The sequence below is a fragment of the Glutamicibacter sp. 363 genome (assembly GCF_052379505.1).
Taxonomy (GTDB): domain Bacteria; phylum Actinomycetota; class Actinomycetes; order Actinomycetales; family Micrococcaceae; genus Glutamicibacter.
The window spans coordinates 56569-112967 of the sequence record NZ_JBQSYR010000014.1 but is presented as its reverse complement, the minus strand read 5'-3'; the positions used below and the strand labels follow the sequence as shown (position 1 = coordinate 112967).

General features: G+C 61.5%; 55 protein-coding genes (2 of these 55 only partly in view). 22 read left to right on the top strand and 33 right to left on the bottom strand.

Going from position 1 to position 56399, the window contains the following annotated elements; all coding sequences use genetic code 11:
- Both ACT3UA_RS10395 and ACT3UA_RS10390 read right to left on the bottom strand, forming a co-directional pair.
- Positions 1 to 97, bottom strand: partial view of a methionine/alanine import family NSS transporter small subunit gene (locus tag ACT3UA_RS10395; RefSeq protein ID WP_096283508.1) — the 5' portion only. 44 nt of this gene lie to the left of the window's left edge; only the first 97 of its 141 coding nucleotides appear in the window; it begins with the start codon at positions 95 to 97; its stop codon lies beyond the left edge, outside the window.
- Positions 98 to 99: 2 nt separating this feature from the next.
- Positions 100 to 1698, bottom strand: coding sequence for a sodium-dependent transporter (locus ACT3UA_RS10390; RefSeq protein ID WP_096283506.1), 1599 nt, complete (start codon positions 1696 to 1698; stop codon positions 100 to 102).
- A gap of 114 nt (positions 1699 to 1812) precedes the next feature.
- Here ACT3UA_RS10390 and ACT3UA_RS10385 point away from each other — a divergent pair, with 114 nt between their 5' ends.
- From ACT3UA_RS10385 to ACT3UA_RS10370, 4 genes are all read left to right on the top strand, one after another.
- Positions 1813 to 3216 (top strand): PucR family transcriptional regulator, encoded by a 1404-nt coding sequence (locus ACT3UA_RS10385; protein WP_096283504.1) that lies wholly within the window; start codon positions 1813 to 1815, stop codon positions 3214 to 3216.
- 19 nt (positions 3217 to 3235) lie between these two features.
- Positions 3236 to 3670, top strand: coding sequence for a hypothetical protein (locus ACT3UA_RS10380; RefSeq protein ID WP_096283502.1), 435 nt, complete (start codon positions 3236 to 3238; stop codon positions 3668 to 3670).
- Positions 3670 to 4182: an HIT family protein gene (locus tag ACT3UA_RS10375; protein WP_096283500.1), complete on the top strand. Its 513-nt coding sequence runs from the start codon at positions 3670 to 3672 to the stop codon at positions 4180 to 4182. The genes ACT3UA_RS10380 and ACT3UA_RS10375 overlap by 1 nt, the downstream gene beginning before the upstream one ends.
- An 87-nt stretch (positions 4183 to 4269) precedes the next feature.
- Entirely contained in the window at positions 4270 to 4617 is a 348-nt protein-coding gene (locus ACT3UA_RS10370; protein WP_141393446.1) for a hypothetical protein, read from the top strand.
- A 66-nt stretch (positions 4618 to 4683) separates the two neighbouring features.
- On the opposite strand, the gene ACT3UA_RS10365 is transcribed toward ACT3UA_RS10370, so the two are convergent.
- On the bottom strand, positions 4684 to 5781 hold the full coding sequence (locus ACT3UA_RS10365) for a polyprenyl synthetase family protein (protein WP_096283496.1): 1098 nt from the start codon (positions 5779 to 5781) through the stop codon (positions 4684 to 4686).
- A gap of 286 nt (positions 5782 to 6067) precedes the next feature.
- On the opposite strand from ACT3UA_RS10365, the gene ACT3UA_RS10360 reads away from it, so the two are divergent.
- From ACT3UA_RS10360 to ACT3UA_RS10345, 4 genes are all read left to right on the top strand, one after another.
- Positions 6068 to 7405 carry an isochorismate synthase gene (locus tag ACT3UA_RS10360; RefSeq protein WP_096283494.1) on the top strand — a complete coding sequence of 446 codons (1338 nt, stop codon included), beginning with the start codon at positions 6068 to 6070 and terminating at the stop codon, positions 7403 to 7405.
- A 150-nt stretch (positions 7406 to 7555) separates the two neighbouring features.
- Positions 7556 to 8338, top strand: a complete 783-nt coding sequence (locus ACT3UA_RS10355) for an ABC transporter substrate-binding protein (protein ID WP_096283492.1) — start codon at positions 7556 to 7558, stop codon at positions 8336 to 8338.
- A gap of 98 nt (positions 8339 to 8436) precedes the next feature.
- Positions 8437 to 9228 (top strand): amino acid ABC transporter permease, encoded by a 792-nt coding sequence (locus ACT3UA_RS10350; protein WP_096283490.1) that lies wholly within the window; start codon positions 8437 to 8439, stop codon positions 9226 to 9228.
- A gap of 13 nt (positions 9229 to 9241) precedes the next feature.
- A complete protein-coding gene (locus ACT3UA_RS10345; protein WP_096283487.1) occupies positions 9242 to 10024 on the top strand; it encodes an amino acid ABC transporter ATP-binding protein in 783 nt (260 codons plus the stop codon).
- A 69-nt stretch (positions 10025 to 10093) separates the two neighbouring features.
- Here ACT3UA_RS10345 and menD read toward each other — a convergent pair whose 3' ends face one another.
- The 3 genes from menD to ACT3UA_RS10330 form a co-directional block, all read right to left on the bottom strand.
- Positions 10094 to 11785 (bottom strand): 2-succinyl-5-enolpyruvyl-6-hydroxy-3-cyclohexene-1-carboxylic-acid synthase, encoded by a 1692-nt coding sequence (gene menD / locus ACT3UA_RS10340; protein ID WP_255248332.1) that lies wholly within the window; start codon positions 11783 to 11785, stop codon positions 10094 to 10096.
- A gap of 137 nt (positions 11786 to 11922) precedes the next feature.
- Positions 11923 to 14049, bottom strand: a complete 2127-nt coding sequence (locus ACT3UA_RS10335) for a PhoX family protein (protein ID WP_096283483.1) — start codon at positions 14047 to 14049, stop codon at positions 11923 to 11925.
- A 113-nt stretch (positions 14050 to 14162) separates the two neighbouring features.
- On the bottom strand, positions 14163 to 15170 hold the full coding sequence (locus tag ACT3UA_RS10330; RefSeq protein WP_096283481.1) for an o-succinylbenzoate synthase: 1008 nt from the start codon (positions 15168 to 15170) through the stop codon (positions 14163 to 14165).
- 80 nt (positions 15171 to 15250) lie between these two features.
- Between ACT3UA_RS10330 and ACT3UA_RS10325 the strand changes: the two genes are divergently transcribed.
- On the top strand, positions 15251 to 16114 hold the full coding sequence (locus ACT3UA_RS10325) for a phosphatase PAP2 family protein (RefSeq protein WP_096283479.1): 864 nt from the start codon (positions 15251 to 15253) through the stop codon (positions 16112 to 16114).
- Between the two features lie 64 nt (positions 16115 to 16178).
- Here the strand turns inward: ACT3UA_RS10325 and ACT3UA_RS10320 are convergent, their stop codons facing one another.
- The 4 genes from ACT3UA_RS10320 to pdhA form a co-directional block, all read right to left on the bottom strand.
- Positions 16179 to 17144, bottom strand: coding sequence for a hypothetical protein (locus ACT3UA_RS10320; protein WP_096283477.1), 966 nt, complete (start codon positions 17142 to 17144; stop codon positions 16179 to 16181).
- 264 nt (positions 17145 to 17408) lie between these two features.
- A complete protein-coding gene (locus ACT3UA_RS10315) occupies positions 17409 to 18824 on the bottom strand; it encodes a dihydrolipoamide acetyltransferase family protein (RefSeq protein WP_096283474.1) in 1416 nt (471 codons plus the stop codon).
- Entirely contained in the window at positions 18825 to 19907 is a 1083-nt protein-coding gene (locus ACT3UA_RS10310) for an alpha-ketoacid dehydrogenase subunit beta (protein ID WP_096283472.1), read from the bottom strand.
- A 2-nt stretch (positions 19908 to 19909) separates the two neighbouring features.
- Positions 19910 to 21073 (bottom strand): pyruvate dehydrogenase (acetyl-transferring) E1 component subunit alpha, encoded by a 1164-nt coding sequence (pdhA, locus tag ACT3UA_RS10305; RefSeq protein ID WP_096283470.1) that lies wholly within the window; start codon positions 21071 to 21073, stop codon positions 19910 to 19912.
- A gap of 223 nt (positions 21074 to 21296) precedes the next feature.
- Here pdhA and ACT3UA_RS10300 point away from each other — a divergent pair, with 223 nt between their 5' ends.
- Complete coding sequence (locus ACT3UA_RS10300; protein WP_096283468.1) at positions 21297 to 21749, top strand: Lrp/AsnC family transcriptional regulator; 453 nt, start codon at positions 21297 to 21299, stop codon at positions 21747 to 21749.
- Between the two features lie 58 nt (positions 21750 to 21807).
- Here ACT3UA_RS10300 and ACT3UA_RS10295 read toward each other — a convergent pair whose 3' ends face one another.
- From ACT3UA_RS10295 to ACT3UA_RS10255, 9 genes are all read right to left on the bottom strand, one after another.
- On the bottom strand, positions 21808 to 22593 hold the full coding sequence (locus ACT3UA_RS10295; protein ID WP_444616331.1) for an enoyl-CoA hydratase/isomerase family protein: 786 nt from the start codon (positions 22591 to 22593) through the stop codon (positions 21808 to 21810).
- A gap of 10 nt (positions 22594 to 22603) precedes the next feature.
- Entirely contained in the window at positions 22604 to 23764 is a 1161-nt protein-coding gene (gene paaE / locus ACT3UA_RS10290; protein ID WP_096283464.1) for a 1,2-phenylacetyl-CoA epoxidase subunit PaaE, read from the bottom strand.
- On the bottom strand, positions 23761 to 24258 hold the full coding sequence (gene paaD, locus ACT3UA_RS10285) for a 1,2-phenylacetyl-CoA epoxidase subunit PaaD (RefSeq protein ID WP_096283462.1): 498 nt from the start codon (positions 24256 to 24258) through the stop codon (positions 23761 to 23763). Before paaD ends, paaE begins: the two co-directional genes overlap by 4 nt.
- A 35-nt stretch (positions 24259 to 24293) precedes the next feature.
- Positions 24294 to 25154 (bottom strand): 1,2-phenylacetyl-CoA epoxidase subunit PaaC, encoded by an 861-nt coding sequence (gene paaC, locus ACT3UA_RS10280; RefSeq protein ID WP_096283460.1) that lies wholly within the window; start codon positions 25152 to 25154, stop codon positions 24294 to 24296.
- A complete protein-coding gene (paaB, locus tag ACT3UA_RS10275; protein ID WP_096283458.1) occupies positions 25151 to 25441 on the bottom strand; it encodes a 1,2-phenylacetyl-CoA epoxidase subunit PaaB in 291 nt (96 codons plus the stop codon). The genes paaC and paaB overlap by 4 nt, the downstream gene beginning before the upstream one ends.
- Position 25442: 1 nt before the next feature.
- On the bottom strand, positions 25443 to 26429 hold the full coding sequence (gene paaA, locus ACT3UA_RS10270) for a 1,2-phenylacetyl-CoA epoxidase subunit PaaA (protein ID WP_096283456.1): 987 nt from the start codon (positions 26427 to 26429) through the stop codon (positions 25443 to 25445).
- 188 nt (positions 26430 to 26617) lie between these two features.
- A complete protein-coding gene (locus ACT3UA_RS10265; RefSeq protein ID WP_096283454.1) occupies positions 26618 to 27058 on the bottom strand; it encodes a DoxX family protein in 441 nt (146 codons plus the stop codon).
- Between the two features lie 239 nt (positions 27059 to 27297).
- The gene (locus tag ACT3UA_RS10260; protein ID WP_444616327.1) at positions 27298 to 28053 is read right to left on the bottom strand and encodes an amino acid ABC transporter ATP-binding protein; all 756 of its coding nucleotides are present in this window, start codon (positions 28051 to 28053) and stop codon (positions 27298 to 27300) included.
- Entirely contained in the window at positions 28050 to 29444 is a 1395-nt protein-coding gene (locus ACT3UA_RS10255) for an amino acid ABC transporter substrate-binding protein/permease (protein ID WP_096283566.1), read from the bottom strand. Before ACT3UA_RS10255 ends, ACT3UA_RS10260 begins: the two co-directional genes overlap by 4 nt.
- Before the next feature lie 180 nt (positions 29445 to 29624).
- On the opposite strand from ACT3UA_RS10255, the gene ACT3UA_RS10250 reads away from it, so the two are divergent.
- The 6 genes from ACT3UA_RS10250 to ACT3UA_RS10225 all read left to right on the top strand — a co-directional run bounded on the left by ACT3UA_RS10250 (position 29625) and on the right by ACT3UA_RS10225 (position 35475).
- Positions 29625 to 29747 (top strand): hypothetical protein, encoded by a 123-nt coding sequence (locus tag ACT3UA_RS10250; protein ID WP_444616325.1) that lies wholly within the window; start codon positions 29625 to 29627, stop codon positions 29745 to 29747.
- Entirely contained in the window at positions 29722 to 31884 is a 2163-nt protein-coding gene (locus ACT3UA_RS10245) for a S9 family peptidase (RefSeq protein WP_096283449.1), read from the top strand. Before ACT3UA_RS10250 ends, ACT3UA_RS10245 begins: the two co-directional genes overlap by 26 nt.
- Positions 31885 to 32172: 288 nt before the next feature.
- A complete protein-coding gene (gene paaI, locus ACT3UA_RS10240; protein WP_096283446.1) occupies positions 32173 to 32619 on the top strand; it encodes a hydroxyphenylacetyl-CoA thioesterase PaaI in 447 nt (148 codons plus the stop codon).
- Between the two features lie 30 nt (positions 32620 to 32649).
- Positions 32650 to 33969 carry a phenylacetate--CoA ligase family protein gene (locus ACT3UA_RS10235; protein ID WP_096283444.1) on the top strand — a complete coding sequence of 440 codons (1320 nt, stop codon included), beginning with the start codon at positions 32650 to 32652 and terminating at the stop codon, positions 33967 to 33969.
- Positions 33970 to 34000: 31 nt separating this feature from the next.
- Positions 34001 to 34618 (top strand): TetR/AcrR family transcriptional regulator, encoded by a 618-nt coding sequence (locus tag ACT3UA_RS10230; protein ID WP_096283442.1) that lies wholly within the window; start codon positions 34001 to 34003, stop codon positions 34616 to 34618.
- A 173-nt stretch (positions 34619 to 34791) separates the two neighbouring features.
- Positions 34792 to 35475: a nicotinamide mononucleotide transporter gene (locus ACT3UA_RS10225; RefSeq protein WP_096283440.1), complete on the top strand. Its 684-nt coding sequence runs from the start codon at positions 34792 to 34794 to the stop codon at positions 35473 to 35475.
- Between the two features lie 80 nt (positions 35476 to 35555).
- Here ACT3UA_RS10225 and paaZ read toward each other — a convergent pair whose 3' ends face one another.
- From paaZ to ACT3UA_RS10210, 3 genes are all read right to left on the bottom strand, one after another.
- The gene (paaZ, locus tag ACT3UA_RS10220) at positions 35556 to 37679 is read right to left on the bottom strand and encodes a phenylacetic acid degradation bifunctional protein PaaZ (RefSeq protein WP_096283438.1); all 2124 of its coding nucleotides are present in this window, start codon (positions 37677 to 37679) and stop codon (positions 35556 to 35558) included.
- A gap of 319 nt (positions 37680 to 37998) precedes the next feature.
- The gene (locus ACT3UA_RS10215) at positions 37999 to 38367 is read right to left on the bottom strand and encodes a VOC family protein (protein ID WP_444616320.1); all 369 of its coding nucleotides are present in this window, start codon (positions 38365 to 38367) and stop codon (positions 37999 to 38001) included.
- A gap of 32 nt (positions 38368 to 38399) precedes the next feature.
- The gene (locus ACT3UA_RS10210; protein ID WP_444616318.1) at positions 38400 to 39128 is read right to left on the bottom strand and encodes a tyrosine-protein phosphatase; all 729 of its coding nucleotides are present in this window, start codon (positions 39126 to 39128) and stop codon (positions 38400 to 38402) included.
- Positions 39129 to 39268: 140 nt separating this feature from the next.
- On the opposite strand from ACT3UA_RS10210, the gene ACT3UA_RS10205 reads away from it, so the two are divergent.
- Positions 39269 to 40150 carry a serine protein kinase RIO gene (locus tag ACT3UA_RS10205; RefSeq protein WP_255248331.1) on the top strand — a complete coding sequence of 294 codons (882 nt, stop codon included), beginning with the start codon at positions 39269 to 39271 and terminating at the stop codon, positions 40148 to 40150.
- 76 nt (positions 40151 to 40226) lie between these two features.
- Here the strand turns inward: ACT3UA_RS10205 and ACT3UA_RS10200 are convergent, their stop codons facing one another.
- The 4 genes from ACT3UA_RS10200 to ACT3UA_RS10185 form a co-directional block, all read right to left on the bottom strand.
- Positions 40227 to 41087 carry an AraC family transcriptional regulator gene (locus tag ACT3UA_RS10200; RefSeq protein ID WP_096283562.1) on the bottom strand — a complete coding sequence of 287 codons (861 nt, stop codon included), beginning with the start codon at positions 41085 to 41087 and terminating at the stop codon, positions 40227 to 40229.
- A gap of 558 nt (positions 41088 to 41645) precedes the next feature.
- On the bottom strand, positions 41646 to 42512 hold the full coding sequence (locus ACT3UA_RS10195) for a 3-hydroxyacyl-CoA dehydrogenase family protein (RefSeq protein WP_096283432.1): 867 nt from the start codon (positions 42510 to 42512) through the stop codon (positions 41646 to 41648).
- Between the two features lie 4 nt (positions 42513 to 42516).
- Positions 42517 to 43311 carry an enoyl-CoA hydratase/isomerase family protein gene (locus ACT3UA_RS10190; protein ID WP_096283430.1) on the bottom strand — a complete coding sequence of 265 codons (795 nt, stop codon included), beginning with the start codon at positions 43309 to 43311 and terminating at the stop codon, positions 42517 to 42519.
- 2 nt (positions 43312 to 43313) lie between these two features.
- Positions 43314 to 44537, bottom strand: a complete 1224-nt coding sequence (locus ACT3UA_RS10185) for a thiolase family protein (protein WP_444616314.1) — start codon at positions 44535 to 44537, stop codon at positions 43314 to 43316.
- A gap of 396 nt (positions 44538 to 44933) precedes the next feature.
- On the opposite strand from ACT3UA_RS10185, the gene ACT3UA_RS10180 reads away from it, so the two are divergent.
- Complete coding sequence (locus ACT3UA_RS10180; protein ID WP_096283428.1) at positions 44934 to 46367, top strand: MFS transporter; 1434 nt, start codon at positions 44934 to 44936, stop codon at positions 46365 to 46367.
- A gap of 79 nt (positions 46368 to 46446) precedes the next feature.
- Here the strand turns inward: ACT3UA_RS10180 and ACT3UA_RS10175 are convergent, their stop codons facing one another.
- On the bottom strand, positions 46447 to 47892 hold the full coding sequence (locus tag ACT3UA_RS10175) for an amino acid permease (RefSeq protein WP_255248330.1): 1446 nt from the start codon (positions 47890 to 47892) through the stop codon (positions 46447 to 46449).
- 186 nt (positions 47893 to 48078) lie between these two features.
- Here ACT3UA_RS10175 and ACT3UA_RS10170 point away from each other — a divergent pair, with 186 nt between their 5' ends.
- The 3 genes from ACT3UA_RS10170 to ACT3UA_RS10160 all read left to right on the top strand — a co-directional run bounded on the left by ACT3UA_RS10170 (position 48079) and on the right by ACT3UA_RS10160 (position 51150).
- Positions 48079 to 49041, top strand: coding sequence for a 1,4-dihydroxy-2-naphthoyl-CoA synthase (locus ACT3UA_RS10170; protein ID WP_096283424.1), 963 nt, complete (start codon positions 48079 to 48081; stop codon positions 49039 to 49041).
- A 21-nt stretch (positions 49042 to 49062) separates the two neighbouring features.
- On the top strand, positions 49063 to 50190 hold the full coding sequence (locus ACT3UA_RS10165; RefSeq protein ID WP_096283422.1) for an AMP-binding protein: 1128 nt from the start codon (positions 49063 to 49065) through the stop codon (positions 50188 to 50190).
- A gap of 75 nt (positions 50191 to 50265) precedes the next feature.
- Positions 50266 to 51150, top strand: coding sequence for a 1,4-dihydroxy-2-naphthoate polyprenyltransferase (locus tag ACT3UA_RS10160; RefSeq protein ID WP_444616310.1), 885 nt, complete (start codon positions 50266 to 50268; stop codon positions 51148 to 51150).
- 41 nt (positions 51151 to 51191) lie between these two features.
- Here the strand turns inward: ACT3UA_RS10160 and ACT3UA_RS10155 are convergent, their stop codons facing one another.
- Entirely contained in the window at positions 51192 to 51473 is a 282-nt protein-coding gene (locus ACT3UA_RS10155) for a DUF4229 domain-containing protein (protein WP_096283418.1), read from the bottom strand.
- 53 nt (positions 51474 to 51526) lie between these two features.
- On the opposite strand from ACT3UA_RS10155, the gene ACT3UA_RS10150 reads away from it, so the two are divergent.
- A complete protein-coding gene (locus ACT3UA_RS10150) occupies positions 51527 to 51922 on the top strand; it encodes a PLDc N-terminal domain-containing protein (RefSeq protein ID WP_096283416.1) in 396 nt (131 codons plus the stop codon).
- 282 nt (positions 51923 to 52204) lie between these two features.
- On the opposite strand, the gene ccsB is transcribed toward ACT3UA_RS10150, so the two are convergent.
- The 5 genes in view from ccsB to ACT3UA_RS10125 are tightly spaced (at most 5 nt apart) and all read right to left on the bottom strand, a layout consistent with a single transcriptional unit that may run on beyond the window.
- Positions 52205 to 53275 carry a c-type cytochrome biogenesis protein CcsB gene (gene ccsB, locus ACT3UA_RS10145; RefSeq protein WP_096283414.1) on the bottom strand — a complete coding sequence of 357 codons (1071 nt, stop codon included), beginning with the start codon at positions 53273 to 53275 and terminating at the stop codon, positions 52205 to 52207.
- Positions 53268 to 54896, bottom strand: coding sequence for a cytochrome c biogenesis protein ResB (resB, locus tag ACT3UA_RS10140; protein ID WP_096283412.1), 1629 nt, complete (start codon positions 54894 to 54896; stop codon positions 53268 to 53270). Before resB ends, ccsB begins: the two co-directional genes overlap by 8 nt.
- Positions 54896 to 55666 (bottom strand): cytochrome c biogenesis CcdA family protein, encoded by a 771-nt coding sequence (locus ACT3UA_RS10135; RefSeq protein ID WP_255248329.1) that lies wholly within the window; start codon positions 55664 to 55666, stop codon positions 54896 to 54898. Before ACT3UA_RS10135 ends, resB begins: the two co-directional genes overlap by 1 nt.
- Complete coding sequence (locus ACT3UA_RS10130) at positions 55663 to 56286, bottom strand: TlpA family protein disulfide reductase (RefSeq protein WP_096283410.1); 624 nt, start codon at positions 56284 to 56286, stop codon at positions 55663 to 55665. Before ACT3UA_RS10130 ends, ACT3UA_RS10135 begins: the two co-directional genes overlap by 4 nt.
- Positions 56287 to 56291: 5 nt before the next feature.
- Positions 56292 to 56399, bottom strand: the 3' portion of a protein-coding gene (locus tag ACT3UA_RS10125) for a histidine phosphatase family protein (protein ID WP_096283408.1). Its footprint extends 555 nt past the window's final position; only the last 108 of its 663 coding nucleotides appear in the window; its start codon lies beyond the right edge, outside the window; it ends in the stop codon at positions 56292 to 56294.

Below are 56399 nucleotides of genomic sequence, written 5' to 3'. Positions count from 1 at the left end.
TTTCCGGATTGCGCGAGAGATTCACTAGGCTGATCGCCAGGCCGCCCCAAATGGTCAACATGGCGATGATCATGAAGGTGATTGCAATGCCGCTCATGGCTAGTACTCCTTTCCGACTGGATCGGGCAATTCTTCTGCCTCGACTTTTTTCTGATGTTCCGCAAATTCGGGATCATTCAGCTTCGATTTCTTGCTCCATGGAACGAGCGAGAGCAGCACGGCACCGACGATCAGTGCGCCTGCCATGCCCCAGCCGAAGATGCCGTTGAACCAGACCGGGTAGCCGGAATACGGCTCGGAAATCTTGGTCTGGATCTCGTTGATCAGCATGTAGCCAAGCGCCGCCGGGCCGACGCCACCGACGAGAACCATCCACGCGGTGCCCAGCTTGATGGAGCTGTGGCGGTTCAGGTGCTTGGCCAGACGCGGCAGCATGCCCAGGCCAGCGCCGAAGACAATGATCAGCACCAAGGCACAGGCGAGAATGCCGAACTGGTTCACGAATGCGTCCATGGTGTCCAGCAGGTACAGCCCGGTCGTGGTCGGGAACAGAATCATCGAGATCAGCGCCACCGGAAGGGTCACCACCAAGGTGGCGGCCTTGCGGTTCCAGCCCAGCTTGTCTTGGAACGCCGCCACGATGACTTCAAGGATCGAGATCAACGAGGTAATCCCCGCAAAGACCAGCGAACCGAAGAACAGCACGCCGATGACCGAGCCGAATGGCGCGGCGGAGACGATGGTTGGGAAGGCAATGAAGGCCAAGCCGATACCGCTGGCGGCCACATCGGAAACCGCAGAGTTCGCGTTGTAGGCCATGAAGCCCAGCGCCGCGAAAACACCAATGCCGGCAAGCAGTTCGAAGCTGGAGTTGGCGAAGGCCACCACGTAGCCCGAACCGGTCAGGTCGCTCTTGCGCCTCATGTACGAGGAGTAGGTGACCATGATGCCGAAGGCGATAGACAGGGAGAAGAAGATGTGGCCGAAGGCCGCAGCCCACACCCCTGGGTTCGACAGCGCTTCGAAGTTCGGAGTGAAGAAGGCGTTCAGGCCATCGACTGCTCCGGGCAGGAAGACCGACTGGACGACAAGGATCAAGAACATCACGATGAGCAGCGGCATAATGAAGCCGTTGGCACGTGAAATGCCCTTGTTGACACCGGCAACCATAATGATGATGGCTACCAGCCAGACGCCGAGCATTGGCCCGAAGACCCCGCCCACGATATCCATTGAGACACCGGCTTCCGGCGCGACCTGGAGGAAGCCCTCCATGAAGAAGGTCGCGGCGTCATCGCCCCAGGCCTTCGTCAGGGAGAACCAGCAGTACATGGCTGCCCACGCGATGATGGCCGCGTAGTAGATGGCGATAATGAAGCAGATCAATACCTGCCACCAGCCAAGCACCTCGGCCTTGCGGCTCGCGCGGCGGTATGCCAGCGGGGCCGAACCCCGGTAGCGGTGGCCGATCGAATAGTCCAGGAATAGCAGTGGAATACCGGCGCAGAGAATTGCGACGAGGTAGGGAATCAGGAACGCGCCGCCACCGTTCTCGTAGGCGACATAGGGGAAACGCCAGATGTTTCCCAGACCAACGGCTGAACCAATCGCCGAGAGAATAAAAAGCTTGCGCGACGAGAACGTCTCGCGCTTGCCTTCAGCGAGTGGAGCGCCCTTTTTCAAAGATGGAGTGCTCATGGCACTAAACTAGCGCAAATGGTTCACATTATGGGCAATTCTCCAAGAAAATTGTCCATAATCTGAACAACTGGGTTTTTCGGGAACTTTTGCGCGGCACCATAGAATTGCCGTATGGCAATCACACTACGCGCCCTATTGGCCCTTGACGAGCTGGATCTTCGTCCGCTCAACGATCATTCGGCAGCCAATGACACCGCAATCACCTGGGGCGCGGTCACCGAACTTCTCAATCCGGCAGACTTCCTCACCGGCCGGGAAATCGTGCTCACCACGGGGGTCCGGCAGAAGACGACGGCCAGCCAACGAGAATTCGTCAAGACCCTCGCGCAGAATGACGTCGTGGCCTTGGGCTTCGGCACCGGCTTGGGCCACAAAAATGTCCCAGCCTCAATCCTGCAGACAGCAAATGAGGTCGGCCTCCCGGTCTTCGAGGTTCCCTATCAGATTCCCTTTGCCGCAATCACTCGCATCATCGCCGAGGCGCTGAACGCGGACCACCTGCAGCGGCTCGAACGCCTGCTGCGCTCGCACCAGCGGCTGACCCGCGCATTGCTGTCCTCCGATCTGGACACCATGCTCGATGAACTCGCCCGGATATTGAAGACCGACGTGGCGTTGACTCTTTATGGCGAAAGCATCAGCGGCAACTACGACGAGCAACGCGATTGGAATAGCCTGCCGGTGGCCACCGGCATCCGCGACAAATGCATTCTGCACCTAGCGCAGCCGTACGCGCCAGATCCTCTGATCGAATACGCGCAGTCGCTGATCGGACTTGAGGTTGCCAACAACGCCCGGCTGCTCGCCTCGGAACGCCAAGCCAACGGCCAGGTGCTAGCGGACCTGGCCGCCGGCACGCTGGCCGGGGACGATGCGACGGTCAGAATCGGCGCGCTGGGGCTCAATCCGAAGCGCGAGCATGCGGTGATCTTGATTCAGGCCGCGACGCACCCCGAACGCTTGCCGGCGCTGCCCTTGCCGGCCGAACTGAGCTCACAGGTTTCCGTAATCGTCGAGGACCGCCTGGCGATTATCGTGGCACACAACCAGCTGCAGCATTCGATTCGACGACTTGATGCCTACCTGAATGACGCGGGTATCACCGCACGGGTGGGATATGGCGGGCGCTACCCGAATACCTCGGGCATCCGGTGGAGCTATTTTGAAGCTCTCGAAGCCTTGCGCCATGGTGACCGCGTCAACGTGCCCAATAAGTTGTCGCTGACCTCGCTGTTGCTCGCCGCCCGAGATGTTCCCTTGCAGGACCTGGCCGAGGAAGCCTTGGGACCGATTCGCAAATTTGATGCAACTCACGATTCCGACCTTGAACGGACGCTGCGCGAATACCTCAATCGCGACGGCTCGGTAGGCGCCGTCGCGGAATCACTGGGCTTGCACCGCAATACCGTGCGCTATCGCATGCAGCAGATCTCTGAACTCACCGGGTACGACCCGAACGTCACCAGCGATCGCGTGCAGCTGTGGATCGCGTTGAGCGCACTTGAACTGGGCTAATTCTCGATAGGATAAAGACATGGCTGACATGTTTCTTGAAAAGTTCCGTTCCCTCGTCCCCAAGTACCTTGAGGACCAGTGGAATGAAGCTGACGGATTGACCGCCGAAGAATTGGCCGAGGGGCTGGCCCAATCGGGGGTTTCCATTCCTTTCGTGCTCGAAGAGTTCTACCTCGCGGTCGGCAATAACGAGGACTTCACCGAGGCCTACCATTTCTTCTTCGACCCCGAAGAGCTGGAAATCGACGGGGATTACCTGTTGTTCCTCGAAGACGAAGAAGAGAAATACGTGTGGGGCTTTAAAGCCTCCCAGCTCGACGTGCCGGATCCGATCGTATACCGCCGCAATAATGCCAAGGGAACCTGGGTCAGCGAAGAAGGAACCTTCAGCGAATTCACCTTGGACCTGTTCAGCTGGGTCTTCGAAGAACTAGCCGCCGAACTGGATGACTAGTGCTGCATAGTTCCCATGAACCAGCAGGATATCGCTGCCCTTTTTGCGAGCTTGTCAACGAGCAGCCATTTAGCGAAGGCAACCTCTGCGCGCCGAGCGATCTGATTTATCAGACCGAATTGGTTGCCGCGATCATGGCCTGCGACGGATTCGGGAACTACGGCGGTCATGTGATGATCATTCCCACCGCGCATTTGGAAGCGCTCTACGACCTGGACGAGCGAACCGGCGCTGCCATCATGCGGGAGACCAAGCGCGTCGCCCTGGCGATGAAATTGGCGTGGAATCCGGAAGGAACCAGCACCCGCCAGCACAACGAGCCTGCGGGCAATCAGCATGTCTGGCACTATCACCAGCATGTGTTCCCGCGCTATGCAGACGACGAGCTGTACCGCCAGCTGCGCCACCGCGTCCCGGTCGACGAACGGGCGCAGAAGGCCAGGGAGCTGCGCGCGGCGCTATGCTCGCCCGATCACCCAAACCGGTTACAGCAGGCGGAAATTATTCGCTGAGTGAGGATTGCGTTTCACCCCTTCACCAAGCGCCCTGCACCGGCTACGGTTATGGGAACAAACCGGCTACGCTCTTTGGTGATGGTGATGGTGCAACGCAGTAAAGACACGCATAAACCCACGATCCTGGCCGTTCTCGCGGTCTTCGTTTCCTGCGCCGTGCTCTGGAGCATGACTCAAGCGACACCCAGCGCGGCACAGAACTGGCTAATCATAGCGTGGGTTATTCTGGCTTCCGCGGCGACCGCAGGCATGCTCAATACTCCGAAGGTTTCTCGGCTTGCGTGCTTGGTGATCACTCTTGGGTCGTTGGCTGTTGCGCTGTCCGCTAAGCTCTCGGGGATTAGCGAACCGCTGCTGCTCACCCCGTTCTTCGGTCTCGCATTTTGCTTCTTCCTGCAATTGCTCGCCGCGAAAAATCCGGCAGTGCCCTAGCAGATTAAAACAAAGCGCTGCTTGCGATCCCGATTGAGATCGCAAGCAGCGCTTTGGTGCGTAGAACTAGGCTTCGCGGGTCACGACCGCATCGGCGAAGGAAATCAGCGCCTGCTTGATGGTTCCCTCGGGCAGTGGCGCAAGTACGGCAATGGCGTCGTCGGCCCAGCGGCGGGCGACTTTCCATGCTTCGGTGGTGGCCGGGTGCGCGGCGACCGCCGCGACGGCGACCGCCAGCGCCTCATCGGTGCTCAAGTCCGCCTCGACCAGTGCTACGGCCGCCTGCGCCGCTTCGTCGCCGTGCTCGGCTGCTTGGCGCAGCAGCAAGATTGGCAGCGTCGGCACGCCTTCGCGCAAGTCCGTGCCGGGAGTCTTGCCCGATTCGGCTTCCTTGGACGCAATATCAATCACGTCGTCGGCTACCTGGAAGGCGACACCAACCTTTTCACCGTACTCGCGCAGCACATCGATAAATTGCGGGCAGCCGCCGAAGTTGGCGCCATAGGCCCCGGAGGTTGCCAGCAGGGAAGCGGTCTTGTCGCTGATCACCTGAATGTGATGGGCAATCGCGTCTTCGCTTTCGCGCGGGCCGATTGACTCGTGCAGCTGGCCGAGGCACAGCCTCTCGAAGGTGCGCGCCTGCCAATTCACCGCCTCGGTACCGAGCTCGGCGCCAAAGACCGACGCACGGGCGAAGATCAGGTCTCCGGCCAGGATGGCCACAGAATTTCCCCAGACCTCATGGGCGGTCGGTGCACCGCGACGCATGGGAGCTGAGTCCATCACGTCATCGTGGTACAGCGTAGCCAGGTGGGTTAACTCAACGATAGCGGCGGCCTTGATGACCTCGTCGTTGATGCCCTCGCCGAGCAGCGCCGTGAGCAGCACCAGCAGGGGGCGCACACGTTTGCCGCCGGCCTCCACAAGGTGGCGGCTGGTGGCATCTATCAGCGGGTCGGAGTTGGCGATCGCGTCGCGCAGCAGCTTCTCAACCTTGGCCATGCCGGTGGAGATGGCGGGACCATACTCCGGGTCCTCGGCGATCAGCGCGAAGCCCGAGGGAAGATTGAGGGCCGCAGCGAGTACCGCGGTTTCAGGATTCAGCTCAATCGAGTCGGACACGTCGTGCCCGGCTGCGGTCCAGTTGCTCTTGGAATCAGTCACTGTTTTACGGCTTACTTATCTTTCATCGGGTTGGTCATCGCAGAGTGCGAAGACTCCATGCATGCCAAATGCACGCAAACTTCACTCTAGCCGATGCTTACCAGTCAACGTCTTCGGGCGCTCCGCAACCACCGTCAATGACAGTCGAAGTACCCGAACTGTATTCGCCCCCGAGTTTACCGGTTGGCGCGGGCCCGGAGGAACAGACCCGGCGCATCTCACATGGGTGAGCAGCAACACCTCCACGCGACCGTCCAGCCTGTTGCGCGGTAGGCTTAGCCTTATCATGTCTGCCGATTCGACCGCTCTCGCCGCCAGCGCGCATCAATCAACGACACCGGCCCTGACCAGTGTCACCTTCGATTTCAAAGATGCCGCGCAGTCATTAATTTCCGATTCCCTCCGCCACCACGCCATGGTTTGGACGCGCAACGGAAATGGCCTCGTTGGATTCGGCGTCGCCGCCCAGATCCACACGCAGGGCGAAGAGCGTTTCGCACAGGCCCGGGGATGGTTTGCCCAAATCATCAAGCTGGCGCAGATCACCGACCCGATTGCCCGTCCCGGCAGCGGCCTGGTCGCCTTCGGTTCGTTCGCTTTCTCCTTCACCAGCACCTTCGCCTCACGGCTGGTCATCCCTGAGGTGGTCCTGGGCAAGGACGGGGAGCAGGCATGGATCACGATCACCGGACCGGCGAAGAAGCTCGAAGGGATGAAATTTGCCGACGCCCTGCGATTGGCCGAGGAAAAGCTCGCGAGTTCGGCAATTCCCGCCCAGGATCCGGGGGAAATCGAGCTCACCACCGGCCAGCTCACCGCGGGATCCTATCTGGAAGCCGTGACGGCGGCGCTGGGACAGTTCGAAGAGCGCGGCATTTCCAAACTGGTGCTGGCGCGCGACATCCTGGCTCGGAGCACCAAGCCGATCGACCTGGCCTCGGTGCTGCGCATCTTGACCGAACAATATGAGAATTGCTGGACCTACGCCGTTGATGGATTGGTTGGCGCGACTCCGGAGATGCTGGTGCGCGTCACCAACGGACTTGCCGAGGCTCGCGTGCTGGCCGGTACCCTGGACCGGGCCACCGAAGGCGCCAATGCGCCGGGCTACGCGCAGGAAAAACTCTTCGAGGATCCCAAGCAGCGCCACGAACACCAGTTGGCTATCGACTCGCTGACCGAATCCTTGAACCCGATTTCCCATGGCATGCAGTCGCCCGAGGAACCGTTTATCCTCGCGCTTCCCAATGTCTGGCATCTGGCAAGCGACGTCCGCGCCGAATTGCGCGCCGACGCCGAGGGCCAGCTCCCCTCGGCACTGGATGTTGCGCAGATTTTCCACCCGACCGCCGCCGTATGCGGCACCCCGACGAAGCCTGCCGGAGTATTGCTGCGCGAATTGGAAGGCATGGACCGCGGCCCCTATGCCGGACCGGTGGGCTGGGTGGACAGCCGCGGGGATGGCGAATTTGGCATCGCACTGCGCGGAGGAATGCTCGAAGCCGAGAATCTCATGCGGCTCTACGCAGGATGCGGCATTGTGCCCGGCTCCGAACCGGTAGCCGAGCTGGCCGAGTCCTGGGCCAAGATGCGTCCGATGCGCCAGGCCCTGCGCGCGGAATAGAACCCAGCGGCCGATGAGCCGAATCTGAGCATAAGCAAAGCTGATGCTTTGCGCGTCATGTGTGATGGAAGTCTCGGTCTAGTGCGTCCGTGGTTATGATTGTTCCTACGCAATGATCCACTCGCATTACCGAAAGTAGGTTCTGATCCTATGCGTCCTCTCAAGAAACGCTTCGTTTCAACTCTCGCCGTTTCCTCGGTGGCCCTCTTGGCCCTCACCGCCTGCGGTTCGGGGACTTCCGATGAGTCCGAAGACAGTGGATTCCCGGTCAACGCCGGCAAGCTCACCTTTTGCTCAGATATCCCCTACGAGCCTTTCGAATTTGTCCAGGACGGAAAGAATGTCGGCTTCGACATGGACATCGCCGCCGAAATCGCCAAGGATGCCGAGCTCGATCTGAATGTCATCGATGCCAGCTTCGACTCGATCGAGTCGGGCCTGTTCAGCGTGCAGTGCGATATCGCGATCTCCTCGGTCTCCATCACCGAGGAACGTGCAGCCAAGATGGATTTCTCCACCCCTTACATGGACGATGATCTGGTGCTGATTGCGGCCGAAGGTTCGGGAGTCACCGATCTGGAGTCCGCGAAGGGCAAGAAGGTCGGCGTGCAGCAGGCGACCACCGGCGAGAAGTACGCCAAGGAGCAGGGGCTGAACAACACCATCGGCTACGAAGATGCCGGCCTGCAGACCCAGGCGCTTCTTGCTGGCCAGGTCGACGCATTGCTGGGCAACCAGTCGGTGCTTGGCTACACCATCAAGGACAAGCCAGGCTTCAAGGTGGTCGCTGACTTCAAGACCGGTGAGCAGCTAGGTATTGCGGTACCAAAGGAACAAGCCGAAACCCTCGAGCTGGTCAATGGCACCCTGAAGCGTCTGACCGATGCCGGCACCATGGAAGAACTGACCGTGAAGTGGTTCGGCGAGAAGTAATTCTGCATCGCTGAACGAATGAACACCAGGCGGAGTCGAGGCGAGACTCAAAAAGTCCTCGCCTCGGCTCCCCTTACCTTTACGAGAGGTTTTCAAGCATGGCAATGACTACAAGTCAGCGTGCCCGCATGAGCAAGACCATCCAGATCGTGATCTTCGTGATCGCGGTCATCGCGATTCTGTTTGCCGTGGACTGGGAGAAGGCACGCTATGCGTTCTTCTCCTTCGAAAAATTGGGACCGATGTTCCCGGACATGATCCTGATTGGCTTGCGAAACACCGTGTTCTACACGGTGATTTCCTTCGCCTTCGGCCTGGTCCTGGGTTTGCTGCTGGCACTGATGAAGATGGCCTCGTTCGCACCGTACCGGTGGTTCGCAACCGCATTCATCGAGTTCTTCCGCGGCATTCCCGCCATCCTGGTGCTCCTGGCCTTCGGTTTCGGTTTGCCTCAGGCATTTGGAACCAACTGGCCACAACCGGTGAACATCATGTTCGCCTTGGGTCTGGTCTCCTCCGCCTACATCGCGGAGACCCTGCGTGCAGGTTTGCAGGCTGTGCCCAAGGGCCAGACCGAGGCCGCCCGTTCGCTGGGCATGCCCGCCTGGCGCGCAATGGTCACCATCGTGATCCCGCAGGCATTCAAGATCGTGCTCCCTCCGATGACCAACGAAATCATCTTGCTGACCAAGGACACCTCGCTGGCCTTCATCCTCGGGGCCGCCTTCACCCAATACGAGATGACCAAATTCGGTCGTGACGGCATCTCATCACTGGATGCAGGTATCACTCCGCTGGTCGTTGCCGGTCTGTTCTACCTGGTGATCACCATTCCGCTGAGCCTGATTGCTCGCAAGTTCGAATCCCGCTCGGCGCGGACCAAGCGATAGTTAGGAACAGAGAATGACGACTCCAAATAATGAGCTATCGGTCAAAGCTTCGGGCGTGAGCATCGTCGGGCTGCGCAAGGCCTACGGTTCCAATGAAGTGCTCAAGGGAATAGACCTCGAGGTCAAACCGGGTGAAGTGGTGTGCTTGATCGGCCCTTCGGGTTCCGGCAAGTCCACCTTGCTGCGCTGTGTGAATCTGCTCGAACAGCCTAACGGCGGAACCATCCACGTGGCAGGTTTCGAGACCACCGATTCGGAGGTCAATCTGGATAAGATGCGCCAGAACGTGGGCATGGTCTTCCAGCAGTTCAACCTCTTCCCGCACCTGACGGTGCTGGAGAACTGCACGGTGGCCCAGCTCAAGGTGCTCAAGCGAAACAAGAAGGACGCCAGCAAGATCGCCCTGAGCAATCTGGAACGGGTAGGCCTGGGAGATTTCGGCGAACGCTACCCGGATCAGCTCTCCGGTGGGCAGCAGCAGCGCGTGGCGATCGCCCGCGCGCTCTCGATGGAACCAACGCTGATGCTCTTCGACGAGCCAACCAGTGCCTTGGACCCCGAGACGGTGGGCGAAGTTCTGTCGATTATGAAGAACCTCGCCAAGTCCGGCATGACGATGCTGGTGGTCACCCACGAGATGAGCTTCGCCAAGGAAGTTGCCGACCGTGTGGTGTTCATGGACGGAGGCATCGTGGTCGAAGAAGGCAAGGCCGTGGATGTGATCGGCAATCCGCAGCAGCCGCGCACGCAGGACTTCCTGCGCCGGGTTCTGGACCCAACACACGTAGACCTCTAGGCGGCATGGTCCGCAAAAAGCAGGGCATGGAGTCGGCGATCGCTGATTCCATGCCCTGCTTTTTTGGGATTACGCGGGCCAGCGAAGTTCGGCTATGCGCGAGGCGAGTTCCAGGCTATCGGCCCGCAGCCCCGCTCTGCTCGCAGCGATTTCGATCAGCCGCAGCTTGCATGCCTTGGGGGTCCGCAGCGCCTCGCGCAGCTCGGTCCGCGTCGCTACCAGTTGGTATCGCCATCCATAAGCCGCCGCCAGCGCCTTCAGCCGGGCATTTTGCGGCGTGGCGAAGAGCCGCTCGACCGTCTGCGCGTAGCGTCCTGACTGCTCTACCTGCCCGTGTTCCAGCGTGGAGAAGATCGCGCCTCCCCCGTCGTTATAGACCACCACGTCGAGGTCCGGCTCCGCTTCCCCCGGGGTCCACGCCAGGGAACTGGCGTCATGCAGGAAGGTGATATCTCCCATGACGCTCAGCGTCGGTTCACCGGTGGCCACCGCCAGGCCCAGCGCGGTCGAGATCGTTCCGTCGATCCCGGCAAGCCCACGGTTGGCGAATACCCTAGCCCCGGCCGCGGCGGCGGGAATTGCGGCTAGGTCGAAGTCGCGGACGATATTCGAGGATCCCAAAAGCAGCGGGCCGCAATGCGTCCGCCAAATTTCCTCGGCAACCACCGGGCCGGTGAGCAGCGCTTCGTCCGCCAGGCCCTGCCGTACGGCGAGCGCCTGGGCATCGAGGTCCCGCCAAGCCGCCATCCACCCTTCCGGCGCGCTCCCGGCGAATTCGACCAGTTTCTCCGGTTCGCTGATCACCATTTCGCGGCGGCGTCCGGGTTCATACCAGGCCACCGGTCCCGGCTGCCAGATCGCGGTGGACACCGCTCGGTTCGCCAATAACTTCCCCACCGGGCGGCTGAGCGTAGGACGGCCGAAGAGCACCACGCGGTCAATCTGCCCCGCCCCCACGGCAAGCAATGGCCGGTAGTGGCCGATGGCCTGGGTGGAATGGCGTGCGTTGGAGGATGGTTCGGCGAACAGCGGCAGGCCGAGCGCCTCGGCGAAGATCTGGGCTTCGGCGCCGGCTCCATGGCCGGCGACCACGACGGTACGGCGGGTAGCCAGGCCCTCGGGTTTGGCCCAGGGTGCCGGCGCTGTGGCCGTGTGCCACCGCCCCGGGCTCAGTTCGGTCCAGGCCTGCTTCTCGACGCGGTCTGCGTCTGCGGGCGTCAGCGGGTCGCGGAATTGCAGGTTCAGCTGCACCGGGCCACCAGGCTGCCGGGTTGAACCTGCCAGGGCCGCAAGTGCTTGGGCGAGCGCTGGTGCCGGGTCGGCACCCGCGGCGACGTTCAACGCCGCACGCACGTGGGAGCCGAATAAGGTCTTCTGGTCGGTGCTTTGGCTTGCGCCGGTCCCCAGTAGTTCATCGGGGCGGTCGGCGGAGAGCACCAGCAGCGGCGTTGCCGTGTGGTTGGCCTCCATGATGGCCGGCAGCAGCTGCCCGATCGCGGTTCCGGAGGTGGCGGCCAGCGCGACGGGAATCTTTGATCCGTGGCTCAGCCCCAGCGCCAGGAAGCCTGCAGAACGCTCGTCGATGCGTACGTGCAACCGCAAATGTCCGGCGGCTTCCGCCTCGGCTGCGGCGTAGGCCAGGGGTGCGCTGCGTGAGCCCGGGGAAAGCACCAGGTCGCGCAGCCCGGCGCGAATCAGTGCGGCCAAAATCTGACGCGCCGTGTCAATTGCCGGTTGTCCTTCATCCTGCCGCGCGCTCACGCCGTGTTCCACCCCTGAAGTATCGCCTGAAAGCATCGGTTCAAGTCTATGCCCAGTTATGGCAAGACCCCGGTGCAGGCGCTCAGTGCTGCACTGAGTCGCCCTCACCGGGGTCTAGGGTCGGCTAAGACTGAAGACTAGTCTTTGTTATTGCCGTTCCCATTACCGTTTCCGTTGTTGCCATTTCCATTGTTTCCATTACCGTTGCCCTGCTTGAAAACCTGGACCACGGATGGGCGCGGGCCGTAGAACTGGCCCTTCCCGACCGAATCTGCGGAATTGATGAAGTCTGGAAAGAGTGAGGTCGGCTGCGCGAAGCTGCCGCCCTCGCCCGGGTGCTGGACGGAGACGAAGACCGAGTTGTCCTTGTCGTGCACTACCGGGCCGCAGGTCTCCGCACCGGTTGGCACTGCCAGGAACTGCTCGACCCGTCCGCGATCCTTGCCGTGCAGGCTGACCTTGTGCAAGGCGTCAGACAGGCCGATGACCCCTGGTGCGCCATCGGTGGAGATCCACAGGTTGCCGGCCGAGTCGAAGGCGAGGTTGTCCGGGCAAGAAATCGGCGAGACCTTATCGGTCGGGTACCCGGAGAAGTAGGTCGAGGAGTTGACCCGTGGGTCGCCGGCAACGAGCAGGATGTTCCAGGTGAAGCGGGTGCTGGTTGCGTCGTTCCCGGCTTCGGTCATTTCCAGCACGTGGCCGTCGCGGTTCGCGATACGCGGGTTCTGCTCGGTAGCGCCTTCCTTGCCGGCCTTGCCGCGGTCGGTGTTGTTGGTCAGCGCGACATATACCTTGCCCGATACTGGGCTCGGCTCCACGTCCTCTGGACGGTCCATCTTGGTGGCGCCGGCCTTGTCCGCGGCCAAGCGGGTGTATACCAAGACCTCGTCAACGCTCATGCCTTCGACCATCGATTCACCGTTTCGCACCAGTGGAATCCACTGGCCGGTGCCGTCGAATGCGCCGTCCGTTGGAACCTGGCCGCTTCCGTCAAATTCGGAAACCGGGGAGTTCCCGGCGAACTTGGCCACGTACAGGTCGCCCTCGTTGAGCAGGGACATATTGTGCTGGCGATCGTTCTTGCGGTAGGTGTTCTTCGAGACGAACTTGTAGATGTACTCGAAACGCGAGTCATCCCCCGAGTAGGCAACTGCCTTGCCGTTCTTCGCAATGCGTACCGTAGCGCCCTCGTGCTTGAAGCGCCCCAGGCTGGTGTGCTTGACGGGCGTGGAGGTTGGATTCTGCGGATCGATCTCAACGATCCAGCCGAAACGGTTCGCTTCGTTTTCGTAGCCCGCATTGTTCAGGCCAAAGCGTGGATCGGTCAGTTCCCAGCCTCGGTCGGTAGCACCGGTGCCGAGTCCGTAACGGGTTTCCTCGGCGGTTCCGCGGCCCTGGAAGTACTGGTCGAAATTCTCTTCGCCGGAGAGCACGGTGCCCCATGGGGTGGTTCCGCCGGCGCAGTTGTTCAAGGTACCGAGCACAAGCTTGCCGGTTGGATCCGCGACGGTCTTCAGCAGATCGCTGCCGGCGGCAGGGCCAGTAACGGCGAATGGGGTGCTTGCGGTGATGCGGCGGTTGCGTTCCCCGCCGACCACGTAGGTCCAACGCTTGTCGTTCTTCTTGCGCTTGATCTCCACGACGCTCAGACCGTGGGAGCTCATCGCGATGCGGCGGGCTTCGTCGGTGTTCTCGGCAAACCACTGGGCATCGAACATCATGTCTTCGTTGGAGTACTCGTGGTTGGCCACCAGCACGCCGGTGCGTCCGGAATACTTGTCGGCGATGATGTCCAGGTAGTCGCAGTTATAGCCGAACTGCAGGTCCTGGGCCTTCGCGGACTGCTTCATGGCGTCGAATTCCGGGCTCGACTTGAATAGCGGATCGCCCCAACGGATGATCGCGTGCCAGTCGTAGCCTTCGGGGACGCTCATATTGTCCACGGAACGCGAAACCGGATCGATGGCTTCGAATTTCAGGTGGCCGCCTTTGCCGAGGCCGGTCTCCACCAGCGGTGCGGCCACGGCGCCCGGGGCTCCCAGCAGCTGCGGGCCGATCACCAGCGCCGAGGCGCCGACTGCGCCTAAGCCGAGCACGTTGCGGCGCGAGAGGGCCTGGTCGGCGATGTCCTTGAAGTAGCTATTACCCGAGGTGTTGCACTCTGGCTTAACGCAAGCGTCGCCACATTTGAAGTGGCAGGTAGCTGCGGAACGTCCGCCGCGGGTGTGGCCCAGCATCGGCAACAGGGTTCGGATGGGATTCATAACTACGGCACTTCCTCATTCTTTGGCTCAAGTTCAGGGGAACGAACTAGTTGAGCTTTTCATCAAGAGGTGAGCTGTTGCCGTCGCGCAGGTTAACTGCGCGTAAACACCTGTCAGGAACGGTTTTCTGGTTGCTCCAGATACGCGTAGCAGTCACGGAGGCGTTGTTCCCACCAAATTCTGCGTGGCGCGGCGACCCGCAGCTTGAGCAATTTCTCGGCTTCCGGCTCCACTGATCGAACCGGGAGCTGACCGGCGGTGGCCAGCAACGGCTTCGAGGTCACGTCCTCGGCGAATAGCGAGCCGGTGGACAGTCCGCAGGCATAGGGAAGCTCCGGCAGAGCCGCAGCCAGGGCGGCGGCCTGCGCCAACCCCACGGAGGTGTCCAGGGCGCTGGAGACCACCACGTCCAGCCCTGATTTGGCGGCGATTTCCAGCACCGCCTTGATGCCTCCCAGGGGCTGGGCCTTGATCACCATCAGGTCCGCTGCACCCAGGCGGGCGACTTCGAGCGGATCGGTATGTTTGCGCACGGCCTCGTCGGCGGCGATTTTCAGCTCTACTCCGCGGGCACGCAACCGTTCGCGGACCTGGGCCAGCCCGGTAATTCCGGGAACCGGCTGCTCGGCGTACTGCAGGTCGTATTCGGCAAGTGCCAGGAGCGCGGTGACGGCTTCCTCGATCCCCCAGCCGGTATTCGCATCGACGCGCAAGGCAGCCTCCGGGAAGAGCTGGCGGGTCTTCGCGACCCGGGCAATGTCATCTTGCAGGCTCTGGCCCTTCTCGGCGACCTTGATCTTGATGGTGTGCGGCGCATCGTAGTTCGCCAGAACACGGCTCACTTGGTTCGCAGCCACCGCCGGAAGCGTCGCATTGACCGGGATGCTGGAGCGCAGGGCCGGCGGGAAGGGCTGATAGGCGGATTCGATGGCCGCGGCAAGCCAGCGCGAGGCCTCTGGCGGACCGTATTCGAGGAAGGCGGAGAACTCTCCCCACCCGGCCGGACCCTGAATCAGCAGGGCTTCACGCTCGGTCACCCCGCGGAATTTCACCCGCATCGGTAACCGCACCACGTGCGCATTCGCTATCAGTTCTTCCACCGGAGGCAGGGCAAAATTCATAAGCCTAGACTATCGATAGTGTCTAGGCTTACAGGCATCGGCGATAGGGCTGGCCCGCCGAAATGTGAGATTCTAGAGTCATGAGTCCGCGGTCTTTCCTCAGTACCCCTCGCCACCTTCGCTGGTGGTGGGCCTTGGTGCTGCTCGCCGGACTATTTGCCGTCGAATATTTGTTCTTCGTTCAGCTTCGCGTAGGGCAATGGGCCGATCAGGCCGCCTTCGTGGGCTGGACCCAGTGGTGGCCGCGCACGGAAATACTTGACCCGGCGCGCGAATTCTTGAATCTCCTGCCGTGGATCTGCGCCGGAATTTCAGGGATTTTCTTGCTCTACCGGGTGATTCGGGATCGTAGTTTCCTGCGTGCGGCCCTTGCCGTCGCGGCGGTGGCCGCGGCGTTGCTGAGCACCCAGGTACTCAAACATCTGCTTCTGGAACGGCCCGACTTCAATTTCGGCACGGCTGGTAATTCTTTCCCTTCCGGACACACCACGGCAGCCGCCGCAGCCATGGGGCTGATGTATCTCATTTCGCCGCCCAAGCTTCGCCCGGTGGTGCAGCCTATCGCCTGGATCTTCGCGACGGCCACGGGACTCGCTACGCTGATCTGCGGATGGCACAGGCCCAGCGATATCGCCGGAGGATTCCTCATCGTGGCGTTCTGGCTGGTGCTGGCCAGCGCCATCCTGCAGCGCATCCAACCGCTGGCACCGGTCGTTTCAAAATCGGCGTGGTCCCGTAGGACCGGGATAAGCTGCCTGGTGATCTGGTTGCTGGTTCTGGCTGCCGCAGTCTTGCTACCGCACCCGCACATCCAACGCATCCCCGAAGCGCTGCTGATCGCCTATGCGATCCTGGGATTGGTGCATGTGACTGCGGTTTCGCTCATCGCCGGACTGTGCCTGCGCTCGGTAATCCTGGGTCCGACACGCCAGCTGCAAAGCTAGAAGGATACGCCTCGCCGAGGCACGGTCTATTTGACCTCGTTGGCCGGGACCTAATGACCGCCGGTCAGGCTTGCTGCAATTTTGCCTGCAAGATCCCGGCCGCACGTTGCGACTCGGGTACGGTGACCGCGAAGCGTTTGCCGTTGTGCAGTTCGAGGGCCAGTCCCTCGCTCTTGCCAAGCGCCACGGCGGAACCTCCGGGGAAGAACCGCCAGCCCCAGCCGCCCCACAGCATCGGTGAAATTTCTTCGCTGTGCACATCCTTGATCTGGTCCAGGGCAAGGGTGCGCAACGGGAACCCGAAGATGGCCGAGGACACCCGGAGTTTATCGCCGTGGATTCGCACGCGCACCAGACAGATTCCGAGAACCAATGGGGTCAGCAGCAGCACAAAGATCGGTCCAGCGACCAGCAGAATGAGGCTTTCGGAACCGTCATCGCCCTTCATCACGGTCAGCATGAGGATACCCATCACCAGCGGGAATAGTCCCAGCAGCCAGAAACCCCACGGGGCGCTGGCTTTCTGGTTGAATTCCTCGGTGGCCTTCTGGGCCACGACCTGTACCGGTTCATCCAGCTTGCGCCCCTGAGCTTGGGCTACGCGACGGCGGCGCTGTTCTTGGCGTTCGCGCCCGAATTGCTGGTACACCCCGGCAATCCAGACCGGCAGCAGGCCGATGAGCGAAGCGAGCACACCAACAAAGGTCATCCCACCGCTCACCGCCTGGGTGGGATCCCCGGCTAGTGCCGTAGGCACGGCGCAGGCTACGAACAGTCCGGCGCTGGTCCACGCTGCCATGGCGCCGAGGAACAGCAACGCAATATGCAGCATCGGCTTGTTGGCCAACGCCAGGGAGAGCAAACCGAGCAGTCCGCCGCCGATGGCGAGGCTCAAGCACACCGCCACAAAAACACGGGTGTCGGTGAAGCCGTCGGGGTATGAACTTCCGGACCAGTGGGTGGCGGTGATCGCGGGCAGGCTGTCACCCAGGACCAGTCTCGTTCCCAGCACCACCAGGAGCGGCAGCACCAGCAGGAGCGTGACCAGCGAACGGTGCTTGACCTCAAAGCGTGATGTTGAAATGATCGCATCCTATTCACTGGGGTTGGTGCTCGGCTGGTGCATGTCGATTTTTGATACCCTGAATGCCTCGCCGAAGTATTTAAATCATTCTAGTAAACGCTTCATGGCTTGCAAATACTTGGTGTGATTGCCAATCATTGTGCTGCTTGGCCGGCAAATAGCTATCGCCCGGCACGGGGCCGGGCGATAGCTATTGATTGATCTTCTTCCCTACAGCGCTGTCAGGGCCGCCTTCGGATCGGTCATGGCATCTGCCACGAAGCGCAGGAACCCTGCGGCCGTTCCGCCGTCGCACACCCGGTGGTCGAAGCTCAACGTCATCTCGCAGATCGAGCGAACCTTGATCTTGCCGTTGACTACCCACGGTTTTTCGACGACCCGGCCGATGCCCATAATTGCCGCTTCTGGGTAATTGATGATCGCGGCCGAGCCATCCACGTTGAACACACCGTAGTTGTTGATCGTGAATGTGCTGCCGGACAGATCGCTGACCTGCGCCTTGCCCTCACGGGCCAGGGCCGCGAGACGGGCGAACTCTGCCGAGAGCTCGACGGCGTTGAGCTTATCTGCACCACGCACGTTCGGCACCACCAGACCGCGATCGGTTTGCGCGGCGAAACCAAGATTCACCCCGTCGAACACGGTATGGCGCAACGAGCCATCGGCTTCGGTGTCGATGCGGCTGTTCATCGCCGGGAAGCGAGCAAGCCCGGCGACGGCGAAGCGTGAGATCAACGCGAGCATGCTTGGCGCACTGCCCTGCGCTTCCTTGAGCTTGCCGCGAAGCTTCAACAGCTTGGTGACATCCACGTCCACCCACACAGTAGCTTCGGGAATCTCTCGGCGCGAGGTGGCCATCGCGTTGGCGATGGTCCGGCGCACGCCGGTAAGCACCTGCGAGCTGGCCACCGGCAAGCCGGTGCGCGCATCGGCCTCCGCGGAGGCCGGCTGCGCTGCCGAGCCCTGGGCAGGCTTGGCCTGCTCCTGCTTGGCCTGCTCCTGCTTGGCCGGAGCTGGAGAATCGGCAGCAGCTGCGCCCTGGCCAATGAGCGACTGCACATCGCTGCGCAGAATCAGCCCGTCGGCTCCGGTGCCGCGCACCTGGTTGATATCCACGGAGTTCTCGCGGGCGAGCTTGCGCACCAGCGGATTGATAACCCGGGTGGCCACCGAGGTCGTTTCGCTGGAAGCCGCTGCCGTGGTGATGCCGTTGCGCGGGCGACGGCGGCGGCTGGCGCCGGTCTTGGCGGCACCGGTTCCGTAGCCGATCAGCACGTTGCCGCTGCCTTCGTCTTCTTCCGCTGGCGCTTGCGTTCCGGCAAGCTCCTCCTCGAGGTAGCTCTGCGCACCGGCGGCTGGATCGTCGTCCGGGGCTGCTTCCGCTCCCCCGGTATTCACCGAGAAGAATGGCTCATCAACCAGCATCATCTGGCCGGCCTCGCCGTGCAAGGTGGAAACTACGCCCTCGAAAGGCGAGGGGATCTCCACCAATGATTTGGCGGTTTCCACCTCTGCGATGGGCTGGTCCACGGCCACCGAGTCGCCGGCGGCAACCATCCAGCGAACAAGTTCCGCCTCGGTCAGCCCCTCGCCCAAGTCGGGCAGGAGAAAAGTCTTGACGCTCATTTATGCCTCCCACTGAAGTTGATCTACCGCATCGAGGATGCGCTCGGCACTTGGCAGGTTGTATTTCTCCAAGGTTGGTGCCGGATAAGGAATGTCGAAACCGGTCACCCGCAATACCGGGGCGGCCAAGGAGTGGAAGCAGCGTTCCTGGACGCGGGCCACGATTTCGCTGGCTACGGAGACGAACCCTTGGGCTTCGGCCACGACGATCGCGCGTCCGGTTTTGCGTACCGAGGCGCAGACGGTCTCATCGTCGAAGGGCACGATGGTGCGGATGTCGATGACTTCGAGGCTGATGCCCTCCTCGGCGGCGAGTTTTGCCGCTTCCATGGCGGTGGACACGCTCGGCCCGTAGGTGATCAGCGTGGCGTCGGAGCCGGCTCGGGCGATCCGCGCACTGCCTTCGGTGCGTGCCGCACGCTTGGCTTCGTACTCGGCGGCCAGCTTCGTGAGGTCCACCTGCTCCTTGGACCAGTAGAGCTTCTTGGGTTCGAAGAACACGACCGGATCCGGCGAGTCGATCGCCTCGCGCAGCATCAGGTACGCGTCCTTGACGGTGGCCGGGGTAAAGACCTTGAGTCCCGGGGTGTGCGCGTAGTATGCCTCGGAGGAATCGCAGTGGTGCTCCACGCCGCCCACGCCGCCGGCATACGGGATGCGGATGACCATCGGCAGCTCCACCTTCCCGCGGGTGCGGTTGTGCATCTTGGCCACATGCGAGGCGATCTGCTCGAAGGCCGGGTAGGCGAAGGCGTCGAACTGCATTTCGATCACCGGGCGCATCTCGTTGATGGCCATGCCGATGGCCATGCCCACGATGCCGGACTCGGCCAGCGGGGTGTCGAAGCAGCGGTCGGTGCCGAAGCGTTCGGTCAACCCGTCGGTGATGCGGAAGACCCCGCCCAGGGTTCCCACATCCTCGCCGAAGATGACCACGGAGTCGTTGGCCACCAGCGCGTCGGCGAGCGCGGTGTTCAGCGCCTTGCCGAAGGTGACCGGCTGGTTTTCGTTCGCTGCCTGGGCGGCTGCGCGTGCGGTTGCATCGCTGACGTTCGGGTTCACCCGTGATGTCGTGGCGGTCATGGCTAGGCCTCCTCGCGGGCTAGTTCGTCGGCCAGCAGCGCCTGCTGCTCGGCCAGCTGAGTGGTTTTGGAAGCAAATACGTGTTCGAACAATTCGCTCGGCGGAGTATCGGCGTCTTGGTTCATGCCGTCGCGCAGCTGCTTCGCGACCGCCTCGGCGCGCTCGGTGATCTTCGCCTGCGCTTCCTCGGTGAGCAGTCCGGCATCGTCGAGGTAGGCCTGCATGCGCGTCACCGGGTCTTTGGCGATCCAGCCCTTGACCTCGGCGTCCTCGCGGTAGCGCTTGTCATCGTCGGCATTGGTGTGGGCCTGCATGCGGTAGGTGTGCGCCTCGATCAGCAACGGGCCGTTGCCTTCGCGGGCCAGCCGCACCGCGCGTCCCATCACGGCCATCAGCGCCATCAGGTCGTTGCCGTCTACGCGCTCGCCTGCCATGCCGTAGCCGACGGCCTTGTGCGCCAAGGAGGGTGCGGCCGACTGCTGCGCGAGCGGCACGGAGATGGCGTACTTGTTGTTCTGCACGAAGAAGATCACCGGAAGCTTGAAGACCGCGGCGAAGTTCAGCGCCTCGTGGAAGTCGCCCTCGCTGGTGGCGCCGTCGCCGCACATGGCGACCACCACGGTGTTCTCCCCGCGCAACTTGGCCGCATGGGCCACGCCAACCGCGTGCAGCAGCTGGGTGGTCAGCGGGGTGGACATCGGAGCGCAGTTGTACGCCTTGGGATCGTAGCCGCAGTGCCATTCACCGCGGAAGCTGGTCATGACCTCCATCGGGGCTACGCCCTTGGTGAGCACGGCGACGGTGTCGCGGTAGGTCGGGAACAGCCAGTCGCCGGCGTCCAGGCACAGGGACGCAGCCACTTGGCAGGCTTCCTGTCCGTGGCTTGAAGGGTACACGGCCATGCGTCCCTGACGGACGAGGGCCGAGTTCTGGTCGTTGACACGGCGGCCGACGGCGAGGGCGGAATATGCGTCCATGAGCTCGGCGGGGCTTGGCAGCGGGTACTCGTGCCCCGGCTCGGTGCCTTGCTCGCTCTGCTCGCGCAGCGTTCCATCCGGATCCAGAAGATTAATCATGTGCCGCGCTGGCAGCATGTAATCTTCGGGGGTAATCCCGAACTTCTTGCTGACCTCGGAGATGCGATCTTCGTGAGCTTCGGTGCTCATGCCATCCCGCCTTTCATTCTCTGGTTGGGTCTCAAGAAACCATGTCCTGTGACTCAACTCACCCAAACATCATTTGCAATCAATTATGCGCAGGGCACTCAATTTGTATCCAGTCCGGAGTCGAATCGTAGAAAGTTGCGCTGAGGATCCGTATACTTGTAGACGATTAGTACGCACAAAATGGGTTTGGCGAATACTCGTCCTGCCCCTGCAAGGAGAAGAAATGGCCGCGGATGCGGAGCTGAAGCTGGACGATGTTGACCGAGCGATCTTGGCCGAGCTCACCAACGACGGGCGGCAATCGGTGACGACGGTGGCGCAGCGCGTGCACGTTTCCCGGGCCCACGCCTATTCGCGAATCGCAAAACTGCAAGATGCCGGGGTCATCACCCGATATACCGCCGTGATTGATCCGGTGAAGGCGGGGTTGAAAGCCAGCGCATATGTAACCCTGAAATTGCGCCAGCACTCCTGGCGGGAATTGCGCGACCACCTCGCCTCGATTCCCGAGGTGCACCACATTGGTCTGGTCGGCGGAAATTTCGATGTGATTCTACTGGTCCGTGCCAAAGACAATCTGGATCTGCGACGCGTGGTTTTTGAACATCTGCAATCCTTGCCTACGGTGCTGGACACCCAGACCTTACTGATCTTCGAGGATTCCGATACCCGCTAAGCGCGGACAGCAAAAAGCGGGCGGAACAGCATTTACTGTTCCGCCCGCTTTTCGCCGTTTAGTTGCCGCCGGTAAAGACCGGTGGCCGTTTCTCCTGGAAGGCCTTGAACCCTTCGGCATAGTCGCTGGTGTCGCACAGCGCCGCCTGCGCCTTGTTTTCGGTGCGCATGGAGGTCCAGAGCCCTACCCGCTGATCGCGGATCTCGGCGACAAGCGCCTTGGACGCGACAAAGGCCTGGGTCGCGCCGCGGGCCACCTTCGAGATAATCTCTTCGCTGCGCTCGATCAGCTCATCGGCCGGGAACGCGCGAGAAAATAGTCCCGAGCGCACGGCCTCCGCGCCGGAAATCAGCTCGGCGGTATAGATCATGTCGAGCGTCCGGTGGGCTCCCAGACGCTCGGTGAGCAGCCAGTGCCCGCCGGAGTCGAGGGTGGCGCCGAGATTTGCGAACGGCGAACCGATCTTCGCATTCTCCGCGACATACACTACGTCGGTGGCTACCGCGAGGCCCAGCCCAACACCCAGGCAGGCGCCTTGCACGATGGCGAAGGTGGGGGCCGGGAAACTGGACATCTTCTCCAGCAGCGGCTGAACCTGTCCATCCAGGTACCCCATGACGTCGTCATCGGCCGGGTTGACTCCGGAAATATCCCGGCCCGCACAGAATCCGCGGCCTTCGCCGGTGAGCACCAGCGCTCGTACCGTTCCCTCGGCCACCCCGGACGCTGCCCGGTCGTAGGCCTCGGAGAGCTCACGCAGAGCGGCCGGGTCCAAGGAATTCATCTTCTTCGGTGCGTTGAGCACCACGCGGGCGATGCCCTGGTCAATGCTTAGCTCGATCATGGCTTATCCCCTAGGAGTCGAAGTTGACGCTGAGCTTGTCGCTGGTTGGGTGCGACTGGCAGGTCAGCACGTAGCCGGCCTCCACCTCTTCCGGTTCCAGCGCGTAGTTCTCCGCCATGGACACGGTTCCCGAGGTGACCTTGGCACGGCAGGTGCCGCAGACCCCGCCGGCGCAGGCGAAGGGAACGTCCTGGCGGACTCGCAGAGCCGCATTGAGCACGGTTTCGTTGGCCCGTACCGGGGACTTCACCTCTCCCTGCAAGCCATCGAGGGTGAAGCTGATTTCGATGCTCTTCTCGTTTTCATCGACAAGCACGGGCCGTCCCACATGGCCCTGCGGACGATTCGGCTCACCGGTGGTGAACAACTCGAAGCGCACCTTTTCACTCGGGACTTCCAGCTCGGTGAGCTGATCGCGAACCATCTGGACCAGTTCGAAGGGACCGCAGAGGAACCATTCGTCGACCTGCTGTGCCTGCAGCACATTGGTAAGCAAGGCCGAAAGCTTCTCGGCATCGATACGTCCGGAGAGCAAGGGGGAAATGCGCTGTTCGCGGCTCAGCACGTGGTGCAATGCCAAGCGAGCCGGGTAGCGATCCTTCAGATCTGCCAGCTCCTCCAGGAACATTACGTCCATGGCCGCCTTATTGGCGTAGATCAAGTCGAATCGGGTATTTTCGTTCGCTTCGAGAATGGTGCGTGCAATCGCCAAGACCGGGGTAATCCCGCTGCCGGCGGCCACCGCCACGAACTGGTCCTGGTTCACGGTATCCACCGAGCTCGGGTCGTTCATTTCGGTGAGCTTGTGCTTCGAAATGAACGCGCCGGTGGGACTCATCACGTCGATCTGGTCTCCGGCGACAAGTTCTTCGTTGGCCCAGGTGGAGAATTGGCCGCCAAGGTCGCGCTTGATTGCGACCTTGATCAGCTCACCGGTCGGTGCCGCGCAGATCGAGTAGGAGCGGCGAACCTCAACTAGTTCGCCCTCCGTGTTTGGCAGTTCCTTGCGCAGCGCGACGTACTGGCCTGCCAAGTAATCGAAGTCGCTTGAAAGCTCTGCCGGGATCGCGAAGCTGACTTCGATGGAATCCTTGGTCAGCCGGCGCACCTCGGCGACCGTCAGGCGGTGGAAAGTGGCCCGACGACGGGTGGGGGTAGTTTGTTCGCTCATGAAAGCACCTTGAAATAGTCGAAGGGTTCTAAACAGTCTTTGCAGGAGTACAACGCCTTGCACGAAGTCGAAGCGAAGCGCGCGAGCTCTCGGGTGTTCAGGGAATGGCACCGTGGGCACTTGACGCTCATGCCTACGGTGACGCGCCCGCTATGTCCGGTACCGGTCGGCGGGGCAATTCCATACTCTTCGAGTTTGCGCTTGCCATCCTCGGTCATCCAGTCGGTCGACCAGGCCGGGGTCAGTACCAGCTTCACGTCGACCTTCTCGATGCCCACCGCGCGGAAGGCCAGGTACAGATCTTCGGTAATCACGTCCATGGCCGGGCAACCGGAATAGGTCGGGGTGATCACCACCTGCACGCTGCCGTCCGCATTGGCGTTGACCTCGCGCAAGATGCCCAGATCCGCGATGGACAGCACCGGAATTTCTGGATCAGTGACCTTCGCGGCAACGCCATAGAGTTCTTCTGCACTGGTTATTGCATTGCTCAAGACTGCTGCTCCCTTCAAACGGATTAGGGAATCGGTTACCAGCTCGCACCGGGGTGCTTGCGGGCAAGAACTTGCATCTCGGCCAGGATGTAGCCCATATGTTCGGAATGCTCTCCGGCGCGTCCATGCGCCATCGCCGATCCCGACTTCGGTTTTTCTAGCCCGGCTTCGGCGAGGACGGCGGTGATCTCCGCGTCCCATGCATCGCGCAGCGAGGACGGGAGAACCGCCACCTCGCCGAGTGTGCGGTGCAGCTCCTCGTCCTGGAACATCTCTCCGGTGTATGGCCAGAGGATCTCCAGCGCGTGGCGCATCTTTTCGGCCGATTCCTCGGTTCCCCGTCCCAAGCGGATGGTCCAGGCGATGGCGTGGTCCCGGTGGTAATCAACTTCCTTGACCGCCTTGGCGCAGATCGCCGAGATGGTTTCATCCGTCGATTCCAGCAATCGGCTGTAGAGCAGGTGCTGGTAGATCGAGACGATGAGCTGGCGCATGATGGTCACGCCAAAATGTCCGTTTGGCTGCTCCACGATATGCAGCGAGGTAAATTCCTCTTCCTCGCGCCAGTAGGCCAGATCATCTTCGGTCTTATCCCAAGCCAAACCGGCATAGGTCAAAAATGAACGGGCATGGCCGAGGATATCAAGGGCAATATTGCCCAAGGCAATATCTTCCTCGATTTCCGGCGCACGGGAGATCCAGTGCGAAAGCCGTTGGGCCAGGATCAGTGCGTCGTCTCCGAGGTGCAGGGCATAGGCGGCGACTTCGTCGCTTGGCTTGGCTCCTGCCACCGCGATGTCTTCCGGGCGCAGCGCGTTGCCCGGGGTGACGCGGGTGGCCGAGGCCAGCGCGTCGCCGAAGCTATCGAGCGAAGCGTCGAGCTCTTCGTGGTTCACAGGTGCTTCACCCCTTCGCTTGCCTTGTAGTAGGTGGCGTGGCGGTAGTCCTTGCCCTGCGGCGACTCGAAGAACGCGTCCTTGCTGTCCGGGTCGGAGGTGATGATATCGGTGGAAAGCACCACCCAGAGGGAAATGCCTTCGTTGCGCCGGGTGTACAGATCCCGGGCGTTGCGCAGGGCCATTTCCTTATCCGGGGCATGCAGCGATCCGGCGTGCACATGCGAGAGTCCGCGGGAGGAACGGACGAATACTTCCCACAGGGGCCAATTGCTCTTTTGGCTCATGCTAGGCAACCTCACTTTGTTCTTGCTTTTCGGCGTATGCGGTAGCGGCTTCACGGACCCAGGCACCTTCGCGGTGGGCCTTGCGGCGGTGTTCAAGCCGCTGGGCGTTGGCTGGACCGTTGCCCTTGATGACGTTCATGAATTCGTCCCAGTTCAGCTCCTTGTGGATCCACTGTTTCTTCTCTTCATCGAAGTGCAGGTCCGGATCCGGCAGGGTCATGCCCAGCACCTTGACCTGCTCTTCGATCATGCCCACGAAACGCTGGCGCAGTTCATCGTTGGAGAAGCGCTTGATCTTCCAGGCCATGGACTGGGCGGAGTTCGGCGACTGGTCATCCGGTGGACCGAACATCATCAGCGAGGGCTCGTAGAAGCGGTTGATGGCCTCTTGCGCCATCTTCTTCTGTGCCTCGGAGCCGCGGGAGAGGGAGAGCAGGATTTCGAATCCCTGGCGCTGATGGAAGGATTCTTCCTTGCAGATGCGCACCATTGCGCGTCCGTATGGACCATAGGAGGCACGGCATAGCGGCACCTGATTGGCGATGGCAGCACCGTCGACGAGCCAACCGATGGCTCCCATATCGGCCCAGGTGCGTGCCGGGTAGTTGAAAATCGAGGAGTACTTGGCGCGTCCGGTCAGCAGCTGGTCGTTCAGCTCGTCGCGGTCGGTGCCCAGGGTTTCGGCCGCGGAGTACAGGTATAGACCGTGGCCGGCCTCGTCCTGGACCTTCGCCATCAGAATCGACTTGCGCTTCAAGGATGGGGCGCGCGTAATCCAGTTGGCTTCTGGCTGCATGCCGATGATTTCGGAGTGAGCGTGCTGGGACACCTGACGGGTTAATGTCTTGCGGTAGGGCTCTGGCATCCAGTCTCGAGGTTCTACCCGGGAATCGTCGTTGATCAGGGCGTCGAAGCGCGCCTGCGACTGCTGCTCTTCATAGCTTGGGACGGCACTCAGTCCCGGCTCCTGCGGTGTGGTCGGGGCCATGGTTCACCTCACTGAAATTCAATTTACATACTGACCGTTCGTTCAGTATATGAGGGTGCGCTCGATCACGTCAACACCACCGCCGGGACGGGCGTCACATTCGAAGGCAGGCGCCCCGAAATGGGTCTGAGGGCGCAAAAATGCCCCAGGCGGCACCTGGGGCATTTATAGGGTTTTGCGGCTACCGGCTATGCGTTTACGGTGGCCTTCTTGCTCTTGAAGATCAACGCATCGACCGATACGCGGCCCGGCCCCACGAGGAGCAACGCAAGGGCGCCGGCGGCCAATGCCAGCACCAGCTCAATGCCGCCGTTCTCCACGAAAACGCCACCCGGAACATGGACCATGAATAGCGCAACGACCATTTGCGCACCCAGCAAGCCTGCGAACACGCGAGTCAGCAAGCCGAGGATCAAAGCTGCACCGCCGACGATTTCAAGGGTAGCGGCGACCGGTGCGATAATTCCGGCGGCCGGAACGCCCATCTGGCCAAAGGCCGCCGTGGTGCCTTCGAGGGTGAACTGGAAATACTTCTGCCAGCCGTGAGCCAGGAAGAGGAAGCCGAAGGCAAGGCGCAGCATGGTTTGGGCGATGACCTGCAGGCGTGGATTATCGATGAGGTTATTCATATGGGTGCTCCTGGTGAATTTTCCAAATGCATTGGATCTCGAATGGTCAGCTCCGCGCCGACAGGTCGGCGCTAGCTCTGCTTCCAGCCTAAGTTAATTTACTTTAATCTTCAACTAATGTTGCGTGGTGCAACAACCAAGCCCAATAAGTGCGCACACAAATTCGGCCCGCCTTGGCACCGCCTCGGGTGAGGACGCTGCAAGGGCGGGCCGAATTTACGCGGTAGCGCTAGGAAAACCTAGAGCACCTTGGAGAGGAAGTCGCGGGTACGTTCCTGCTGTGGGTTGCCGAACAGCTCCTCTGGCTTGCCTTCTTCGCAAACCACACCACCATCCATGAAGACCACGCGGTCCCCCACTTCGCGGGCGAAGCCCATCTCGTGGGTGACCAGCACCATGGTCATGCCCGAGTCGGCGAGTTCCTTGATCACCTGCAGCACCTCGCCAACCATCTCCGGGTCCAACGCGCTTGTTGCCTCGTCGAAGAGCATGATGCCCGGGGACATCGCCAACGCACGGGCGATCGCCACACGCTGCTTCTGTCCGCCGGAAAGCGAGGCCGGACGGGCATTGGCCTTTTCCGCCAGGCCCACACGGGCCAGCAGCTCTTCGGCCTTGGCCCGCGCCTCGGTCCGGTTCAGCTTCTTCAGCTCCACCGGTGCCAACATGATGTTCTCTGCCACCGACATATGCGGGAACAGGTTGAAATGCTGGAACACCATGCCCACATGGCGACGGACCTGGTTAATATCGACCTTCGGATCGGTGACGTCGAATCCGTCAACAACCACCTTGCCCGAGGAAATATCCTCCAGCTTGTTCAGGCAGCGCAGCAGCGTTGACTTGCCGGAGCCCGAAGGCCCGATCACGCAGACAACCTCGCCTTCGCCCACCTGAAGATCGATGCCCTTGAGGACCTCGTTGGAGCCGAAGGACTTGCGCAGTTCCTGGACCTGGATCTTCGTCGTGGCGGTTTGCTCGCTTACGGTGCTCACTTGTTAAACCTCCGATCGGCAAAGTTTGCCAATTTGGTCAGGGCCATGATGGCGATGAAGTAGATGATGCCGACGATGAACAGGGTCTCGGTGACACGGAAGTTCGCCGCGTAGATCTGCTGACCCTGGTAGAGCAGCTCGGCAAAGCCGATGGCGAGCAGCAGGGAGGAATCCTTGAGCATGATGATCAGCTGGTTGATCAAGGACGGAGTCATCATCTTGAAGGCCTGCGGCACCACAACCTTCTGCATTGACTTTCCGTAGCCAAGGCCCAGCGAACGGGAGGCTTCCAGCTGCCCTGGATCAACCGACTGGATACCGCCGCGAACGATCTCGGCAATATACGCGCCGGCGTTCAGCGACAGGGTAAGCACACCTGCAACCCAGATGCTGACATCCCAGCCGGTGAGCTGAGGCAGACCGAAGTAGAACATGAAGGCCCAGAGCAGCAGCGGCGTGCCACGGAAGATATTGACGAATGACGTCGAAATTCCGCGGACCACGATGTTGCCCGAAATCTTCATGAAGCCGAAGAGCAGACCAAGAACCATGGCCACCGCGAAGGAAATCGCCGTCACCAACAGGGTATTCCCCAAACCGGTCATCAACGCCGGCAAGGACTTGGCCACCAGGTCGAAGAAGTTGCTGGGCACCGCCGCGCTCGGATCGGCCAGGTACTCGTTCAGGATCTTGTCGTACTCCCCGCTGGCTTTCAGCTCGGCCAGCCCGTCGTTGAAGGCCGCCAGCAGCGCGGTATTCTCGCCCTTGTTGACCGCGAAACCATAGGAGCCGCCCGGCACCTTGTCGGTCACCGTCTTCAAACCGTTGTTCTGCGCGATGCCGTAGGCAAGGACCGGGTAGTCGTCGATGACGGCCACGGCGCTGCCGGACTTCACCGATTCGTACATGGTGGCCGACTGGTCCAAGGACTTGACGGTGAAGCCGTACTCGTCCGCGATGGACTTCGCGTAGGTCTCGCCCTCTGAACCGGTCTTGGCTACAACGGTTTCGCCCTCGAGGTCTTCATAGCCCTTGGTGGTCTCGTCGTCGCGATCCACCGCCATCTGAACACCGGATTCAAAGTATGGCTCGGAGAAATCATAGATTTCCTTGCGCTCGTCGGTAATCGACATACCGGCGATCACGCCATCGACCTGATTCGAGGACAACGCCTGCAAGGCAGCGCTGAAGCCCAGGGAACGAATCTCGACGTTGAAGCCTTGTTCCTCGGCGATGGTATTGATCAGATCCATGTCGATCCCGGTGAGCTCGCCATCCTGGCGGAACTCGAACGGAGCGAAGGTGGTGTCGGTGCCGATGACGTAGGTTTGACCCTCGACGCTCTCGTTGCCCTGGGCCAACGCCCCGGGGGCCCCGGCCACCAGCGCCATGAAACCGATGGCAGCCGCAGCAATCCACCGAGTCAAACGCCTCGACCTCAAAGTTGTGCGTGTGTTTTTCACTGCTGAATCACTTTCTATTGCGAATAGGGCGCTTTGCCCTTGGTGCAGTTCGATTCTTTATGTTAGTTAGCCTATGGCCAATGTCGGCCGGCCGACACCCTTTGCACCATGTCCGCGTGCCAAAACGAGGAATTTGCCGCCCGATTCCTGTCCGCGCTGAGCATAGCCAACCCCACAATCGCCGCTGGTGAGATTGAATGGGTGCATGACTTCTGCATCGATTACCGCTAGCGCGCCGCTCGCAGCGAAGATTCCCACGATCCGCGAATTCCATGGTGATAACTTCACCGACGAATATGAGTGGTTGCGGGAAAAAACCAGCAAGCAGGTACTGGACCACCTGAACGCGGAGAATGCCTACACCGATGCGGTCACCTCGGATCAGGAAGAGCTGCGCCAGGAGATCTTCAAGGAGATCAAGGCGCGCACCGTTGAAACCGATTTGTCGGTTCCCACGCGGCGGCGCGGCTGGTGGTACTACACCCGTTCGGTTGAAGGTAAGCCCTACACCATCCAGTGCCGGGTCAAGGCCGAAGACTCCCCCGATACCCGCGCCGACTGGACTCCGCCGGTCATCGACCCGGTCGAAGCGCTGCCCGGGGAGCAGGTGCTGCTCGACGGCAATCAGCTGGCCGAGGGCCAGTCGTTCTTCGCGCTGGGCGGCATGGCCATCAACGAGCCGAGCAACCTGCTGGCATACTGCATCGATACCCAGGGCGATGAGCGCTTCACCCTGTACATCAAGGATCTGGAAACCGGGCAGCTGCTTCCGGACGTCATCGAGGGCGTGTTCTACGGACTGGCCTTCTCCCCCGATTCCTCCACCGTCTACTACCTGGTCGTTGACGACACGTGGCGCCCGCACCAGGTGCGCGCCCACGTGCTGGGCAGCGATCCGGCCAGCGATACGGTGGTTTTCCAGGAAGATGATCCGGGCATGTGGCTCGGCTTCGATCTCAGCGCAGACCTCCAGCAGCTGCTGATTTCCAGCGGCAACTCCGAATACGCGGAGACCAGCGTTTTGGATCTGAACGACAAGGACGGACAGGTGCGCTTGCTCGTTCCGCGCGAACTGCGTCTGCTCCACGGGGTCGACCTGCTGCCCGGAGACGATCGGCGCGCCCTGATCACCCACGACCACCAGGCACCGAACAATATGCTCTCGCTGGTCGAGCTGGCGCAGCTGGGCGCCGACACCGACCCGGCAAGCTGGCGCACGGTGCTCGGGCACGAGTCCACGGTCAAGATCGAGGGCACCGCGCTGACCGCCACGCATCTGGTGGTTTCCGTGCGTCGCGATACCTGTGAACGGGTTCAGCTGATTCCGCTGGAATCGCTGGGCACCGAATCGCAGTTGCCGGTGCTCGAGCCGGCCTTCGACGAGGAGCTGTTCACCGCCGCCGCCACCTTCGCAGATCTGGAAGCCCCGCTGATCCGCATCGGGTACACCTCGGATTTCACTCCGGCGCGCGTCTACGACCTGTGGCTGGATGACAAGGAATTGGTGCTGCGCAAGCAGACTCCGGTGAACGACTACGACTCGGCGGACTACCTGTCCACGCGCGAATGGGCGACGGCCGCCGATGGCACGAAGATTCCGTTGACGGTGATGCGCCGCGCGGATTTGGACACCTCGGTGCCGAATCCGGTGCTGATCTACGGCTACGGCTCCTATGAGGCGTCGATGGATCCGGGATTCGGGATTCCGCGGTTGAGCGTGCTGGACCGCGGGGTGGTCTTCGTGATCGCCCACGTGCGCGGCGGCGGCGAGCTGGGCCGCGACTGGTACCTGCAGGGCAAGAAGCTGTCCAAGCGGAACACCTTCACCGACTTCATCGATGCCACGGTGCATCTGATCGATGCGGGCTGGGCCGATCCGGCGCGCATCGCGGCTCTGGGCGGCTCGGCGGGCGGCCTGCTGATGGGCGCCATCGCCAACCTGGCCCCGCAGCTGTACACCTCGATCATCGCCCAAGTTCCCTTCGTGGACCCGCTGACCTCGATCCTGGATCCGGAGCTGCCGCTCTCGGCCCTGGAGTGGGAAGAATGGGGCAACCCGATCGAGGACAAGGAGGTCTATGAGTACATGAAGGCCTACTCCCCCTACGAGAACGTTGCGGCCGTGGACTACCCGCGCATCGCCGCGGTGACTTCCTTGAACGACACCCGCGTGCTTTACGTGGAGCCGGCCAAATGGGTGGCGAAGCTGCGCGAGGTCGGCACCGGCAGCGAACCGATCTTGCTGAAAACCGAGATGGAAGGCGGCCACGGCGGCGCCTCGGGCCGCTACGAGGCGTGGAAGAATCGCGCCTGGGATTACGCCTTTGCCCTCGATGCGCTGGGCAAGAACCCGGCCACGGCGAAGTAACCCGCGAGGGAACCTAAGCCTGAATCCACCGATCCGCCCACAACCTTCGATTGATTTCGATGGCTGTGGGCGGTTTCGTTTTTCGGCGCGGTGCGAAACCGGTTCGGTGATGGGATACCAGCAGTGCGAGGAACCCTTTATTCTGCGTGCTCATCAGCGCCTTTGCCGCCGAGCGGCGCCGGCTCTCCGCGTAATTGTGACGTCCGCCATTAGACAGCAGGGCTTGAGATGGGTCACAATCTAGTATTACCTAATGATCGTTCGGTAACTAATTCGGCGGAGGTCCCTATGAGCGAAACCCAAATCGATAAGTCACTACCCCACGCAATCTTGCACAATGACTATGCCACCCAGTGGATGGGCATTGAAGTGGTGGAAGTGAGCGACGGGTTTGCGGTCATTACGATGACGCTTCGCCAGGAAATGCTCAACGGCTTCGGCATCGCCCATGGCGGAATGATCTTCTCGCTGGCCGATACCGCGTTTGCCTTGAGCTGCAATCCGCCGGAAGGCTCCGCGGACACCATCACCGTGGCCTCCGGCGCAGACATCAATTTCCTCAAGCCAGGGATCCCGGGACGCCTGCTGACGGCAACCGCGCAGCGCGTCTCGCAGCAAGGACGCAGCGGAATTTACGACATCACGGTCACCCAGCCGGGAACGAATGGCGGGATTGAAACCGTGGCCGAGTTCAGGGGCCGCTCGCGCACCGTTCCCAAGCCTAAGAACCGCTAAAACATTCAGTCACCACACGAAAGTATGAGCATGTCACAGCCAACTGACCGCGATAACTTGCCCAACCCACTGGATCCCGAAGAGACGATGAGCCGGGACCAGATCGAGTCGATTCAGCTCACTCGACTGAAGGAAACGCTGGACTACGCGTACACCAATGTTCCTTACTACAAGGACAAATACGATGCGGCTGGCGTGCACCCCACAGACTTGAAGGAACTGGCAGATCTGAAGCTGTTCCCGTTCACCGAAAAAGAAGATCTGCGCAAGAGCTACCCCTTCGGCATGTTCGCCGTTCCGCAGCATCAGGTGGCGCGGATCCACGCTTCCTCGGGCACCACCGGCCGCGCCACCGTGGTGGGCTACACCCAGCAGGACTTGGATGACTGGGCCAAGATGGGCGCACGTTGCTTGCGCCTCTCCGGAGTCAAGCCAGGCTGGAAGGTCCACAACGCCTACGGCTACGGCTTGTTCACCGGTGGCATGGGCGCGCACGCGGCTGCCGAGCGCCTGGGCACTACCGTCATTCCGATGTCCGGCGGACAGACCGAAAAACAGATTACGCTGATCAAGGACTTCGAGCCGGACGCGATCCTGTGCACCCCGACCTACCTGCTGACTATTGGCGATGCCATGCAGCGGGCAGGCTTGGACCCGCGCGACACCTCGCTGAAGGTCGCCGTCTGCGGCGCCGAACCGTGGACCGAAGAGATGCGCCACGAGCTGGAAGAGATGTTCGGCATCGACGCCTGCGATATCTACGGCCTCTCCGAAGTCATGGGCCCGGGCGTGGCCGGCGAATCGGTCGAGCTCAAGGACGGCAGCCACATCTGGGAGGACCATTTCCGTCCCGAAATCGTGGATGCGTTCGACGAAACCAAAGTATTGAACGACGGCGAACACGGCGAGCTGGTCTTCACCTCGCTGACCAAGCAGGCGCTGCCGATCATCCGCTACCGCACCCACGATCTGACCCGCCTCCTGCCCGGCTCGATCCGCCCCGGCCACCGCCGCATGGGCCGCATCACCGGGCGCAGCGATGACATGATCATTCTGCGCGGGGTGAATCTCTTCCCAAGCCAGATCGAAGAGCTGATCCTGAAGCTGCCGGCGCTCTCGCCGCACTTCCAGCTGGTGCTGACCCGTCCGGGCCGCATGGACCAGCTCGCGGTCAAGGTGGAGCGCCGGGCCGGCGCGTCGGCCGCGGAAGCCGCCACCGCGGCAACCGACCTGGCGAAACTGATCAAGATCCATGTGGGATCCTCCTGCGCCATCGAAGTATTGGATCCGGAATCGCTCGAGCGCTCCATGGGCAAGCTCAAGCGCATCTATGACATGCGAGACAAGTAAAGCCTGCTTGTCGTGGGATAATCGAGGGATCATGAGACTTATCGACAAAGCTAACACCCCGCTCAAAAGGGGACGCCCGGGCTACGACCAGGAGTCCGTCCTGCGCATCGCGGTCGAGGCTTTTAACGAACACGGGTATGAAGCTACCTCGATGGGTAAGCTGGCGGACCGGCTGGGCATCAGCAAGTCCGCCATCTACCACCATGTTCCCTCCAAAGAGGATCTGCTGCGGCTGGCCCTCGATGAGGCGCTGATTCCGCTGGAGGCGGTCATCATCGAGGTGCGCGCCCATCAGGGCAGCGCCGATGAGCGCCTGGATTTCTTCTTGCGTGCAACTTTCCGCATCCTGATCTCCAAGCGCAGCTACGTGACCTTGCTGCTGCGGCTGCGTGGCAACACGGAGCTGGAACGCGCCGCGCTGGAACGTCGTCGCGCCATGGACCGCCAGCTTGCCGAGCTGGTGACCGCGGCGCAGTCCGCCGGGAAGCTCCGCGCGGATCTCGATCCGCGCGCCACCGCACGTTTGCTCTTCGGCCTGATCAACTCCGTGGTCGACTGGTTCCGTGAAGATGGCCCGATCGATGCAAAAACCCTGGAAGATCAGGCGATCACCTTGCTCTTCGACGGATTGCATTCCACCGGCGAATAAATTCACCAGCTCGGCCCCGAGGGACCGCCCATTTGGCGCGGTCGCCTCGGGGTCGAGCTTTTTATTACCTTCCCGAACTCGGCCGATAATCGTCTTCACAGGTTGCGGCGATAGCATCATTAGGGTGCGTTTTGCGCCCGCCCGATCATTTCCCAGTCAATCTAAGAAGCGTCGTGGAAGAACTTTTTTACACTCTTTTCTCCCAGCTGCCAGGCACCGATTCAGGCATGCAGGTCGCACTGTTCTCACTGAGCGCGCTGCTCTCGGTGGTCGCCTGTGCCTTGCTGGCACACCGTAATGATCTAGGTTGGTGGGCCCAAATTCTCGCGGTCTTCGCCGGTCCGCTGGTCATTTCAATGCAGTATGACACCCTGTTCCTGGTGTACGCGATCCCGGCCCTGCTCATCGGAGTCTTCGGCCTCTGGCGGTTCTCCCGATACAAGTTCCACGGAAAGTTCACCCGGCAGGTGCTCCGTGCACCGTTGGGGCTCTCCGCAATCATCGCCGCGGTGCTCGGGGTGGCGGTGCTCACCGCCTTGCACCTCGGTGAAATGCTCACCACCGGTTTCGCGTTTACTGCCGGCACCGGCACCATTTGGGTTTCCTATCTCACCGAGGCCGTGGTGCTGGTCTCCTTCGCGCTCATCGCCTGCGGCATCCGTGCCGGGTGGCTGCTGATGGCCCTGGCCTCGGCCGTCTACGTGGCGACCCTGTTCGCCAACAACCCGGCCTTCGCATTGCTGCTGGTCTGGGTGTTCATGGTCATCGCCTCGCTCTATGCCTGGTTCATGTGGCGCGCGCTGCCGCGGCGGGACTCGGCGGATCACGCGGTCGGAACACCTGCCGTGGCCGACTAGCCTCCGGCACTTTCGAAACGACAAAAGAGCAGTGGCTGCGGAATCTTCTTCCGCAGCCACTGCTCTTTTATTCTCGGCTCTTAGTCCTGCCAGTTGGCATAGATGGTGTCTTCCTTCTCCACCAGCGTCAGCACGTCGTAGGTCGCGACGATCTCATCGTCTTGGTTGTGCAGAATCGCATCCCAGGCGACCTCGCCGTATTCATCGGTGACCCGCGGGGTGATCTTCTTGGCCGTCAACGTGACGCGCACCGAATCACCGACGGCCACCGGGGTGATGAAGCGCAGGTTCTCCAGGCCGTAGTTGGCCAGCACGGGTCCCGGAGCCGGCTCCACGAAGAGCCCGGCGGCCCAGGAGACCAGCAGGTAGCCGTGCGCCACGGTGCCCGGGAAGAACGGGTTGGCTTCCGCGGCCTTCGGGTTCACGTGGGCGTAGAAGGTGTCACCGGTTTCGTTGGCGAAGGCGGTGATCTCCTCCTGGCTGACCTGGCGCAGGTCCGAGGCCAGTGCGTCGCCGATCTTCAGTTCGGCCAGCGACTTGCGGAACGGGTGCACGTTGCCGGGTGTGGCGCCGAACTTCTCGCTGCCGGCAAGCTGCCGCGCGGCACCGGTGTGCCACACGCCGGTCAGCGCGGTGAGCATATTCGGCGAACCCTGCACCGCGGTGCGCTGCATGTGGTGCATCACCGAGCGGATACCGCCCAGTTCCTCGCCGCCGCCGGCGCGGCCCGGTCCGCCGTGGACCAGGTGAGGTACCGGCGAGCCGTGGCCGGTGGTGCTGCGTGCGGTCTCGCGGTTCAGGATGTGCACGCGCCCGTGGTGCGCTGCGATGCCCAGGGTCAGCGCGCGCATAATTTCCGGATCATTGGTGCACACCGTGGCGACCAGCGAACCGGAGCCCATGGCCGCCAGCTCGATGGCTTCATCCACGGAATCGTAGCCGATGACCGAGGACACCGGGCCAAAGGCTTCGCGGGAGTGCAGGATCGGGTTGCGGGCATCCTCCCAGCGCAATACCAGCGGAGACATGAAGGCCCCGCCTTCGGCGATCGCATCGCGTTCCGGGGCCACGCGTACCGCCGGGGCATCCAAGCGGCCAAAGGCCAGCTCGCCGCCGGCGTCGAGCATGTCTTGGACCGCGGCGCGCACGTCTCGCAGCTGCTCGACGGAGGCGAGCGCGCCCATGGTGACGCCCTCAACGCGCGGGTCACCGAGCACCACACGCTCATCGATGCGCTTGCCGATCGCATTGATCACCGCGTCGACCTGGCCGGCAGGGACGATATTACGGCGGATAGCGGTGCACTTCTGTCCGGCCTTGGAGGTCATTTCGCCGACAACCGCTTTGACGAAGGCGTCGAATTCAGCGGTGCCCTCCACCGCATCCGGACCAAGAATCGCGGCGTTCAACGAGTCGGTTTCGGCGCTGAAGCGCACTCCCCCGTCGATCACGTTTGGGTGGGACTTCAACCGGCTGGCGGTCGCCGCCGATCCGGTGAAGGAGAACATATCGCGGTAGTCGAGGTGATCCATCAAATCGCGCGCGGAGCCCGAGATCAGCTGCAGCGACCCTTCGGGCAGAATGCCCGATTCGATGATCATGCGCACAGCGACTTCGGTCAGGTACCCGGTAGGTGTCGCCGGCTTCACGATGGTGGGCACCCCGGCGATGAAGGCCGGTGCGAACTTTTCAAGCATTCCCCAAACCGGGAAGTTGAAGGCGTTGACCTGGACGACTACCCCGGACAGCGCGGTGTAGATGTGCGAGCCGAGGAAGGATCCGTCCTTGCTCAGCGGTTCGGCGTTGCCGTCGATGATGACGTTGCTGTTGGGAAGTTCACGGCGTCCCTTGGAAGAGAAGGTGAACAGCACGCCGATGCCGCCGTCGATATCGACCATCGAGTCGATCTTCGTGGCGCCGGTCTTATAGGAGACCTCGTAGAGATCCTTGCGGCGCTCGTTGAGGTACATGGCAAGTTCCTTGAGCTTCAAGGCCCGCTCATGCAGGGAAAGCTTGGACAGCTCGCGCTGTCCGACGCCGCGGCCGTACGCGACGGCTCCTGCGACGTCTAGGCTTCCGCCGGTGACGGTGGTGAGCAGCTCACCGGTATTGGCGTCGCGGACTTCGGTGCCGCCCTGGGCTTCGGGGGTTTGCCATTGACCGGCAATGAAACTTGGGACCACACCAATCTGGGATGTCGACATCGACATAATTCCTTCCTGAACGATCGGTCAGTAATACCATTAACAGTATCAGCAACCACGTGATCGACGACACTCGGGAGCAGAAACAATGGCTAATACGTCCTCCGCTACCCCGCCCGCAGAACCATGGAGCATCGAGCTCGGCGAAGCGGCGGGCTCCTGGACTGCGGTGAAGTACGCCTCCATCTTCGGCACGGTGGTCGTCGCAGCGGAGTCCAATGCGACCCGTCACCGTGCGGCCAGCGCCGGGATGCCTACCCTGACTGCTACACCGATCAAGCCCGGCCGACGCGTGGGCAGCCAACTCGCTGGCCGGGATTCAGCGTTTCGCCCAGACCCCGAGCTCGTTTCCGCTCGGATCGGCAAAGTGCAGCCGGCGCCCGCCGGGGAATTCGTAGGGTCCTTGCAGTATCCGGCCGCCAGCGGCGGTAATCCCCTGAGCCGTTGCATCCAGATCCTCGGAATACAACAGGACCAGCGGGCCGCCGGCCGCGCGCGGCGCCTCGGCGAGCGTAAGCCCGCCCACCTCTTCGCCGTCCCCAGCACCCGAGCCGATCCCCGCATAATTTGGCCCATAGTCGTTGAAAACCCAGCCGAAGGCGCCGGCATAAAAAGCCTTGGCTTCGGCCAGATCGGTGACGCTTAGCTCGATGTAGTTGAACGCATGGTGCAGTGACTGAGGGCTCATGCGGTGAGCTTACAACCAAGGCCGCCGAACTGTCACGACCTCGGTCGGCTAGCCAGCAATTGCAGCCGCTGCAATTGGGTTTCGGACATGCCGCAGGTCGCCAGGAAGCCCCGAGCGCTGCCCAGCCATTCGAGGAATATTTCCAGTTCCGCAGCGCGTTCGGCGATCGCTCGGCGCAGTTCGGGTTCACCCTGATGGGATTCGTAGGGGTGCTTGCGCGGGGAGACCCGGTGCCATTCGTTGATGCCGCGCACCGCAAGCTCATCCTGCTCAAGTATTTCCCCGCGCCGCCCGGCGAGATCGAGCAGGAGCGTGGCGACAAGCCCCGAGCGATCGCGTCCAGCAGAGCAGTGCACCACCGTGCCGCGCTCGGTTTCGGCGAGCGCCTCGAACACCGCGCGCAGCTGGCCGCCGAACTCTTCGCAGACCAGCCGGTACATGCTGGTGTGATTCATATAGGGCACCGCAACCGCCGCAAAGCGCTCGCTGCCGGCGGCCTCCAGCGGCAGCCGGAGGATTTCCATCCCTTCCAGAACCCCTTGGTCAACCACCGGGTCATGTTCGCGCCGTTTGACCTCCCCGTGGTTGCGCAGGTCGATGACGCGTTCGATTCCGTCCCGGCGCATCTGCTGCCAGCCGAGGCTCGTAAGCCATTCATGGCGCCCCATGCGATAGAAGGCCCCGGTGATCCATCGGGCATTGATCGACCCATCCCAGTTCACATCTTCGGGAAGTCGGCGATAGTCGGGAGCGTGGCCCATGGAACCCATTGCATCACATCGGCTGGTTCCTGTAGAGTTCTAGTCATTGGCAAGTGCCAATTAGTCTGTCAAGAAGGAGGGGTAACGATGAATGTCTTCTGCCCGCATACATTCCCACCCCTACTTCCCAAGGACTCACAGTGTCTTCATACCCCGGAAAATTCGCCAATTTAGACGATTCCGAACCTCAGCTTCGCACCCGGCGAAAAACCATTACCTGGGACGAAACCTCAATCGATGAGCTAGGTCCCCAGCAGCGCTATTCCAGCTGGCCGTTGATCGAAAAATCCTGTCGCGGTCCCAAGCCGTATCCCGCATGGTTGATCGAGGACGCCGCGGCCATCGACCTCGAGCTCGGCGTGCTGAAAACCGGCAAGGAAGGCGAGGTCTTCCTGATCGAGCGTGCCACCTCGCAGCGCAGCGTGTTGCTGGCGGCCAAGCGTTATCGCAAGCGGGACCAGCTGCAATTCAGTCGTTCGCAGTCCTACAGCGAGGGGCGCTCCGCGCGCCGCTCGCGTGATAATCGAGCCATCGACAACAACTCCAGCTATGGACGCGAAATCGCCGCCATGCAGTGGGCGAGCGCGGAATGGACCTATTTGCGCCGCTGCCATGCCGCTGGCATACCGGTCCCCTACCCGGTGCAAATCGAGGGAACCGAGATTCTCATGGAGTTCATCGCGGATCCGGACCGCCCCGGTGTCGCGGCACCGCGGCTGCAGCAGCTGCCGCGCAACGATCCGCGCCTGCCAATGCTCTGGGACCAACTGGCCGAGGCCATGGAGAAATTTGCGGCCATAGGCATCGCCCATGGCGACCTGTCGGCCTACAACCTGCTGGTCGCAGGCGAGCGCCTGGTGGTGATCGATGTGCCCCAGTGCGTGGACCTGGCCGGGAATCTGCACGGGCTGGACTTCTTGCATCGCGACTGCGTGAATATGTGCGACTGGTTCACCTCCAAGGGGCTGGAACGGGACGCCGACGCGTTATTCACCTCCTTGCTCGCGAGCATGTTCGCCTAAGCAGAAGGCAGCGATACTCGATAAGAACCAGCACCTTGGTGGTGATTCTTATCGAGTTTCGCTGCCGGCAGGGCGGTTAGAGTCGAGCAGACTCCACCGGAATCCATAGTTGGCCACGTCCGCTGCTGCCATCGGCATCTGGCTGGATGCTGAGCAGCTCGGGACCGGGAACCCAGCGATATGGATTAGCCGGGAACCATTCGGTGGCCGCGTCCGCCCAGAGGCGTTGAAGGACCTCCGGGAATTTCCCTTCGGCTTCAAAGACCACCCAGGTGCCAGCGCGGACCTGGATAGCTTCAAAACCCTGCGGGATCTCCTGCGTGGTGGCTACGGCTTGCCAGTAATCCAGTTCCGAGCCTTCGTCCCGTGAATCTTCGATGTTGACCGACGCCGAAACCATGCCCGGCAGGCCAGGTTCCGCCAGCTCTTTGAGCCGGAGCATCTGTTCCGGAACAAGACTCCTCTGGAATTCGATGATGTGCGGATTTGGCCCCTCATGGATCAGTGGAACCCGGGCGGTAAATCCAATAAGCCGGAACTCACCCAGCTCTTCAATACGGTGCTTCATGTCATGGCTCCCTTCAATGCGTACATGAATCCTCAAGCGAGGTTGGGAGCGGAGAACTGCCCCAGGTCTGCGTGCCTCGCTCGGCGTCAAACCATGCAGGGCCTTGAAGGCTCGATTAAAAGCCTCACCCGAGCCATATCCGTAGCGGACGGCAACATCCAGAACAGCATCACCGGCAATGATCTCTGCGGTCGCAGCGGTCAGCCGACGCCGCCGAATGTATTCGGATATCGGCAGACCCGCGAGCGAAGCGAACATTCTTCGGAAATGATATTCCGAGGTCAGCGCCATGCGAGCCAGCCGCGCCACATCAATTGGCTCGGTCAGATCCGCGTCGATGGCTTCTATAGCTTCATTCCACTGATGCACGTGTTCTCCTTCTCCCACCATTGAACTCTAGGGAGATTCAAATGTCGCGCACCCGATAATTGATGCCATAAAAAGTCAGCCCACCCGCGTGGAAATAATCCCAGGCAAGTGGGCTGGCAGACGAAGAGGAAGCTCAACGTATGAGATTCAGTTCGTCTAGCGCTGACGCCCCGGTAATCTACCGCGACTGGCTCACATCCTAAGTTCCTCGAATACCTAAATCAAGACCGTCTCCCCATCAGCCTTTCCGCCGCCCGGGGGCCTGATGCGGTCATCCAGCTGGAATTGGATAATGCCAAACGCATCAATCTGCGCGCACTTTGGACATTCCGGGATCACGATCAAGAGTTACCTCGATTGGGAGGTGCGGAGGCTCGAAGCGAGCAATCAAAGCCATAGGGTCGTGGCGGCCCGGGGCAAGGGCCGGACGGCCTCGATCTGCTTGACCGATTAAGCGGTCTGGTTGGTGTTTTCGCAGGAAAATTCACCTGGCGCAAAAAGCAGCCCGCTCGGAACGGCGAGATGCCGTTCCGAGCGGGCTGCTGAAACCAGGGGTGATTACCAGGTGTAGAAACCCTGGCCGGTCTTTCGGCCAAGCTTTCCCTCGGCCACCAGGTCCTTCAGAATCTGCGGCGGAGCAAAACGATCGCCCAGCGTCTCATGGAGGTATTCGGCAATTCCCAGACGCACGTCGAGTCCGACGATATCGGTGGTCTTCAGCGGTCCGGTCGGGTGCTTGTATCCCAGCACCATCGCGTTGTCGATGTCTTCGGCACTGGCCACCCCTTCTTCGACCATGCGCATGGCTTCCAGCGCGATGGCCACGCCAAGCCGCGAGGAGGCAAAGCCCGGTGCGTCGTTGACCACTACCGCGGTCTTCCCCAGCGCCGCTACCCAGCCGCGCGAAGCTGGCACAAGTTCCTGCGCGGTCTGCTTGCCGATCACGACCTCGATGAGCGTGGAGGCCGGCACCGGATTGAAGAAATGCAGACCCAAGAAGTTCGCCGGGCGTTGCAGTTCTTCGGCCAGGCCGGTCACGGACAGCGAGGAGGTATTCGAGGCAAGGATTGCCTCCGGCGCGAGCACCGCCTCCACTGCCTGCAAGGAGGAGACCTTCAGGTCCCAGATTTCGGGAACTGCTTCGATGACCAGACCGGCGGCCGCGAAGTCTGCGTAGTCGGTGCTGGTTGAAAAGCGGGCCAGGAGTTCCTCGCGGGACTCGTTCACCGCACCGCGGGCGAGCGACTTATCGACCGAATCGGCGACGCGCCCGTAGGCTGCGTCGGCCGATTCCTGATCGCGTTCGACCACGGTCACGGCCGCTCCGCTGGTCAAGAACGCGTGGGCGATACCGGCACCCATGCGGCCCCCGCCGAGGACTCCGACGGTTCCGGGCAGTTTATTTGCTACGGCGTCATTGTTCATATGCCTACTTCTTCTTTCGATCAAGGAATGCCTGCATCCGGTCAAACTTTGCCTGCGACTCAAAAAGCATGCCCTGAGCCAGGGTGTCGATCATCGGGTGCGCCTCGCGTGGAGCGTGGAATACCGACTTGGTGATGCGCACCGCCAGCGGGTCCTGGGCGCCGATCCGATCGGCCAACGCATCGGCGGCCGCATCCAGCTCGCTCGCGGCGTGCAGTTCGGTGATCAGCCCCACGCGCAGGCATTCGGCCCCGGTGAGCACCTTGCCGGCCAGCAGAATATCCTTCGCCACCGGCTCCCCCACCAATTCCTTCAGCCGCCAGGTGGCGCCGGCGGCGGCCATGATGCCGAGGTTGGCCTCCGGGTTTCCCATGCGCAATTCTTCGGTGCCGATGCGGAAGTCGGCGGCATAGGCCAGTTCGGCCCCGCCTCCCAGCGCGTAGCCGTCGAGGGCGGCGATCACCGGCATCGGCAGCTTGGCGATCCGCTCGAAGATGCTCGAGTTGATTCCGGCGAGCGCATCCTCGCGTCGGCGTTCGCGCAGCTGGGCAATATCGGCTCCGGAGGCGAAGATGCCCTTGGATCCCTTGGGCTTTTCCGCGGTGGGTTCCTGGCCGGGGCTGCCGGCCAGGATGAGGATTTTAGGTTCGCGTTCCAGCTGGCTGCAGACCGCGTGCAGTTCATCGACCATCTGCTGGTCGATCGCGTTGCGGACTTCCGGCCGGTGCAGGCGTACCCAGAGCCGGTCTGCGGTTTCCGAGATCTTCAGCGTGCCGAAGTCGGCGGGGTTCAAGCTCATGCCTAGACGCCTTCCACCAGCAGTGCAGCGCCCTGGCCGACGCCAACGCACATGGTCGCTACGCCGAGCTTCCGTCCGGCGCCGCTCAGCTCGCGTTCCATGCGGCCCAGCAAGGTGATCGCGATGCGTGAACCGCTGGATCCCAGCGGGTGCCCCAGCGCGATCGCGCCGCCGTCGCGGTTCACGATGCCCGGGTCCACCCCCAGCTCGCGCATGCTGGCCAAGGACTGCGAGGCGAAGGCCTCGTTGATTTCCATGGCACCGAGATCCGAGATGTTCAGCCCGGCCCGGGCCAGCACCTTGTTGGTGGATGGGACCGGGCCCATGCCCATGATCTCCGGCGCGAGGGCCGCCGCCTGCCCGTCGATGACCCGGGCGCGCGGCTTCAAGCCGAAACGTTCGATAGCCCGTTCGGAGACGACGAGGATCGCCGAGGCGCCGTCGTTGAGCGTGGAGGCGTTTCCGGCGGTGACGACCGAGCCGCCCTTGACCACCGGGCGCAGGGAGGAGAGGACCTCCAGGGTGGTGCCGGGGCGTGGGCCTTCATCGGTGTCCACGAGGTGTTCACCCTTGCGGGTCTTCACGGTGACCGGAACGATCTCGTCCTTGAAGCGGCCCGCGGCGATCGCGTCGATGGCCTTGGCGTGGGATTCCACCGCGAACTGGTCTGCGTCTTCCCGGGAGATGTTGTACACCCGAGCGACCTCTTCGGCGGTTTCCGGCATCGAGTAGGTCGCCTTGCCATCGCGGGAGAGTTCTCCGGAGAGGAAGCTCGGGTTGGTGAAGCGCCAGCCGATCGACGTATCGAAAACGGCTCCCGGTTTAGCGAAGGGCTTATCCGGCTTTTCCATAACCCACGGGGCCCGGGACATGGATTCCACGCCGCCGGCAACGACAATATCCGCCGCCCCCGACTTGACCATGTGGCTTGCCATGGTGATGGCACTCATCCCCGAGGCGCACAGCCGGTTGACCGTGATGCCCGGGACGCTGTCGGGGAAACCTGCCAATAACCAGGCCATGCGGGCCACGTTGCGGTTCTCTTCTCCGGCGCCGTTGGCGTTTCCGAAGATCACTTCCTCGACCGCGGCCGGATCGATCCCGGCATCTTCGACGAGCTGGCGGATGGTGATGGCGGCCAGATCATCCGGGCGGACACCGCTCAACGCTCCGCCGTAGCGGCCAACAGGGGTGCGCGTTCCGCCCACCAAGAATGCCTCAGCCATGAATACTCCTTCGTACTCCGGATTCAGATCCGGCTCGCTTCGCGCGAGCAGCATCCGTCCCGGAAAGATATTGATGCCAGCAGAGTGATCCCCACCACGCAAACTTACCGACCATTCGTTCACTAATAGAATCACAGATAGGCTCGCCCAGCGTCAAGAAAGCTACGCGCAATGCGTGGATTCGCTCGCTCCCAAGTTGCGGAGATTCTTCCTCCAAATATAGACGGTACGAAAGATCTGCATGTCAAAGATTGATTCTAGAATGAAGCTCACGTAACCTTTGGTAACTGACCGACTCTGGAGATATCCCCAGATCGTGGACCGTCTCCAAGGCCATGTAGTTCGGAAGGCTTTGGGCATCCGGTCGACGGAAAGCTGAAAAGTAACGGAGCATTTATGCCGCCGGAAAACAGCCACCCAAAAAACAATTCAGGTACCGAGAATTTCACGCCCGATCTCAACCACGACATCGGCCCCGATATGGGCACCGCCGCCGGACGACGCGAAGTGCGCAAAGCCACCGCAGCCTCGGCAATGGGCAATATGACCGAGTGGTTCGACTACGGCGTCTACGCGGTAGCCGTCACCTATATCACCGCGCACTTCTTCCCCACCGAGGGCGGGACCCTGATGGCCCTGGCCACGTTTGCGCTTTCCTTCCTGGTCCGCCCGTTAGGCGGCCTGGTGTGGGGCCCCCTGGGCGACAAGCTTGGACGCAAGAAGATCCTGGCGCTGACAATCATCATGATGTCGCTGGCGACGTTCCTGATCGGCGTCTTGCCCACCTACGCTTCGATCGGTGTCGTCGCGCCGGTCCTGCTGATACTGCTGCGCATGGTCCAGGGCTTCTCCACCGGTGGCGAGTACGGCGGCGCGGCTACCTTCATGGCCGAATACGCCCCGGATAAAAAGCGCGGGTACTTCGGCTCATTCCTGGAGTTCGGCACCCTGGGCGGTTTCGCGCTCGGCACCGCGGTGATGCTCTCCTTGCAGGTGATGCTCGGCGAGCAGGCCATGATGGACTTCGGCTGGCGCATTCCCTTCTTCATGGCCCTGCCCATGGGCCTCATTGGCTTGTACCTGCGCAGCAAGCTCGAAGACACCCCGGTCTTCCAAGAAATGGAAGCGGCCGGAGAAACCCAGGAAAGCGGCACCCTCCGGGCGCTCATCGGCTCCTACTGGCGCCCCATGCTGGTGATGAGCGGCCTGGTCATCGCCTTGAACGTCGTGAACTACACGCTACTGAGCTACATGCCGACCTACTTGGAGACGCAAATCGGGCTGGCCCCCAGCGCCTCCCTTGCAACGATCTTGATCGGCGAGGTAGCGATGATGGCGGTGATCCCGTTTGCCGGTTCGCTCTCGGATAAGATCGGCCGAAAACCCATGTGGAACATCTCCGTGATCGGGCTGTTCATCTTCGCGCTGCCCATGTTCTGGCTTATGGGGCAGAGCTTCATGTGGGCGATTGTCGGCTTTGCGGTCCTCGGTTTGCTGTACATCCCGCAGCTCGCCACGATTACCGCGACCTTCCCAGCGATGTTCCCTTCGCATGTGCGTTTCGCCGGATTTGCCATCACCTACAACGTGGCGACCGCGATCTTTGGCGGCACCGCCGCCATCGTCAACGAAGCGGCCATCGATGCTTCGGGTTTCCTGCTGTTCCCGGCCGTATACATGATGATTGCCTGCGTGATCGGCATGGTGGCCATCAGGTTCATGCCGGAGACCGCAGGCGCTTCACTGCGCGGTACCGAGATCCCGGACGCACTGGACACCGGCATTCTGGCCACCGTTCCGGCCAATGAGCCGAAGGCCGAGCAAAGCTAGGGCTTCGGCGCGAAGCACTAAGGGGTTTGGTTCCCGCCATTGGGCATGAACCAAACCCCTTAGTCGTTTGCTGCAGGCTTTAGTGGTCCACGGTTACTTTGGCCTTTTGGCCAACGAACTTCCAACCGATGAAGAGCAGGATCGCGAACAACGGGATAGCGGCGATCGTGTACAAACCGATGTGGAACACCTCGCCGTTCTCTCCGGTCAAGGTATCGAAGGAGATCAGGGCGGTGATGACCAGCAAGGAAACGAGGCCGACCCATCCGGTGACCGGCGCTCCCGGCATGGGGAGCTTGGAAATTTTTCCTTTTTTCTTGCGCAGCATCAATTGGCAGGCGAAGATCGTAGCCCAGGTGAACAGCACGCCGATCGAGGCGGTATTCAATGCGAGGTCGAAGGCGAAGGTACCGCCAAGCCACACGTTGAGCAGCACGCCGAGCAGATAGACCGCTCCCACGGTAAAGATGCCGGCCGAAGGAACAAAGCGTTTATTCATCTTGGACAGCCAGGCCGGCGCGTGCCCGTTGCCGCTCATCGTGCGCAAGATCCGGCCGATGGAATACAGCCCGGAATTGCACGAGGACAGTGCGGCGGTAATCACCACAAGGTTCATCACCGAACCGATCCAAGCCAACCCCATCTTGTCGAATACGGTGACGAACGGGCTGACTCCGGATTCATACTCATGCCAGGGCAAGATCATCGCGAGCAGGCTGACGCTGCCGATGTAGAAAACGAGAATCCTGAAAACCACCGCGCGAATGGCAGAGGGAACTTCCTTCTCCGGATTCTCCATCTCGCCTGCGGCGATACCCACCAGTTCGATCGCGTTATAGGCGAAGATCACCGAGTTCAGCACCAGGATCGAGACGAAGAATCCACGCGGGAACATGCCGCCTTCGCCGTTTTCATTGCCGATAAAGAGGTTCGACACCGAAGCGGTGTGTTCCCCGATCTGCGCGTTGGTAACCACCATGTAGGTGCCAACGGCGAGGAACAAGATGATCGCGGTGACCTTGATGAAGGCGGCCCAGAATTCGAATTCCGCGAATGCCTTGGCGCTGAACAAATTGATCGCCACAAGCATCGCCAGCGCGCAGAGCGCCGAGGCCGCAACCGGCAGATTCGGGAAGAAGTACTGGAAGTACAGGCCAATGGCAACCAGCTCGGCGATTCCGGTCATCACCCAGTTCAAGAGGTACATCCAGCCCGAGACGAAGGCGCCCTTGGGGCCAAAAAGCTCACCGGCATAGGACACAAAGGAACCCGAGGTTTGGCGGTACATGATCAATTCGCCCAACGCCCGCATCAGCAGATAGGCGATGCCCCCGGCCAGCGCGTAGGAGAAAATCAGCGCCGGTCCGGTAGCCGCCAGCCGACCGCCAGATCCCATGAAAAGTCCCACACCAATCGCACCACCGATGGCGATCATTTGCACATGTCGACGTCCGAGGGTTTTTTTGTATCCTTCGGAGCTGATCTCAGCTTCTTTGATGCCCGGATTGTGGTGGCTAGATGACACGTACTCACTCCTGAAATGCTTAGGTCCTCGGCTTGCCCATGGCGACTGCCAGGCTCAAGGCTCCGAGGAAAATTTACTCCCTTTGGCACGCAAAGCACGAATCATCGCCGTGACACGTTCTGCTAGAGACCGGTCTTTGCGCGCACCTACACCGAGATCTCCGGCCGTTCGACTAGCATTTAGAGGGTGAGTAGCCAGAATAATTCAGCCCAGCCAGAAAAGGTCTCCGACATTTTCGACCCCGTGCGTTGGCGCGTTGTCGAAGGTTTCGATTTCACCGACATCACCTACCACCGCCAGGTGGAGCGTGCGGCAAGCGGCGAGATCCTCCGCGACCTGCCGACGGTGCGCATTGCCTTTGACCGTCCCGAGGTGCGCAACGCATTCCGCCCCCATACGGTAGACGAGCTTTATCGCGCGATGGATCATGCGCGCATGACCAGCAACGTGGCCACCGTCTTGCTCACCGGCAACGGTCCATCGCCCAAGGACGGCGGGCATGCCTTCTGCTCCGGTGGCGATCAGCGTATCCGTGGCCGTGACGGCTACCGCTACGCCGAGGGCGAGACCGGCGAATCAATCGATCCGGCCCGCGCCGGGCGACTGCACATTCTCGAGGTGCAGCGCCTGATGCGCACCATGCCGAAGGTTGTGCTCTGCGTGGTCAACGGCTGGGCTGCCGGTGGCGGCCACTCGCTGCATGTGGTCTCGGACCTGAGCATCGCTTCGAAGGAACACGGCAAGTTCAAGCAGACTGATGCGACCGTGGGCTCCTTCGACGCGGGTTACGGTTCGGCATTGCTGGCCCGACAGGTCGGCCAGAAGACCGCGCGGGAGATTTTCTTCCTGGCCCGTGAGTACTCCGCCGATGACATGGTGCGCATGGGCGCGGTCAACGAGTCGGTCGAGCACGCCCGCCTCGAAGAGGTTGCGTTGGAGTACGCGGCAGACATTGCCAAGCAGTCCCCCCAGGCCATTCGCATGCTGAAGTTTGCGTTCAACCTGGCAGATGATGGCCTGGCCGGCCAGCAGGTCTTCGCCGGGGAAGCTACCCGGATGGCCTATATGACCGATGAAGCCGTAGAAGGCCGTGATGCCTTCCTCGGCAAACGCGACCCTGACTGGTCCAACCACCCGTACTACTTCTAAGCCACGGAGGATTAGCTGAGTATGCAGGCACCCCACCACAGTCTCATGCAGGCGTTGGCCGCCAACGCCAACGATTCCGGACCGGCCCTGGAAGTCCTTGCGGACCCCTCGGCGCCCGGCGGTCTGCAGGTCGCTTATCTGCGCCCGGAGGAGCTTCCCGGGTTTGCGCAGACCATGGTGGTGGTGCGCACTTCCGGGTCCACCGGGAGGGCCAAGCGCACGGTGCTCAGCGTCTCGGCGATGGCAGCCAGCGCCCAGGCCACGGCCGAGTACCTCGGCTTCGAGGGACAATGGCTGCTGGCCCTGCCGGTGCACTATGTCGCGGGACTCAGCGTGCTGACCCGTTCGCTTTTTGCCGGGACCAATCCGGTGAGCATGGATCTTCAGGGCAGCTTCTCTGCGCAGAAGTTCACCGACGCGGCCGAGGAAATGGTCGATGCCCACCGCCTGACTTCCCTGGTCCCCACCCAGTTGGCACGCCTGCTGGACAATCCGGAGCCACGGACCATTGCGGTGCTGAAGCGTTTCGACGCCATCTTGCTCGGCGGCGCACGGGCCAGCAAGGACCTGCTGCAAAGCTCGCGGCATCTGGGCCTGAAGATCTTCCAAACCTATGGCGCGGCGGAAACTTCGGGCGGTCTGGTCTACAACGGAACCGCCTTGCCGGGAGTGAAACTTGCCGAACGCCAGGGACGCATCCTGGTCTCCGGCCCGATGCTCGCCGACGGCTACGCGAATAATCCCGAGGCCACCGCCGAACACTTCGTCATCCACGAAGGCGCGCGCTGGTACCTCACCGATGATCTGGGCAGCGTCGACGGCAACCGGCTGAGCATCGCCGGGCGTATGGACGATGTGATTAATACCGGTGGCGTCAAACTGTCGGCCGGGAAAATCGAAGGGCTGCTCGAAGAGTTCTTCCAGCAGTGCCTGGTGCTGCCGGTCCCCGACGCGCAATGGGGCCAAAGCGTAGGTTTAGCCTATTCAGGTCCGACAAATACGCAGGATGCTTTTGAAGCCGTGCGGCAAACCATTGGATCCGCGGCCGTTCCCAAACGGGTCCGCCACTACCCTTCCGGGCTTCCAATGCTGCCCAACGGGAAGTTTGATCGGCGCCGGATCCTCGACGAGTTGCGCGCCGGCGGCTGATCCGATTCGCCTTGCCCGAAGTTTCGCGGGAAACTAAGGGGTCCGAGTTTTTGGTCTCGCCGAAAGGAACGAGAAGTGGCAACGCTTTCCCAGTGGGTCGCCGGCGCACGCCTGCGCACCCTGCCCATCGTCATCGCCCCGGTAGTCATCGGCACCGCGGCCGCAGTGGGCGAAACCGGCCAATTTTTGTGGTTCCGCTTTGTGCTTGCCCTGCTCGTGGGGCTCCTGCTCCAGGTCGGCGTGAATTACTCAAATGACTACTCCGACGGAATCCGCGGAACCGACGACGAACGGGTCGGCCCGCTGCGGCTGACCGGCGCCAAACTCGCGAAGCCGAAGCACGTGAGAAACGCCGCTTTCGGATGTTTCGGGTTGGCGGCGATTCTCGGATTGCTGCTCGTTATTCTTTCCGCTTCATGGCCGCTGCTCTTGGTGGGCGTCGCCGCGATCTTTGCCGCCTGGGGTTACACCGGCGGTAAGAACCCTTACGGATACCGTGGTTGGGGAGATCTCTACGTCTTCATTTTCTTCGGCCTGGTGGCCACGCTGGGCACCACGTACACGCAGATCGGTCAGCTGACGCTGGCTTCCCTGCTCGGTGCGATCGGTACCGGCCTGATCGGCTGTGCGCTGCTGATGGCAAATAACGTCCGCGATATTCCCACGGACCGCGAAGTTGGAAAAATTACCTTGGCGGTGCGATTGGGCGAACAGTCGGCCCGGCTGAGCTACGTGCTGATGTTGAGCGCCGCCATTGTCCTGCCGCTGTTGCTCACGGGGTCAAACGGTTGGATGTGGCTCATCCTGCTCAGCTTCATCCCGGCCGCCGCTCCAAGCTGGCTGATGCTGCGCGAAGAATCGCTGCCTAAGCTGGTGCTGGTGCTCAAGCAGACGGGCCTGGTCAACGTGGTCTACGCCGCGCTCTTCAGCTTGGCCATCATGCTGCACACCTGGCTCTAAGACAGAAGCCTTCCAAAGTGAACAACTTTGGAAGGCTTCGCTTATTTGTTTTCCGGTCGCTGCGATTCGTCGAAGGAATCCTCGATGGCTTCTTCGGCCAGCTGGGATTCGGTCTTCGATGCGCTGGTTTTGGCAAAGGCGTTGCGCGCGTCCTCGTTTGCTGCCAAACGTAGTTTGTTGAAGAACAAATAAGACACGGCAAAGGCGACTATCAGGGCAATCAGGCCCGAGGTGAAGATCGGCCAGGCCATTAGCTTCCACATTGCCAAGAAGACAACGCAGAACAGACCCAACCGAAGCACCGAATATTTCACAAACTGCATACGTTAAAGTCTACCGATGAACCTGTGAGCCAGAAAGTCATTAGACTAGAGGCATGGTCCGCATCATTATTTTTGCCGCACTCATTTCGGTGGCGCTCATGATCTACACATTGATCGAGTGTGCCCGCACCGAGCGACATCGGGTGCGCTCCCTGCCCAAAACGGCATGGCTAGTCATCATCATTCTCCTGCCCCTGCTCGGGCCGGGATTGTGGTTTGTTTTAGGTCGTCCAACTGCGGGGGCAAGCAAGTTCCCGGACACGCAGAATGCTCCCGACGACGACGAGGATTTCCTCCGCCAGCTGGAAATCTGGCGGCGCCAGCAGCAGCGCGAAACCGAGCTCAAAGCACGTGAGGAAGAACTCAAACGAAAAGAGCGCGAAGCGAAGAAGAAACCTAATAAGGGTAATTCTTCGGACGATTCAGATACTCCGTCCAAAGACAGCTAATTTTCAGCAAAGCGAACTGCAGGGCCCGGCTTATGCCGGGCCCTGCAGTTCTTTCTACGCAACGTTATCGATGCGGTGCTAGCCCGTGCTGATTCCAAGCCCGGAAGGCCGCTAAGCTGCCGCTGGCGGCTGTTGAGCGGCGGCTTAGCCGCGGTGGACTTCAACTTCCGGATCGGTTGATCACGACAAGGAGCTTCCCGGGCATGGAAAAGCCCCGAGGGCTGGACCTTTGGGTGGTCCGTCCCTCGGGGCTGCCCCGGCGACCGGGGTCCCGGGTGTGGGCTAGACTCCGGCGTAGGAGTGCAGGCCGTCGAAGAACATATTCACGATGGTGAAGTTGAAGATCACGCAGCCGTAACCGATGATCGACAGCCACGCCGAACGGGGCCCGGTCCAGCCACCGGTAGCTCGTGCGTGAAGGTAGCCGGCGTAGACCACCCAGATCACGAAGGACCAGACTTCCTTCGGATCCCAGCCCCAGTAGCGTCCCCAGGCCGCTTCGGCCCAGATCGCGCCGGCCATCACGGTGAAGGTCCACATGACAAACGAAATGGTATTGATCCGGTAGGCGAAGTTCTCCAGCGCGCCCGCTCCGGGAACCAAGCGCATGAATGGCAGCTTGTCCGGCTGGCCGGCGGCCAGCTTGCTCATCCGCGAGTGCTGGATCAGCTGCAGCACGTTCATGGCGAAGCTGATGGAGAACAGCGCCGCGGCGAATACCGCGATGGACACATGGATGACAATCCACGGGCTCTGCAAGGCGGGTACCAGGTGGCCCAACGGAGTGGGGAAGCCCAGGGTCGCGCCGCACAGCATCAGGGTCACCAGGCCGATGATGAAGCTGCCCATGAACCGCAGGTCCTTGAAGAACAAAACCACCAGGTACACCACGGTGACCACCAGCGCGCCGGTGGACAAGAACTCATACATGTTGCCCCACGGCACGCGGTGCGCCGCGACGCCGCGGGCGACGACCGCGAAGCCATGCATCGCCACGCCAAGCCAGGTCAGCACCACCGCGATGCGTGCGATATTGCGCGTCGAGGAGTGCTCGGTGTAGTTCATCTTGTCGTTGACGATGTCTTCGCCAACGTTGTCGGCGCGCGCCGGCTGCGCACCGCGCTTCGGGCGTTTCGGCTGCGCCACCGCGGTCGTTCCGGCACCAACGAGCATCTCGGAGTCGCGTTTTAATGCGGCCGCATCAATTTCGCTGATGCTCTTATTGCTCTTGGCCAGGTCCAGCGCGAAGAAAATGAAGGCAACCATGTAGACGAATGCCGAAAGCAACATGAACAGCTGGCTGTAGTTGCCCAGCGTTTCGTTGATTGGCGCGAGGTTTGAGCCGTTAGGCATTTACTTCTCCTTGGTCCTGCTTCTGGCTGGCCACTGGCCACTTGCTGTCAAAGATATTGTGCAACTCTGCGGATTCACGTTCAAGGCGCGGATCCTCGCCGCGGGCCAGCAGCGCGTATTCAATGCTGCGCTGCCCGTCCTCGTTCTTCAGCTTCACCCAGACGCGTCGGCGCGGAGTGAAGAGCGAGACCGCCAGCCCCGCGAGGGACAAGAAGGCGAAGATGAGGATCGGCGTTTTGCTCGGATCGTAATTCACATCCACGGCGATGAAGCGCTTCAGGTCGTCGAAGGCGATGCTCCCCTTGCCATCGGGCAGGTCATAGGTCTGCCCGGCTTCGAGCACTATGCCGCCGGAGTCGAGATTGCGTGAATTCACCTCGGTGAGGTTCTCGGTGTCCAGCACATACACGTTCTGCGGCACGCCGTCGTCGAGGCCCAGGTTTCCGGCGAAGGAGTTCAGGTGAAGCTGCGGGTTGATCGCGTTGGGATCCCCGGAGATGCCAAAGCCGGTTTCATCGACCAAGGCGGTGGGCAGCAAGAAGCCCTGGAAACCCAGCTGTTCTGGTTTCGCGTCCGGTGCCTTGATGACCATCAGGGAGGTGTACACCGAGTCCTGCGGCACCGAAACCACCGGGCCGGAGAAGGACACATCCCCGTTGCCGTCACGGACCGTCACCACCGGCGCGTAGCCGTTGCCGACCAAGTACACGTCGGCGCCGTTGATGCGCAGCGGGTGGTTGACCTTCAGCTCTTCTTTCACCGGTTCGGCATCGGCAGAACGCCGGGTCTCCACATGCGCGGTGAAATCCAGGGGCTGGCCGAAGTGCGTCTTCGATTCGCGGTCGAAGACGATGTCGAATTTGTCCAGCTTCACCGAATAGGCGGTGAGATTCTCCGGGTTGAAGCTGGTGCCCGGGGTGAAGGAATCATAGGAAACCAGCGAGTTCACGAAGGTCTCCCCCTCCACGATGACGCGCTGCCCGGCGTAGCCGAAGGCTCCGCCGATGGCCACCGAAACGAGCACACCGATCAGCGAGATGTGGAAGGTCAGATTGCCGATTTCCCGGGTGTAGCCGCGTTCGGCCGCTACCGAACGACCGGTTGCATCGGAGCGACGCTCAACACGGTAACCGCGCTTGCGCAGCACCTTGTAGGCATCATCGATGACTTCATCATCGCTAGGAGTATCCGCTTCATCTTCAACCAGCGAAAGTGAGGTGTACTGCGGCAACCGATCGAGTCGGGCGGGAGTGCGTGGCGGCGGGGTGCGCAGTGCCTGCGCGTGCTTCTTCACCCGGGGAATGATGCAACCCACCAGCGAAACGAAGAGCAGAATATAAATCGCGGAGAACCATGCGGAGGAATACACATCGAAGAGCTGGAACCGGTCAAGCCAGGGGCCGGTTGCCGGGTTCTGCTCGAGATACTCATTGACCGTCTCGGGGTTCATCGACCGCTGCGGGAAGATCGATCCCGGAACCGCAGCGACCGCGAGCAGCAGCAGCAAGAACAGGGCGGTTGGCATCGAGGTCAGTTGCGTCCAGATCCACCGCAGCGAACCAAGGAAACCCAGGGCAGGTGCGTCGCCTCGGTCTTTGCCGGTTCGTTTATTTTTCGCCATTAGATCGGCAACCTCACTTCATTGGCAAACCAGTTTTGTAATTCAGCGACCCAGGTTCCCCAGAGCCCGGAGATCATGACCAGTCCGAGCAGGATCAGCATTCCCCCACCCAGACGCATAATCAGCAGCTGATGCTTGCGGAAGAATGCCAGCGCCTGCATGCCGCGCTGCAATCCGAGGGCGATCAGGATGAACGGAAAACCCAATCCAAGGCAATAGAACACCGTCAACAGCGTTCCGCGGGCAACGTTCGCATCGGTGCCAGTGGACATGATCAGCACCGCGCTGAGCGTAGGCCCGATGCACGGGGCCCAGCCCAAACCGAAGGTCAGCCCCAGCACCGGCGCTCCCCAGAGCCCTGCCGGTGGTTTCCGATGAATTTTTCGGTCCCGTTGCATCCAGGAAATTCCGCCCATGAAGACGATGCCCATAAGCACCACGACCAGGCCCAAGGCCTGGGTTACCCAGGCGCCGTTGAACTTCAGCCACGCGGTGGCCTGGCTGAACAGCACGCCGGCCGCGATAAAGACTACCGAGAATCCGAGGACAAACAGCAGCACGCCCAGCAGGACCCGACCGCGGCGGTGCTCGCGCAGATCGGCGCCGGTCAGCCCGGTGACATAACCGAGATATCCCGGGACCAAGGGCAGAACGCACGGTGAGAGGAAGGAAACCAGTCCCGCAAGCATGGCCACCGGGGCGGCCAGCAGCAGCGACCCGTCGAGCGCAATGTCGGCGAAGGGATTCGAAGAGATCAACGGGAGGCTCACAACTCTTCGGTGAGCGCGGTGTCGATCAGGGACTTCAACGTCCCCTTTTCGATAGCACCTATGACGCGGGCGCGAACCCGTCCCTCGCGGTCCAGAACCAGCGTGGAGGGAACCGCCTGCAGTGGTACGTATTTGGTCATCGCCAATTGGATCTGGCCATCGGTGTCTTGCACGGATTCATAAGGGATTTCGAAGCTGCGCTCGAAGGCCAGCGAGGCTTCGGCCTCATCGCGGACGTTGACTCCGATGAATGGAACGTCCTCGCCAAAGTCCTCGGAGAGTTCTTTCAGGTGCGGTGCCTCGATTCGGCACGGTGCGCACGCGGCGTACCAGAAGTTCAGCACCACCGGCTTACCGCGCAGGGCCGCCAGATCGATGGGCGTGCCCTGATAGGTCTCGGAGGTCAGTTCGATTGGCTCGCTGCGCTTCGCGGGCAGATATTCCTGCACCGCGCCGTCGCCGGCGATGTAGTTTTTGTTATCTCCGGAGCGCGCCTGCTTGGCTAGCGGATCCTCGGTGACCGAGCATGCGGCCAGCGGCACAGCCGCCGCGGCAACCAGCATCGAGCGCAGCATGGTGCGACGATTCAGGAAGCGAGGATTCTGCGAGGATTCATTCATTTGGCTTAGGCTCCAGGGATGTTCGCCGCGCCCGCCAGCAGGTCTGGGCTCGGTTCGGTGTAATTCACGGAGCGAAGTTCGTCTCCGTCAAACTCAAAACTCGTTATTGAGCT

Bases quoted from the DNA above. Each gene is read 5' to 3' on its own strand.
- ACT3UA_RS10180 (WP_096283428.1), top strand. From the start codon at position 44,934: ATGCCGCCGGAAAACAGCCACCCAAAAAACAATTCAGGTACCGAGAAT.
- ACT3UA_RS10245 (WP_096283449.1), top strand. From the start codon at position 29,722: ATGACTTCTGCATCGATTACCGCTAGCGCGCCGCTCGCAGCGAAGATT.
- ACT3UA_RS10150 (WP_096283416.1), top strand. From the start codon at position 51,527: ATGGTCCGCATCATTATTTTTGCCGCACTCATTTCGGTGGCGCTCATG.
- ACT3UA_RS10385 (WP_096283504.1), top strand. From the start codon at position 1,813: ATGGCAATCACACTACGCGCCCTATTGGCCCTTGACGAGCTGGATCTT.
- ACT3UA_RS10195 (WP_096283432.1), bottom strand. From the start codon at position 42,512: ATGAACAATGACGCCGTAGCAAATAAACTGCCCGGAACCGTCGGAGTC.
- ACT3UA_RS10265 (WP_096283454.1), bottom strand. From the start codon at position 27,058: ATGAATAACCTCATCGATAATCCACGCCTGCAGGTCATCGCCCAAACC.
- paaZ (WP_096283438.1), bottom strand. From the start codon at position 37,679: ATGTCGACATCCCAGATTGGTGTGGTCCCAAGTTTCATTGCCGGTCAA.
- ACT3UA_RS10350 (WP_096283490.1), top strand. From the start codon at position 8,437: ATGGCAATGACTACAAGTCAGCGTGCCCGCATGAGCAAGACCATCCAG.
- ACT3UA_RS10250 (WP_444616325.1), top strand. From the start codon at position 29,625: ATGTCCGCGTGCCAAAACGAGGAATTTGCCGCCCGATTCCTGTCCGCG.
- paaB (WP_096283458.1), bottom strand. From the start codon at position 25,441: ATGAGCCAAAAGAGCAATTGGCCCCTGTGGGAAGTATTCGTCCGTTCC.
- ACT3UA_RS10155 (WP_096283418.1), bottom strand. From the start codon at position 51,473: ATGCAGTTTGTGAAATATTCGGTGCTTCGGTTGGGTCTGTTCTGCGTT.
- ACT3UA_RS10235 (WP_096283444.1), top strand. From the start codon at position 32,650: ATGTCACAGCCAACTGACCGCGATAACTTGCCCAACCCACTGGATCCC.
- ACT3UA_RS10295 (WP_444616331.1), bottom strand. From the start codon at position 22,593: ATGATCGAGCTAAGCATTGACCAGGGCATCGCCCGCGTGGTGCTCAAC.
- ACT3UA_RS10380 (WP_096283502.1), top strand. From the start codon at position 3,236: ATGGCTGACATGTTTCTTGAAAAGTTCCGTTCCCTCGTCCCCAAGTAC.
- ACT3UA_RS10230 (WP_096283442.1), top strand. From the start codon at position 34,001: ATGAGACTTATCGACAAAGCTAACACCCCGCTCAAAAGGGGACGCCCG.
- ACT3UA_RS10210 (WP_444616318.1), bottom strand. From the start codon at position 39,128: ATGGGCCACGCTCCCGACTATCGCCGACTTCCCGAAGATGTGAACTGG.
- ACT3UA_RS10215 (WP_444616320.1), bottom strand. From the start codon at position 38,367: ATGAGCCCTCAGTCACTGCACCATGCGTTCAACTACATCGAGCTAAGC.
- ACT3UA_RS10190 (WP_096283430.1), bottom strand. From the start codon at position 43,311: ATGAGCTTGAACCCCGCCGACTTCGGCACGCTGAAGATCTCGGAAACC.
- paaA (WP_096283456.1), bottom strand. From the start codon at position 26,429: ATGGCCCCGACCACACCGCAGGAGCCGGGACTGAGTGCCGTCCCAAGC.
- ACT3UA_RS10315 (WP_096283474.1), bottom strand. From the start codon at position 18,824: ATGAGCGTCAAGACTTTTCTCCTGCCCGACTTGGGCGAGGGGCTGACC.
- paaI (WP_096283446.1), top strand. From the start codon at position 32,173: ATGAGCGAAACCCAAATCGATAAGTCACTACCCCACGCAATCTTGCAC.
- ACT3UA_RS10300 (WP_096283468.1), top strand. From the start codon at position 21,297: ATGGCCGCGGATGCGGAGCTGAAGCTGGACGATGTTGACCGAGCGATC.
- pdhA (WP_096283470.1), bottom strand. From the start codon at position 21,073: ATGAGCACCGAAGCTCACGAAGATCGCATCTCCGAGGTCAGCAAGAAG.
- ACT3UA_RS10255 (WP_096283566.1), bottom strand. From the start codon at position 29,444: ATGGCGCTGGTGGCCGGGGCCCCCGGGGCGTTGGCCCAGGGCAACGAG.
- ACT3UA_RS10310 (WP_096283472.1), bottom strand. From the start codon at position 19,907: ATGACCGCCACGACATCACGGGTGAACCCGAACGTCAGCGATGCAACC.
- paaE (WP_096283464.1), bottom strand. From the start codon at position 23,764: ATGAGCGAACAAACTACCCCCACCCGTCGTCGGGCCACTTTCCACCGC.
- ACT3UA_RS10360 (WP_096283494.1), top strand. From the start codon at position 6,068: ATGTCTGCCGATTCGACCGCTCTCGCCGCCAGCGCGCATCAATCAACG.
- ACT3UA_RS10335 (WP_096283483.1), bottom strand. From the start codon at position 14,049: ATGAATCCCATCCGAACCCTGTTGCCGATGCTGGGCCACACCCGCGGC.
- ACT3UA_RS10390 (WP_096283506.1), bottom strand. From the start codon at position 1,698: ATGAGCACTCCATCTTTGAAAAAGGGCGCTCCACTCGCTGAAGGCAAG.
- ACT3UA_RS10130 (WP_096283410.1), bottom strand. From the start codon at position 56,286: ATGAATGAATCCTCGCAGAATCCTCGCTTCCTGAATCGTCGCACCATG.
- ACT3UA_RS10325 (WP_096283479.1), top strand. From the start codon at position 15,251: ATGAGTCCGCGGTCTTTCCTCAGTACCCCTCGCCACCTTCGCTGGTGG.
- resB (WP_096283412.1), bottom strand. From the start codon at position 54,896: ATGGCGAAAAATAAACGAACCGGCAAAGACCGAGGCGACGCACCTGCC.
- ACT3UA_RS10370 (WP_141393446.1), top strand. From the start codon at position 4,270: ATGGTGCAACGCAGTAAAGACACGCATAAACCCACGATCCTGGCCGTT.
- ACT3UA_RS10345 (WP_096283487.1), top strand. From the start codon at position 9,242: ATGACGACTCCAAATAATGAGCTATCGGTCAAAGCTTCGGGCGTGAGC.
- ACT3UA_RS10165 (WP_096283422.1), top strand. From the start codon at position 49,063: ATGCAGGCACCCCACCACAGTCTCATGCAGGCGTTGGCCGCCAACGCC.
- ccsB (WP_096283414.1), bottom strand. From the start codon at position 53,275: ATGCCTAACGGCTCAAACCTCGCGCCAATCAACGAAACGCTGGGCAAC.
- ACT3UA_RS10355 (WP_096283492.1), top strand. From the start codon at position 7,556: ATGCGTCCTCTCAAGAAACGCTTCGTTTCAACTCTCGCCGTTTCCTCG.
- ACT3UA_RS10330 (WP_096283481.1), bottom strand. From the start codon at position 15,170: ATGAATTTTGCCCTGCCTCCGGTGGAAGAACTGATAGCGAATGCGCAC.
- ACT3UA_RS10185 (WP_444616314.1), bottom strand. From the start codon at position 44,537: ATGGCTGAGGCATTCTTGGTGGGCGGAACGCGCACCCCTGTTGGCCGC.